At 65.2% G+C, this 56,658-nt stretch carries 53 protein-coding genes and 2 tRNA genes (2 of these 55 only partly in view); 27 read left to right on the top strand and 28 right to left on the bottom strand.

Annotated features, from left to right (window positions below):
- The 8 genes from infB to AX767_RS19485 form a co-directional block, all read right to left on the bottom strand.
- A protein-coding gene (gene infB, locus AX767_RS19520; RefSeq protein WP_068632837.1) for a translation initiation factor IF-2 crosses the window boundary here: on the bottom strand, positions 1–857 show its beginning. The gene continues 2,068 nt to the left of window position 1, outside the view; 857 of the gene's 2,925 nt are visible here — the first part of the coding sequence; the start codon lies at positions 855–857; its stop codon lies off the left edge, out of view.
- Positions 858–881: 24 nt separating this feature from the next.
- On the bottom strand, positions 882–2,366 hold the full coding sequence (gene nusA, locus AX767_RS19515) for a transcription termination factor NusA (protein WP_068632836.1): 1,485 nt from the start codon (positions 2,364–2,366) through the stop codon (positions 882–884).
- 17 nt (positions 2,367–2,383) lie between these two features.
- A complete protein-coding gene (gene rimP, locus AX767_RS19510; protein WP_068632835.1) occupies positions 2,384–2,992 on the bottom strand; it encodes a ribosome maturation factor RimP in 609 nt (202 codons plus the stop codon).
- A 133-nt stretch (positions 2,993–3,125) separates the two neighbouring features.
- Positions 3,126–4,325 carry a YbfB/YjiJ family MFS transporter gene (locus AX767_RS19505; RefSeq protein ID WP_068632834.1) on the bottom strand — a complete coding sequence of 400 codons (1,200 nt, stop codon included), beginning with the start codon at positions 4,323–4,325 and terminating at the stop codon, positions 3,126–3,128.
- A gap of 20 nt (positions 4,326–4,345) precedes the next feature.
- Positions 4,346–5,956, bottom strand: coding sequence for an ABC transporter ATP-binding protein (locus AX767_RS19500; RefSeq protein ID WP_068632833.1), 1,611 nt, complete (start codon positions 5,954–5,956; stop codon positions 4,346–4,348).
- A gap of 2 nt (positions 5,957–5,958) precedes the next feature.
- Positions 5,959–7,002 (bottom strand): ABC transporter permease, encoded by a 1,044-nt coding sequence (locus tag AX767_RS19495; protein ID WP_068632832.1) that lies wholly within the window; start codon positions 7,000–7,002, stop codon positions 5,959–5,961.
- Entirely contained in the window at positions 6,995–8,029 is a 1,035-nt protein-coding gene (locus tag AX767_RS19490; RefSeq protein ID WP_068632831.1) for a microcin C ABC transporter permease YejB, read from the bottom strand. Before AX767_RS19490 ends, AX767_RS19495 begins: the two co-directional genes overlap by 8 nt.
- A 3-nt stretch (positions 8,030–8,032) precedes the next feature.
- Positions 8,033–9,829, bottom strand: a complete 1,797-nt coding sequence (locus tag AX767_RS19485) for an extracellular solute-binding protein (protein ID WP_068632830.1) — start codon at positions 9,827–9,829, stop codon at positions 8,033–8,035.
- Between the two features lie 37 nt (positions 9,830–9,866).
- Between AX767_RS19485 and fabI the strand changes: the two genes are divergently transcribed.
- The gene (fabI, locus tag AX767_RS19480) at positions 9,867–10,658 is read left to right on the top strand and encodes an enoyl-ACP reductase FabI (RefSeq protein WP_068632829.1); all 792 of its coding nucleotides are present in this window, start codon (positions 9,867–9,869) and stop codon (positions 10,656–10,658) included.
- 19 nt (positions 10,659–10,677) lie between these two features.
- The gene (locus AX767_RS19475; protein WP_068633916.1) at positions 10,678–11,529 is read left to right on the top strand and encodes a DNA ligase; all 852 of its coding nucleotides are present in this window, start codon (positions 10,678–10,680) and stop codon (positions 11,527–11,529) included.
- Between the two features lie 22 nt (positions 11,530–11,551).
- On the opposite strand, the gene AX767_RS19470 is transcribed toward AX767_RS19475, so the two are convergent.
- Together AX767_RS19470 and AX767_RS19465 are read right to left on the bottom strand one after the other, a co-directional pair.
- On the bottom strand, positions 11,552–12,112 hold the full coding sequence (locus AX767_RS19470; protein WP_068632828.1) for a fasciclin domain-containing protein: 561 nt from the start codon (positions 12,110–12,112) through the stop codon (positions 11,552–11,554).
- 83 nt (positions 12,113–12,195) lie between these two features.
- Positions 12,196–14,487 carry an arginine/lysine/ornithine decarboxylase gene (locus AX767_RS19465; protein ID WP_068632827.1) on the bottom strand — a complete coding sequence of 764 codons (2,292 nt, stop codon included), beginning with the start codon at positions 14,485–14,487 and terminating at the stop codon, positions 12,196–12,198.
- A gap of 106 nt (positions 14,488–14,593) precedes the next feature.
- On the opposite strand from AX767_RS19465, the gene AX767_RS19460 reads away from it, so the two are divergent.
- From AX767_RS19460 to AX767_RS19450, 3 genes are all read left to right on the top strand, one after another.
- Complete coding sequence (locus tag AX767_RS19460; RefSeq protein ID WP_068632826.1) at positions 14,594–15,019, top strand: NfeD family protein; 426 nt, start codon at positions 14,594–14,596, stop codon at positions 15,017–15,019.
- Positions 15,020–15,045: 26 nt separating this feature from the next.
- Positions 15,046–15,978: an SPFH domain-containing protein gene (locus AX767_RS19455; RefSeq protein WP_068632825.1), complete on the top strand. Its 933-nt coding sequence runs from the start codon at positions 15,046–15,048 to the stop codon at positions 15,976–15,978.
- 13 nt (positions 15,979–15,991) lie between these two features.
- Positions 15,992–16,081 (top strand) — tRNA-Ser (locus AX767_RS19450).
- Between the two features lie 116 nt (positions 16,082–16,197).
- Here the strand turns inward: AX767_RS19450 and AX767_RS19445 are convergent.
- The 4 genes from AX767_RS19445 to AX767_RS19430 form a co-directional block, all read right to left on the bottom strand.
- Positions 16,198–17,403, bottom strand: a complete 1,206-nt coding sequence (locus AX767_RS19445; protein ID WP_068632824.1) for a branched-chain amino acid ABC transporter substrate-binding protein — start codon at positions 17,401–17,403, stop codon at positions 16,198–16,200.
- 128 nt (positions 17,404–17,531) lie between these two features.
- Positions 17,532–17,942 carry a hypothetical protein gene (locus tag AX767_RS19440; RefSeq protein WP_068632823.1) on the bottom strand — a complete coding sequence of 137 codons (411 nt, stop codon included), beginning with the start codon at positions 17,940–17,942 and terminating at the stop codon, positions 17,532–17,534.
- Positions 17,942–18,379, bottom strand: a complete 438-nt coding sequence (locus AX767_RS19435; protein WP_068632822.1) for a DNA polymerase III subunit chi — start codon at positions 18,377–18,379, stop codon at positions 17,942–17,944. The genes AX767_RS19440 and AX767_RS19435 overlap by 1 nt, the downstream gene beginning before the upstream one ends.
- A complete protein-coding gene (locus AX767_RS19430) occupies positions 18,376–19,866 on the bottom strand; it encodes a leucyl aminopeptidase (RefSeq protein WP_068632821.1) in 1,491 nt (496 codons plus the stop codon). Before AX767_RS19430 ends, AX767_RS19435 begins: the two co-directional genes overlap by 4 nt.
- 21 nt (positions 19,867–19,887) lie before the next feature.
- On the opposite strand from AX767_RS19430, the gene lptF reads away from it, so the two are divergent.
- The 6 genes from lptF to AX767_RS21110 all read left to right on the top strand — a co-directional run bounded on the left by lptF (position 19,888) and on the right by AX767_RS21110 (position 24,909).
- The gene (lptF, locus tag AX767_RS19425) at positions 19,888–21,006 is read left to right on the top strand and encodes an LPS export ABC transporter permease LptF (RefSeq protein WP_068632820.1); all 1,119 of its coding nucleotides are present in this window, start codon (positions 19,888–19,890) and stop codon (positions 21,004–21,006) included.
- Entirely contained in the window at positions 21,003–22,112 is a 1,110-nt protein-coding gene (gene lptG, locus AX767_RS19420; protein WP_068632819.1) for an LPS export ABC transporter permease LptG, read from the top strand. Before lptF ends, lptG begins: the two co-directional genes overlap by 4 nt.
- A 9-nt stretch (positions 22,113–22,121) precedes the next feature.
- On the top strand, positions 22,122–22,487 hold the full coding sequence (locus AX767_RS19415) for a sirohydrochlorin chelatase (RefSeq protein WP_068632818.1): 366 nt from the start codon (positions 22,122–22,124) through the stop codon (positions 22,485–22,487).
- Positions 22,488–22,540: 53 nt separating this feature from the next.
- Positions 22,541–23,482: a CysB family HTH-type transcriptional regulator gene (locus tag AX767_RS19410; RefSeq protein WP_068632817.1), complete on the top strand. Its 942-nt coding sequence runs from the start codon at positions 22,541–22,543 to the stop codon at positions 23,480–23,482.
- Positions 23,479–24,648 carry a pyridoxal phosphate-dependent aminotransferase gene (locus AX767_RS19405; protein WP_068632816.1) on the top strand — a complete coding sequence of 390 codons (1,170 nt, stop codon included), beginning with the start codon at positions 23,479–23,481 and terminating at the stop codon, positions 24,646–24,648. The genes AX767_RS19410 and AX767_RS19405 overlap by 4 nt, the downstream gene beginning before the upstream one ends.
- A gap of 108 nt (positions 24,649–24,756) precedes the next feature.
- A complete protein-coding gene (locus AX767_RS21110) occupies positions 24,757–24,909 on the top strand; it encodes a DUF3309 family protein (RefSeq protein WP_082755086.1) in 153 nt (50 codons plus the stop codon).
- Between the two features lie 55 nt (positions 24,910–24,964).
- On the opposite strand, the gene hrpA is transcribed toward AX767_RS21110, so the two are convergent.
- Positions 24,965–28,909: an ATP-dependent RNA helicase HrpA gene (hrpA, locus tag AX767_RS19400; protein WP_068632815.1), complete on the bottom strand. Its 3,945-nt coding sequence runs from the start codon at positions 28,907–28,909 to the stop codon at positions 24,965–24,967.
- 87 nt (positions 28,910–28,996) lie between these two features.
- Between hrpA and argA the strand changes: the two genes are divergently transcribed.
- The 11 genes from argA to AX767_RS19345 all read left to right on the top strand — a co-directional run bounded on the left by argA (position 28,997) and on the right by AX767_RS19345 (position 40,782).
- Complete coding sequence (argA, locus tag AX767_RS19395; protein WP_068632814.1) at positions 28,997–30,343, top strand: amino-acid N-acetyltransferase; 1,347 nt, start codon at positions 28,997–28,999, stop codon at positions 30,341–30,343.
- A gap of 28 nt (positions 30,344–30,371) precedes the next feature.
- The gene (gene dapC, locus AX767_RS19390) at positions 30,372–31,583 is read left to right on the top strand and encodes a succinyldiaminopimelate transaminase (protein WP_068632813.1); all 1,212 of its coding nucleotides are present in this window, start codon (positions 30,372–30,374) and stop codon (positions 31,581–31,583) included.
- The gene (gene dapD, locus AX767_RS19385; protein WP_068632812.1) at positions 31,580–32,404 is read left to right on the top strand and encodes a 2,3,4,5-tetrahydropyridine-2,6-dicarboxylate N-succinyltransferase; all 825 of its coding nucleotides are present in this window, start codon (positions 31,580–31,582) and stop codon (positions 32,402–32,404) included. The genes dapC and dapD overlap by 4 nt, the downstream gene beginning before the upstream one ends.
- A gap of 55 nt (positions 32,405–32,459) precedes the next feature.
- Positions 32,460–33,611 carry a PilT/PilU family type 4a pilus ATPase gene (locus tag AX767_RS19380; protein ID WP_068632811.1) on the top strand — a complete coding sequence of 384 codons (1,152 nt, stop codon included), beginning with the start codon at positions 32,460–32,462 and terminating at the stop codon, positions 33,609–33,611.
- 15 nt (positions 33,612–33,626) lie between these two features.
- Positions 33,627–34,808 (top strand): succinyl-diaminopimelate desuccinylase, encoded by a 1,182-nt coding sequence (gene dapE / locus AX767_RS19375; protein ID WP_068632810.1) that lies wholly within the window; start codon positions 33,627–33,629, stop codon positions 34,806–34,808.
- On the top strand, positions 34,805–35,683 hold the full coding sequence (prmB, locus tag AX767_RS19370) for a 50S ribosomal protein L3 N(5)-glutamine methyltransferase (protein WP_068632809.1): 879 nt from the start codon (positions 34,805–34,807) through the stop codon (positions 35,681–35,683). Before dapE ends, prmB begins: the two co-directional genes overlap by 4 nt.
- Positions 35,680–37,653 (top strand): ABC-F family ATP-binding cassette domain-containing protein, encoded by a 1,974-nt coding sequence (locus AX767_RS19365; protein ID WP_068632808.1) that lies wholly within the window; start codon positions 35,680–35,682, stop codon positions 37,651–37,653. The genes prmB and AX767_RS19365 overlap by 4 nt, the downstream gene beginning before the upstream one ends.
- Positions 37,654–37,668: 15 nt before the next feature.
- Complete coding sequence (locus AX767_RS19360; RefSeq protein ID WP_237288498.1) at positions 37,669–38,250, top strand: hypothetical protein; 582 nt, start codon at positions 37,669–37,671, stop codon at positions 38,248–38,250.
- Positions 38,251–38,423: 173 nt separating this feature from the next.
- On the top strand, positions 38,424–38,648 hold the full coding sequence (locus AX767_RS19355) for a hypothetical protein (RefSeq protein ID WP_068632807.1): 225 nt from the start codon (positions 38,424–38,426) through the stop codon (positions 38,646–38,648).
- 130 nt (positions 38,649–38,778) lie between these two features.
- Positions 38,779–39,489, top strand: a complete 711-nt coding sequence (locus tag AX767_RS19350; RefSeq protein WP_168164843.1) for a GAF domain-containing protein — start codon at positions 38,779–38,781, stop codon at positions 39,487–39,489.
- A gap of 48 nt (positions 39,490–39,537) precedes the next feature.
- Positions 39,538–40,782 carry an EAL and HDOD domain-containing protein gene (locus AX767_RS19345; RefSeq protein WP_082755084.1) on the top strand — a complete coding sequence of 415 codons (1,245 nt, stop codon included), beginning with the start codon at positions 39,538–39,540 and terminating at the stop codon, positions 40,780–40,782.
- 125 nt (positions 40,783–40,907) lie between these two features.
- Here AX767_RS19345 and AX767_RS19340 read toward each other — a convergent pair.
- From AX767_RS19340 to tolB, 5 genes are all read right to left on the bottom strand, one after another.
- Positions 40,908–40,983 (bottom strand) — tRNA-Lys (locus AX767_RS19340).
- 31 nt (positions 40,984–41,014) lie between these two features.
- Positions 41,015–41,833: a tRNA threonylcarbamoyladenosine dehydratase gene (locus AX767_RS19335; protein ID WP_082755083.1), complete on the bottom strand. Its 819-nt coding sequence runs from the start codon at positions 41,831–41,833 to the stop codon at positions 41,015–41,017.
- Positions 41,834–41,844: 11 nt separating this feature from the next.
- On the bottom strand, positions 41,845–42,594 hold the full coding sequence (gene ybgF / locus AX767_RS19330; RefSeq protein WP_068632803.1) for a tol-pal system protein YbgF: 750 nt from the start codon (positions 42,592–42,594) through the stop codon (positions 41,845–41,847).
- Positions 42,595–42,596: 2 nt separating this feature from the next.
- Complete coding sequence (gene pal, locus AX767_RS19325; protein ID WP_068632802.1) at positions 42,597–43,109, bottom strand: peptidoglycan-associated lipoprotein Pal; 513 nt, start codon at positions 43,107–43,109, stop codon at positions 42,597–42,599.
- 19 nt (positions 43,110–43,128) lie between these two features.
- On the bottom strand, positions 43,129–44,445 hold the full coding sequence (gene tolB, locus AX767_RS19320) for a Tol-Pal system beta propeller repeat protein TolB (RefSeq protein WP_443082756.1): 1,317 nt from the start codon (positions 44,443–44,445) through the stop codon (positions 43,129–43,131).
- A 141-nt stretch (positions 44,446–44,586) separates the two neighbouring features.
- Here tolB and msbA point away from each other — a divergent pair, with 141 nt between their 5' ends.
- Positions 44,587–46,371 (top strand): lipid A export permease/ATP-binding protein MsbA, encoded by a 1,785-nt coding sequence (msbA, locus tag AX767_RS19315; RefSeq protein WP_068632800.1) that lies wholly within the window; start codon positions 44,587–44,589, stop codon positions 46,369–46,371.
- 10 nt (positions 46,372–46,381) lie between these two features.
- Here msbA and rng read toward each other — a convergent pair whose 3' ends face one another.
- Genes rng through AX767_RS19275 form a run of 8 tightly spaced genes read right to left on the bottom strand, consistent with a single transcriptional unit; the run spans position 46,382 to position 53,196 of the window.
- Positions 46,382–47,908 (bottom strand): ribonuclease G, encoded by a 1,527-nt coding sequence (gene rng, locus AX767_RS19310; RefSeq protein ID WP_068632799.1) that lies wholly within the window; start codon positions 47,906–47,908, stop codon positions 46,382–46,384.
- 5 nt (positions 47,909–47,913) lie between these two features.
- Positions 47,914–48,519 carry a Maf family protein gene (locus AX767_RS19305; RefSeq protein WP_068632798.1) on the bottom strand — a complete coding sequence of 202 codons (606 nt, stop codon included), beginning with the start codon at positions 48,517–48,519 and terminating at the stop codon, positions 47,914–47,916.
- A complete protein-coding gene (gene rlmH / locus AX767_RS19300; RefSeq protein ID WP_068632797.1) occupies positions 48,516–48,983 on the bottom strand; it encodes a 23S rRNA (pseudouridine(1915)-N(3))-methyltransferase RlmH in 468 nt (155 codons plus the stop codon). The genes AX767_RS19305 and rlmH overlap by 4 nt, the downstream gene beginning before the upstream one ends.
- Complete coding sequence (gene rsfS / locus AX767_RS19295) at positions 48,980–49,648, bottom strand: ribosome silencing factor (RefSeq protein WP_068632796.1); 669 nt, start codon at positions 49,646–49,648, stop codon at positions 48,980–48,982. The genes rlmH and rsfS overlap by 4 nt, the downstream gene beginning before the upstream one ends.
- Entirely contained in the window at positions 49,648–50,274 is a 627-nt protein-coding gene (gene nadD, locus AX767_RS19290; RefSeq protein WP_068632795.1) for a nicotinate (nicotinamide) nucleotide adenylyltransferase, read from the bottom strand. The genes rsfS and nadD overlap by 1 nt, the downstream gene beginning before the upstream one ends.
- Positions 50,265–51,179, bottom strand: coding sequence for an oxygen-dependent coproporphyrinogen oxidase (gene hemF, locus AX767_RS19285; protein WP_443082755.1), 915 nt, complete (start codon positions 51,177–51,179; stop codon positions 50,265–50,267). Before hemF ends, nadD begins: the two co-directional genes overlap by 10 nt.
- Complete coding sequence (gene purD, locus AX767_RS19280; RefSeq protein ID WP_068632794.1) at positions 51,179–52,474, bottom strand: phosphoribosylamine--glycine ligase; 1,296 nt, start codon at positions 52,472–52,474, stop codon at positions 51,179–51,181. Before purD ends, hemF begins: the two co-directional genes overlap by 1 nt.
- Positions 52,471–53,196, bottom strand: coding sequence for a YebC/PmpR family DNA-binding transcriptional regulator (locus tag AX767_RS19275; RefSeq protein ID WP_068632793.1), 726 nt, complete (start codon positions 53,194–53,196; stop codon positions 52,471–52,473). Before AX767_RS19275 ends, purD begins: the two co-directional genes overlap by 4 nt.
- A gap of 227 nt (positions 53,197–53,423) precedes the next feature.
- Here AX767_RS19275 and AX767_RS19270 point away from each other — a divergent pair, with 227 nt between their 5' ends.
- The 4 genes in view from AX767_RS19270 to AX767_RS19255 are tightly spaced (at most 12 nt apart) and all read left to right on the top strand, a layout consistent with a single transcriptional unit that may run on beyond the window.
- Entirely contained in the window at positions 53,424–54,446 is a 1,023-nt protein-coding gene (locus AX767_RS19270) for a chorismate transformation enzyme, FkbO/Hyg5 family (RefSeq protein WP_237288497.1), read from the top strand.
- A gap of 12 nt (positions 54,447–54,458) precedes the next feature.
- Positions 54,459–55,256: a lysophospholipid acyltransferase family protein gene (locus AX767_RS19265; RefSeq protein WP_068632792.1), complete on the top strand. Its 798-nt coding sequence runs from the start codon at positions 54,459–54,461 to the stop codon at positions 55,254–55,256.
- Entirely contained in the window at positions 55,223–55,999 is a 777-nt protein-coding gene (locus tag AX767_RS19260) for a glycosyltransferase family 2 protein (RefSeq protein ID WP_068632791.1), read from the top strand. The genes AX767_RS19265 and AX767_RS19260 overlap by 34 nt, the downstream gene beginning before the upstream one ends.
- A gap of 7 nt (positions 56,000–56,006) precedes the next feature.
- Positions 56,007–56,658: the 5' portion of a phosphatase PAP2 family protein gene (locus tag AX767_RS19255; RefSeq protein ID WP_068632790.1), read on the top strand. The gene runs 83 nt beyond the window's last position; 652 of the gene's 735 nt are visible here — the first part of the coding sequence; the start codon lies at positions 56,007–56,009; its stop codon lies beyond the right edge, outside the window.

The following is a 56,658-nucleotide window of genomic DNA, read 5'->3' as shown; positions in this document are numbered from 1 at the left end:
TTGTGCGGCACCAGCACGCGGGCCGGTGCGTTCATCATCGCGCGGATGGCTTCGGCCTCGGCCAGTGCCTTGCGGCGGCGTTCGTCCAGGTCTTTGGCGCGTGCGCTTTCTTCGTCGGCGCGGGCCTTGGATTCGGCGGCGGCCTTGGCCTTGGCGTCTTCCTTGGCCTGGGTGGCGGCAGCGGCATCGGCTGCAGCCTTGCTCACGGCGGCATCGGGCTCTGCAGGGGCTGGTGCGTCGAACCCCGGCGCCCTTCTGCCAACCACGGCGGCGGTTGCAGAGGCCCTTTCCTTGGCAGTCTGAGCAGCCTTGGCTTCGCGCTCGGCCACTTCGGCCTGTTCGTCACGGTCCGCTTTCTCGCGTTCGCGGGCTTCGGTTTCTTCGCGCTGACGACGCTTCTCGACCAGCTCTTCTTCCTGGCGACGGATCAGTTCGGCCTGACGGCGCGCCTCTTCCTCGCGTCGGCCGAGTTCGGCTTCGTCGATCTTGGGAGCGGCAGGCTCGACCGCGGCCGCAGCGGGCGCTGCCTCCGGCTCGGGCGTCGTGCCGGGGCCGTCGTCACGCTGGATGAAGGTGCGCTTCTTGCGCACTTCGACCTGGATCGTGCGGGCACGCCCCATCGCGTCGGCCTGCTTGATCTCGCTGGTCGACTTTTTGGTCAGCGTGATTTTCTTGCGCTCGGGCTCGGCGGTGCCGTGGCTGGCCTTCAGGAAACCGAGCAAGCGCTGCTTGTCGGCCTCCGTGAGCGCATCGGTCGGCGCGGCTTTGGCCACGCCAGCGCTCTTGAGCTGGTCAAGCAAGGTTTCGGGAGTCTTCTTGAGCTCGTTCGCGAACTCGGCGACAGTGGTACTGGACATATTGGTTTCGTGCCTTCATGACCGTCACTCTTGGCCAGCGAACCAATGTTCGCGGGCTTTCAAGATGAGGGTTTTGGCGTCATCGGCGCTGTGGCCGGTGATCTCGGTGAGTTCATCGACCGCGAGGTCGGCAAGGTCGTCACGGGTGTGAACACCCGCCTCGGCCAGCTTGGGAATCAGCTCGGGGTCGAGGCCTTCGAGGTCGCGCAGGTTCTGCGAGACGGTCTCGACGCCCTCTTCCTTGGCGATTTCCATGGTGAGCAGCGCGTCCTTGGCTCGCGTGCGCAGCTCGTTGATGGTGTCTTCGTCGAAGCTCTCGATTTCCAGCAGCTCGGAGATGGGCACATAGGCCACTTCTTCGAGGCTATTGAAACCTTCGGAGATCAGGATATCGGCCATCTCCTCGTCGACGTCGAGCTTTTCCATGAACAGCTTGCGGCTGGCGTCGGTTTCGACGGCCTGCTTCTGCGCCGATTCATTGGCGTCCATGATGTTGATCTTCCAGCCGGTCAGGTCGGAGGCGAGCCGCACGTTCTGGCCGCCGCGACCGATCGCGATCGCGAGGTTTTCCTCGTCGACCACCACGTCCATGGCATGCTTTTCTTCATCGACCACGATCGACGACACGTTGGCCGGCGCGAGGGCGCCGATCACGAATTGCGCCGGGTCCTCGGACCACAGCACGATGTCGACGCGCTCGCCGGCGAGCTCGTTGGTCACGGCGTTGACACGGGTGCCGCGCACGCCCACGCAGGTGCCGATCGGATCGACACGCTTGTCGTGCGAGAGCACGGCGATCTTGGCGCGTGAACCCGGGTCACGGGCGCAGCTTTTGATTTCGAGCAGGCCTTGTTCGATTTCGGGCACTTCCTGGCGGAAGAGTTCGATCATGAATTCAGGGGCCGAGCGCGACAGGATGATCGGCGCGCCGCGCAGCGTCAGGTCGACTTCCATGATCATGGCGCGCACGCGGTCGCCGTTGCGAAGGTTTTCCTTGGCGATCATCTCGCTGCGGCGCAGGCGTCCTTCGACGCGGCCGGCTTCCACGATGATGTCACCCTTGTCCAGGCGCTTGACGGTACCGACGAAGATCTTGTCGCCGCGCGACATGAAGTCGTTGAGCAACATCTCGCGCTCAGCGTCGCGGATCTTCTGCAGGATGACCTGCTTGGCGGCCATCGCGCCGATGCGGCCGATCGGCACCGAGTCCACCGTTTCTTCGATGTACTCGTCGACCTCGATGTCGGGCATTTCCTCCTTGGCTTCGAACAGAAGGATTTCCTGGTCGGGCAGCTGCAGGCCAGCTTCATCGGGAACGACGTGCCAGCGGCGGAAGGTTTCGTAGTCGCCGCTGTCGCGGTCCACGGCGACGCGGATGTCCACGTCACCCTGATGGAGCTTCTTGGTGGCTTGCGCCAGTGCGGATTCGACTGCGCCGAAGACCACGTCGCGTTCGACGTTCTTCTCGCGCGAGATCGCATCCACCAACATCAACATTTCGCGATTCATGCCACCTAGCTCCTCAATCAATCAGCCAAACCGGTTTCACCGGCTTTGGCCTTGCGACCCTTGAAATCCACAATCGGCGCGAGCCGCGCGTCACGCAGCTCGTCCAATGCGAAGCCGAGCGCCTGCACCGGGGCGGGCTCTCGCTTCCTGCTCACTTTTTGTCCTGGCTTGGTTTTGGGCTCATCGCTCCAGACGATTTGCCATCCACCCGACTCGGCCCGCTCCAGCGTGCCGCGAAACTTCTTGCGCGTGGCCGACACCAGCGTGCCGGCAGCTGCGCCCATCGGCGCCTTGAGCGTCAGGTCGATCACCTCGCCGACGAAACGCTCGAAATCCTTCTCATGGCGAAGTGGCCGATCGATGCCGGGCGACGACACTTCGAGCCGCTTGTATTCGGCGCCGTCGACTTCCAGCGTGAACTGCAACTGTCGCGTGACCTTTTCGCAATCCTCGACCGTGACTGCCGGCTCGGGTGCGCCAACATCAGATCCGGCGGCCTCTGAACTGGGGGCAGTCCAGGGCAAATCAATCGTGACGCGCAGCAATCCACCGGCCGATCTTTCAATCTCGACCAGGTCGTAGCCGAGACCGGCTACCGTTTGTTCGACTGTCTGCTGCAACGCCACGTGTTTGAAAATGCCTTATCAGAAATGCCAGAAATGCACAGGCCAAAAAAAACGGGCGGTTGGTACCCGCCCGTTTGGTCGTGAGCCTCGGATTATATGCTTTTCCTGTGACAAATAAAGGGTTTCTCCACTGTCAGGCGGCAGCCGGCCGGCGTGATCGGGTCCAGACGACCACGAAGAGCATCGATCCCGCCGCCAGAACAGCCCCGGCGACCAGCAATGGCACCGCGAAAGAACCTGTTCGCTGCGCCAGCGGCGCGGCGAAAAGCGGCCCGAGGATCTGGCCGACCCCGTAGGCGGCGGTGGCATAGCCGATCAGTCCGGCCGCCTGATTTCCGCGCAGGCGGCGGGCTTCGCGCACCGCGAACAACGTGATCGCGGTGAACGGCATGCCCAGCAACAGGCTTCCGATACCGAAGCCGACGATGGTCGGCCACACCACCGACAGGATCACGCCTGCCGCCTGCAGCGCATAGGCCGCGGCCATCAGCAAGCGATTGTCCCAGTGCGTCGGCGCGCGGGCGCCGATCAGCGCGCCGGGAATGATCGCGGCGCCGAACAGCGGCCAAAAGTAGTCGGGCCACAACGATCCGGGCAGCGCGTGGCGAGCGATCACCGGCAGGAATGTGGCGGTGATGATGTAGCCGAAGCCGGCCAAGCTGTAGAGCGCCACCAGCCAGATGGCATCGTGGCGCGCAGAAGCCGATTCGGCCGCTGTCGGTGGCATGGCCGGTGCGGCTGCGCCGGCCAACCCCGGCGCTGCGCCGTCGTCGAATACGTGCCAGATCACTGCGATCAACACCACAGCGACGATCCCGAAGCCGATCCAGCCTGCCTCGGAACCCCATCGGCCAACGGCGCCCCCCAACAGCCCTGTGACTGCGATGCCGATGCCCGGGCCGGTGTAGATCACGCCACCGAGCGCCGGCGCATTGGTCTCGGCCAGCCGCCGCAGGCCCCAGCCCGATGCGAACACGAAAACCCAGGCGCTCATGACGCCCGCCGCGGTGCGCAGCGCGCCCCATGCCGTGAAGCTGTGCAGCAGTCCCATGCCGAGCAGCAGCGCCGCCGTCGCGACCAGCCCACCGCGCACCATGGTCGCATGCTTCGCCTGGATGAACGCGCAGCTGACGGCGCCAACGAAATAACCGAGGTAGTTGAGCGAGGCCAGCAACCCGCCGCCCTGCAGTTCCAGCTTGCCCTCGTGCAACATGATCGGGAGCATCGGCGTGAAAGCGAAACGGCCGAGGCCCATCGCCACCGCGAGCGTCACCATGCAGGCCAGCGCCGCGCGCCAGGCACCGCGCCGGTTGTCTTCCTCCAGAGTCGCCATTTCTTCTTTCGTTGTCGCCGTCAGTCCAGCAGTGCGGCCGCGACCAGCTTCTGCGTGTACGGGTGTTCCGGTGCATCGAGCACCCGCTCGACCGGTCCGCTCTCCAGGATGGCGCCGTCCTTCATCACGATCACCTGATGCGCCATCGCGCGAATCACCTCGACGTCGTGCGTGATGAGCAGGTAACTCAGCCCGCGTTCGCGCTGCAGGCGCTGCAGCAAGCCCAACACCTGTTTCTGGATGGTGACATCGAGCGCGCTGGTCGGCTCGTCGAGCACGAGCAACTGCGGCTCGACGATCAGCGCTCGCGCGATGGCCAAACGCTGGCGTTGCCCGCCCGAAAACTCGTGCGGATAGCGATCGAGCAGCGCCGGAAATTGCGTCTCGGTGAGCCCGACGTCGGCCAGTGCCGCGAGGCTGCGCAGCCGACGCGCTGCGGCATCGAGTTCGGACGCGTGCACGCGCAGCCCCTCGCCCACGATCTGTTCGACCGTGAGGCGCGGGGACAGCGACGAGAACGGATCCTGAAACACCACCTGCATCACGCGCCGCAAGGCCCTGTCGCCCGTGGTGCTGGCCGCCCAGCGCTGGCCCGCCACATCGAGCGTGCCCTCGTGTCGCAGCAGGCCGAGCGCCGCCAGCGCCAGCGTCGATTTTCCCGAACCCGATTCGCCGACCACGCCCAATGTCTCGCCCGGCGCGATGCGGAAATCGGCCCCTTGCACGGCGACGAACGCGCCTTTGGAAAACCAGCCTGCCATGCCAGGTTTCGGCACGGGATAGCTCACGCGCAGACCCGTCGCTTCGAGCACCGGCGCAGCACCTGGCGTCGGCACCGGCGCCACGTCGCGCGTCGGATGGCTATCGATCAACTTGCGCGTGTAGGGATGCTGCGGCGCCCTGAACACGGCTTCGACCCCGCCGTGCTCGACGATGTGGCCGTTCTCCATCACCGCGACGCGGTCGGCGAACCGCCGCACCAGGTTCAGGTCGTGCGTGATGAGCAGCACCGCCATCCCATATTTGCGCTGCAAGTCGGTCAGCAACGCGAGGATTTGCGCACGCACCGTGACGTCGAGTGCCGTGGTCGGCTCGTCGGCCAGCAAAAGGCGCGGCTTGCAGGCGAGCGCCATGGCGATCATGGCGCGCTGGCGTTGTCCGCCGGACAACTGGTGCGGCAGCGCCATCGTGCGCCGCGCGGGCTCCGGAATGCCGGTGTCGGCGAGCAACTGCACCGCCGCGGCTTGCGCATCGCGCGCCGACAGGCCTTCATGCAGTTCAAGCACCTCCGCGATCTGGTCGCCGACGCTGTACAGCGCGTTGAGCGCGGTCATCGGCTCCTGGAAGATCATCGCGATCTCCTTGCCCCGGATGCCGCGCAGCTCCCGCTCAGGAATCGAGAGAAGATCGCGTGAGCCCTGCCCTCCTTCCGGACTGAACAGCCGGGCGACCCCGGAAAGATCGGCGTTCTGAACCAGGCGCAGGAGCGACAGCGCGGTGACCGTCTTGCCCGACCCGGATTCCCCCACCAGCGCGAGCTTCTCGCCCGCGGCGATCTGGAAGTCGATGCCGTGCACCACTGCCTTGCCGCCGAAAGCGACCGAGAGGCCTTTCACATCGAGCAGCGGCATCGTCACTTGTCCATCTTTCGGGGATCGAGGGCATCGCGCAGCGCATCGCCCATGAAGGTCAGCAGCATCAGCGTGACGACCAGCACCGCGAAGGTGGACAGCGAGATCCACCATGCATCGATGTTCGCCTTGCCCTGGCTCAGCAGTTCGCCGAGCGACGGCGTGCCGGGCGGCACCCCGAGGCCCAGAAAATCAAGCGAGGTCAGCGCGAGGATTGCCGCGCTCATGCGGAACGGCAGGAACGTGACGACCGGCGTCATGCTGTTGGGCAGGATGTGGCGCCACATGATCTGCAGGTTACCCACGCCCAGCGCGCGGGCGGCGCGCACGTAGTCCATCTGGCGGTTGCGCAGGAACTCGGCCCGCACGTAGTCCGACAGGCCCATCCAGCCGAACAGGCTCAGCAACACGAGCAGCAAGGCAACGCTCGGCGCGAAGATGGCGCTGAAGATGATGAGCAGGTAGAGCTCCGGCATCGACCCCCAGATTTCGATGAAGCGTTGGAACGCCAGATCGGTCTTGCCGCCAAAAAAGCCCTGCACCGCGCCCGTCGCGACGCCGAGCAACACGCCGATGACGGTCAGCGCCAGTGCGAACAGCACGCTCACGCGAAAGCCGTAGATCAGCTGTGCGAGCAAGTCGCGCCCGCGGTCGTCGGTGCCCAAGAGGTTGTCGCGCGACGGCGCCGAAGGATTCGGAAACTTGGCGAAATAGTTCAGCGTTTTCGGGCCGTAGGGATTCGGCGCGTAGACCGCCCAGTTAGCGCCCGAGGTGATGCGCTCGCGGATGAACGGATCGAGATAGTCGGCCGGCGTTTCGAAGTCGCCGCCGAAGGTCTTTTCGGCGTAGTCGCGCAGCACCGGAAAGTAGGTGTGGCCCTCATACCGCACCACCAGCGGCTTGTCGGTCGAGAGCACCTCGGCGAACAGGCTCAGCACGACAAGCGCGCTGAACACGAGGAGGCTCCAGAAGCCGAGCGGATTGCGCCGGAACCGGCGCCACGCGCGCCGGCCGGGGCTCAGCGAGACGGGCGGAGCGCTAGTCAAACTTCACCCTCGGGTCGACCCACACGTAGCAGAGATCGCTGATCAGCTTGGTCACGAGACCGATCAGCGTGAAGAGATAGAGCGTGCCCAGCACTACTGGGTAGTCGCGCCGGATCACGCTCTCGTAGCTCAGGAGGCCGAGACCATCGAGCGAGAACAACGTTTCGATGAGCAGCGAGCCGGTGAAGAAAGCGCCGATGAACGCCGCCGGAAAGCCCGTGATGATCGGGATGAGCGCGTTGCGGAACACGTGCTTCCACAGCACCTGGCGTTCGGCCAGGCCCTTGGCGCGGGCGGTGAGCACGTACTGCTTTCTGATCTCCTCGAGAAACGAGTTCTTCGTCAGCATGGCCGTGACCGCGAAACTTCCCAGCACCATCGCCGTGATCGGCAGCGCGATGTGCCACAGGTAGTCGACGATGCGGGCGCCCCAGCCCATTGCTTCCCAGTTCGACGAGGTGAGTCCGCGCAGCGGGAACCATTGCAACTGCCCACCGAACACCACCAGCAACGCGACGCCCAGCACGAAGCCGGGGATGGCGTAGCCGACCAGGACGAGCAGCGTGGTCGCGAAGTCGAAGCGCGACCCTGCGCGCACCGCCTTGGCGACGCCCAGCGGCACGGCGATCAGGTAGCTGATGAAGAACGTCCAGAGCCCGAGGCTGATCGACACCGGCATCTTTTCCTTGACCAGCTGCCACACGTCCTTGCGCTGGTAGAAGCTCTGCCCGAGATCGAAGCGCGCGAACGCCTTCAGCATCAGCCAGAAGCGTTCGATCGGCGGTTTGTCGAAGCCATAGAGCTGCCGGATTTCCTCGACGCGCTTCGGGTCCAGCCCCTGGCGCCCGCGGTAGCCCGAGCCGCTCGAGGCGGCACGTTCGCCGCCGGAATCGCGTCCCTGCAACTGCGACACCATCTGCTCCACCGGGCCGCCTGGCACGAACTGGATCACGACGAAGGTCAGCAGCAGCACGCCGAAGAGCGTGGGCACCATCAGCAGCAGACGTTTGAGGATGTAGCTGACCATGGCTTACTTGTTCGAGGGCGACGCCCACCAGGTCGACATCGCCCAGGTGTCGGGCTGGTAGTACGGCGGGATCACCTTCGGCAGCACGAAGCCGGCCGGCCGGTAGCCGACCAGGAACGTGTCGCTGGTCCACTGCGGAATGGAGTAGTAGCCGTGGGACAGCACGCGGTCGAGCGAGCGCATGGCGGCAGTCAGTTCGAGTCGGGTGGTGGCTTGCACGATCTTTTGCAGCAAGGCGTCGACCGCCGGATCGGAAATGCCCCAGAGATTGGCGGAGCCGTTCGTCACCGCCGCCTTAGAGCCATAGAACTCGTACATCTCGCCGCCCGGCGCGTTGCTGCCGGGGAGCCGCAGCGACGTCATCTCGAACTCGAAGTTGTCCATGCGCTGCTGGTACAGCGAACCGTCGACGGTACGCACGCGCAACTGGATACCGAGCTTCCCGAGCGACGTCTGCAGCGGCGTGATGACGCGGATCAACGAGGGCTGGTTGTTGAGCATCTCGATCTCGAAGGGCTCGTTCTTCGCATTGCGAAGCGCGCCGTCCCGGTAAGTCCAGCCAGCTTGGCCGAGCAGTTGCTTCGCCTGGCGCAAATTGTCGCGCAGGCTCGATGGTGGCAGAGTGGTCGACGAAACGACCGCCGGCCCGAAAACCTCCGGCCTCAGCGACTTGCGCAAGGGCGCGAGCAATGCCAGTTCCTCCGGCGTCGGCGTGCCGGATGCGTGAAAGTCGCTGTTCGGGAAGTAGCCTTCGACGCGCTTGTACAGGCCATAGAACAACTGGCGGTTCAGCCACTCGAAATCCATCGCGAGGCCGATCGCCTGACGCACCCGAATGTCCTGGAATTTGGGATTTCGCAGGTTGAAGACGTAGCCCTGGAAATCGCCCGGATTGTTGTGAATGAACACTTGCTTCTTCACCTGGCCCGAATCGAAGACCTTGCCCTGATACTGCCGCGCCCAGTTGCGCGAAATGAACTCGCGCATCAGGTCGAACTCGCCTGCCTTCAGGCCTTCGAAGCGCGCCGTCTCATCCAGGTAGAGCTTGAAGACGAGCCGGTCGAAGTTGTACTGGCCCTTGCGCACCGGCAGCTGGGCTCCCCAGTAATTCGGGTCGCGCAAATACGTGACGTCTCGCCCGAGTTGCGCGGTTGCCGGCTTGTACGGGCCGGAAGCAATCGGTACCTCGCCCGTGATCTGGTCGAACGGCTTGCCGCCGCCCCATGCGCGGCTGAACACCGCCATGCCGCCGACCACCAGCGGCAACTCGCGGTTCGGGCTGGCGAAATCGAACCGCACGGTACGTTCGGCCACTGCCACCGCGCGCTTCACTTCGGCGTAGATGGTGCGAAATTGCGGCGCGGCCAATTTACCGGTCAGGGTGTCGAACGAATACACCACGTCGGACGCCAGCACCGGTGCGCCGTCGTTGAAGCGCGCGGCCGGGCGCAGGCGGAACGTGGCCGAGAGCATGTCGGGTGCGACCGCAACGTCTTCGGCCAGCAGGCCGTAGGCCGTGGTCGCCTCCTCCGAATTGCCGACAAGGAGACTCTCGAACATGAGAGGCCCGAGTCCCGCCGGCGCCGTGCCCTTCAGCGTGAATGGATTGAATTTGTCGAAGTTGGTGGAGGTGATCGGCGGCACCATGCGCAACTCGCCGCCCTTCGGCGCGTCGGGATTGGCATAGGCGAAATGCGTGAAACCTTCGGGGTACTTGATGTCGCCGAACTGCGCGTAAGCGTGCGCACCCCACGACGGGGCCGCCAAGAAAGTCAACACACAGAGCAGCCAACGTCGCATGCGAGAATTCTGCACAAGATTCATCAGAGGCAAATTTATGGGCTTTCTCACCGGCAAAAAACTGCTGATCACGGGCGTGCTGAGCAACCGTTCGATCGCTTACGGCATCGCCAAGGCCTGTCACCAGCAAGGCGCCGAACTCGCTTTCAGCTATGTCGGCGAGCGCTTCAGGGACCGCACGACCGAGTTTGCCGCCGACTTCGGCTCCAAGCTCATCTTCGATTGCGATGTGGGAGACGACGCGCAAATCGAAAGGCTCTTCACCGATCTGTCGAAGACCTGGCCGACGTTCGACGGCTTCGTGCACAGCATCGGCTTCGCACCGCGCGAGGCCATCTCCGGCGATTTTCTCGACGGCCTGTCGCGTGAAGGTTTCAAGATCGCGCACGACATCAGCGCCTACAGCTTCCCGGCGATGGCGCGGGCCGCCCTGCCCTATCTCAACGACAAGTCGGCCCTGCTCACGCTGACCTACCTCGGCGCGCTGCGCGTGCTGCCCAACTACAACACGATGGGCCTGGCCAAGGCATCGCTCGAAGCGTCGGTGCGCTACATGGCCGCTTCGATGGGGCCGAAGGGAATGCGGGTGAACGGCATCAGCGCGGGCCCGATCAAGACGCTCGCCGCGAGCGGCATCCAGGGCTTCGGCAAGATGCTGTCGGCGGTGGCACAAGCCTCGCCGATCGGGCGCAACGTGACGATCGACGAGGTCGGCAACGTCGCGGCTTTCCTGCTGAGCGACCTCGCCAGCGGTGTGACCGCCGAGATCACGTACGTCGACGGCGGCTTCAGCAACGTGGTGGGCGGCATCGCCGAAAACGCTGCGTGATTTGCGCAACCCTCTCGCCGTGTTGAACCGCAGATCCTGGTTGTTGGCGGCCCTGGCCGCCGCGACGGCGCCCGTCGCATTCGCGCGCGAAACGGCACCTGCGCTGATGCTGGCAGACGTCTACCAGCGCGGCATGTCGCTCGACGACTACTGGGTCAGCGAAAAATACGACGGCGTTCGCGGCTATTGGGACGGCAAGCAACTCTGGACGCGCGGTGGCGAGCGGGTCATCGCGCCGGCCTGGTTCACCGCCGGTTTTCCGGCGACGCCGATGGACGGCGAACTGTGGGCCGGACGTGGCCAGTTCACGCAGGCGATGTCGACGGTGCGCAGCCAGACGCCAGTCGATGCGGCCTGGCGCGAAATCCGCTTCATGGTGTTCGACCTGCCCGCGCAGCCCGGCGATTTCAGCGCCCGACTCAGTGCACTGCGCAAGCTGCTGCCGATCACGAGCGCGCCCTGGCTGCTGCCCGTCGCGCAACAGCGCGCCACGTCGCACGCCGAGCTGCAGGCGCTTCTCGACAAGACGGTCAAGCTCGGCGGGGAAGGCCTGATGCTTCACCGGGGCAACTCCATGTACCGCGGCGAGCGAAGCGCTGCGCTCCTCAAGTTCAAGCCGTACGACGACGCGGAAGCGCGCGTGGTGGCGATGGTGCCCGGCAAGGGCCGTCACGACGGCCGCATGGGCGCGCTGTGGGTGGAATCACCGGAGGGCCGACGCTTCAAGCTCGGCAGCGGCTTCAGCGATGCGGAACGCAACAACCCGCCGGCCATCGGCAGTTGGGTCACCTACCGCTACAACGGCACAAACCCCGGCGGTCTGCCGAGGTTTGCGCGCTTCTTGCGTGTCCGTCCCGACATTCCCTCCTGAGAAGGTTGCGGGGCGTCGGGGCTTACTTGGGCAGCAGCACCTTGTCGACCACGTGGATCACGCCGTTCGACTGGTACACATTGGGGATGGTCACCGTGGCGGTGCCGCCCTTTTCATCGGTCAGGGTGATCTTGCTGCCCTTGGCCTTGGCAACCAGCATGCCGCCGGCCACCGTCTTCAGTTCGGCAGAGCCGTTGCCGGCCTTGATTTCCTTCATGAGTTCAGCCGCGTCGAGCTTTCCCGACACCACGTGATAGGTCAGCACGCCGGTCAGGGCGGCCTTGCTCTCCGGCTTGAGCAGCGTGTCGACGGTGCCGGCGGGCAATGCGGCGAAGGCCTTGTTGGTCGGTGCGAACACGGTGAACGGACCGGGACCCTTGAGCGTGTCGACCAGGCCGGCGGCCTTGACAGCGGCGACCAGCGTCGTGTGGTCCTTGGAGTTGACGGCGTTGTCGATGATGTCCTTGGTCGGCGACATCGGCGCGCCGCCCACCATCACGTCCTTGGCCATCGCGCTGAACGCGCCGGCGGTGAGTGCGACGGCGAGGGTCGCGGCGGCAAGGCGATTGAGTTTGATCTGCATGGAATGCTCCTTCGGTTGGCAGGGAGCCGCCGCGAAAATGCGCGGCGACTGCCATTCAATACGGAGCGATCCAGCAGATGGATTCAGCGACGCACGCAGTCGGCGTAGTAGCGCTTCTTGCCCGTCTCGTCGATCTTCGCCACCAGACCGTGGATGTCGGTCTCGAAGCCCGGGCATTCCTTGTTGAACTCGCGCGCGAACTTCAGGTAGTCAACGATCTTCTTGTTGAAGACCTCGCCCGGAATCAGCAGCGGAATGCCCGGCGGGTACGGCGTGATCAGGCTGGTCGTGATGCGCCCTTCCAGTTCATCGATGTCCACGCGCTCGGTCTTGCGGTGCGCGATGTGCGCGAAGGCATCGCTCGGCTTCATCGCCGGCGTGAGGTCGCTCAGGTACATCTCGGTGGTGAGGCGCGCCACGTCGAAGCGCGCATACAGCTTGTGGATGTGCTGGCACAGGTCGCGCAGGCCGAGCTTCTCGTAGCCGGGATGCACCTGGCAGAACTCCGGCAGGATGCGCCACATCGGCTGGTTACGGGCGTAGTCGTCCTTGAACTGCTGCAGCGCCGTGAGCAGCGTGTTCCAGCGGCCCTTGGTGATGCCGATGGTGAACATGATGAAGAAGCTGTAGAGCCCGGTCTTCTCCACGATCACGCCGTGCTCGGCGAGGAACTTGGTCACCACGCTGGCCGGAATGCCGGTTTCTGCAAAGTTGCCTTCCAGGTCGAGGCCCGGCGTCACGATCGTCGACTTGATCGGGTCCAGCATGTTGAAGCCGTCGGCCAGGTCACCGAAGCCGTGCCAGTTGCGCGGCGACTTCTTCGTCTTGCGCTTGCCCTCCTTCTCGCCCTTCATGATCCAGTCTTCGGCGCGACCGATGCCTTCGTCGACCAGCTTCTCGGGGCCCCAGACCTTGAACCACCACTCGTCCTTGCCGAACTCTTCCTCGACCTTGCGCATGGCGCGGCGGAAGTCGAGCGCTTCGAGGATGGACTCTTCCACCAATGCGGTGCCGCCGGGCGGTTCCATCATGGCGGCAGCCACGTCGCAGCTCGCGATGATCGCGTACTGCGGGCTGGTCGACGAGTGCATCAGGTAGGCCTCGTTGAACAGGTCGCGGTCGAGCGCACGGTTCTGCGAGTCCTGCACCAGCACGTGGCTGGCCTGGCTGATGCCGGCCAGCAGCTTGTGGGTCGATTGCGTGGCGAACACCAACGCCTCCTTCGGTCGCACCCGGCGCTTGCCCATCGCGTGGTAGGCGCCGTAGAACGGGTGGAACGCCGCGTGCGGCAACCAGGCTTCGTCGAAATGCAGCGTGTCGACGTAGCCGTCGAGCATGTTCTTGATGGTCTCGGTGTTGTAGATCACGCCGTCGTAGGTCGACTGGGTGAGCGTCATCACGCGCGGCTTGACGGTGTCGGGGTCGACATGCGCGAGCAACGGGTTGGCCTTGATCTTGGCCTTGATCGCGCTCTGCTCGAACTCGCTCTGCGGGATCGGGCCGATGATGCCGAAATGGTTGCGCGTGGGCTTCATGAAGACGGGAATCGCGCCGGTCATGATGATCGCGTGCAGGATCGATTTGTGGCAGTTGCGGTCGACCACCACCACGTCGTCGGGCGCCACCGTGTGGTGCCACACCATCTTGTTGCTGGTGCTGGTGCCGTTGGTCACGAAGAAGCAGTGGTCGGCGTTGAAGATGCGTGCGGCATTGCGCTCGCTGGCCGCCACCGGACCGGTGTGGTCGAGCAGTTGACCGAGTTCTTCCACCGCATTGCACACGTCGGCGCGCAGCATGTTCTCGCCGAAGAACTGGTGGAACATCTGGCCCACCGGGCTCTTGAGAAAGGCCACGCCACCCGAGTGACCCGGGCAGTGCCACGAGTACGAGCCATCTTCCGCGTAGTCGATCAGCGCCTTGAAGAACGGCGGCTGAACGCCCTCGAGGTAGCTCTTGGCCTCGCGGATGATGTGGCGCGCCACGAACTCCGGCGTGTCCTCGAACATGTGGATGAAGCCATGCAGTTCGCGCAGGATGTCGTTCGGGATGTGGCGCGAGGTGCGCGTCTCGCCGTAGATGTAGATCGGCACCTCGGCGTTCTTGCGGCGCACCTGCTCGATGAAGCTGCGCAGGTTGAGCACGGCCGGATCGAGGTCGGGCCCGGGCGTGAATTCCTCGTCGTCGATCGACAGGATGAAGGCACTGGCCCGGCTTTGCTGCTGCGCGAACTGGCTCAGGTCGCCATAGCTCGTGACGCCGAGCACCTCGAAGCCTTCGCTCTCGATGGCTTGCGCCAATGCGCGAATGCCCAGCCCCGAGGTGTTCTCGGCGCGGAAGTCCTCGTCGATGATGACGATCGGAAAGCGAAATTTCATGTGCGTGGCCCGGACGGGAAAAGAGCCGCGAAGTGTAAGGAATTCAGAAGTCGGTTGCCGGCCCGCATGTCAGAGAATGCAGATCAAACGATAAAGAGGAGCTTTTATGGCCAATTCCACCATCTGGTGGCTGATCGCTGGCGGCGCGATCGTCCTCGAACTGTTGTCAGGCACCGTTTACCTGCTGCTGCTGAGCGCAGGCTTTGCCTCCGCCGCCATCGCTGCGCACCTCGGCGCAGGCTTGACGACGCAACTGGTCGTTGCAGCCTTCGTCGGTGTGAGCGCGGTCATCGTGTGGCACTGGATACGACGCAGCAGGCCGGTCACGCTGGCCAGCGGATCGAATCCCGATGTGAACCTCGACGTCGGCGAGAAGGTGTTCGTCGATGCGTGGAACGTCGATGGCACGGCCACCGTTCGCTATCGCGGCGCGCAATGGACGGTGGTTCCGCGTGCCGGCAGCACCACGAGCACCGGAGAGCACCGCGTCGTCGAAGTCATCGGCAGCCGGCTGGTACTCGACAAGATCTGAAGAACAACCCAAGAAAGAACAGCACCATGGATTTCGCAGTCCCCTTCGTGATTCTCGTCATCGCGATCATCTTCATCAGTCAGTCGGTGAAGTTCGTTCCGCAACAAAACGCCTGGGTGCGCGAGCGTCTGGGCAAGTACCACGGGACGATGACGCCCGGCGCCAACTTCCTGATCCCGTTCATCGACAAGGTGGCCTACAAGCACAGCCTGAAAGAAATCCCGCTCGACGTGCCCAGCCAGATCTGCATCACGCGCGACAACACGCAGCTGCAGGTCGACGGCATCCTGTATTTCCAGGTGACCGACCCGATGCGGGCGAGCTACGGTTCGTCCAACTACATCATGGCAGTGACGCAGCTGGCGCAGACGTCGTTGCGCAGCGTGGTCGGCAAGCTCGAGCTCGACAAGACCTTCGAGGAGCGCGACATCATCAATGCGCAGGTTGTCGCGGCGATCGACGAGGCCGCGCTGAACTGGGGCGTGAAGGTGTTGCGCTACGAAATCAAGGATCTGACGCCACCGAAAGAAATCCTGCTGGCCATGCAGGCGCAGATCACCGCAGAGCGCGGCAAGCGCGCCCTCATTGCGGCGTCCGAAGGTCGACGTCAGGAACAGATCAACATCGCGACCGGCGAGCGTGAGGCATTCATTGCCCGCTCCGAAGGCGAAAAGCAAGCGGCCATCAACAACGCACAAGGCGAAGCCGCGGCCATCACGGCTGTGGCCGATGCCACCGCGTTTGCGATCGAACGCGTCGCCGCAGCGATCCGCCAACCCGGCGGCGAGCAGGCCGTGCAATTGAAGGTGGCGGAGCGCGCCGTCGATGCCTACGGCAAGGTGGCGCAGGATTCGAAGACCACGTTGATCGTGCCCAGCAACATGAGCGAAACCGCTGCGCTCATCGCATCTGCGATGCGCATGGTGCAAGCCGGAAAAAACGGCCCCACAGCGGGTTAGAATCGACGACGCCGGAGCGGTGGATGAGCGGTTTAAGTCGCACGCCTGGAAAGCGTGTGAGGGGTAAAACCCTCCGCGGGTTCGAATCCCGCCTGCTCCGCCAGACAATGTCTGAAGCCCGCGCAACGTGATCGTTGCGCGGGCTTTTTTACGTGCAACGCAAAATTGCGTGCCAAAAAAAAGGAGCCCGAAGGCTCCTTTTTTGCTTGGCGGATTCGCTCAGCGAACCACAGCGATTTGCTCGCGCTTGCCGGCCTTGTACGTGTACAGGGTCAGCGCGCCGTTCTTGATGTCGCCCTTTTCGTCGAAGGCGATCGGGCCGGTCACGCCCTTGTAGTTGGTCTTGCCGATTTCAGGCAGGTACTTGGCAGGGTCGGAGGAACCGGCACGCACCATGGCGTCGGCCAGGATTTCCACGGCGTCGTACACGTACGGTGCGTAGATCTGGACGTCGACGCCGTTCTTGGCCTTGAAGTCGGCCTTGAACTTCTCGAGCGGCGCCTTGAAGTCACCGTCGACGCCGCCGGCTTCGGCGCACACCACCATGTCTTCGCCCACTGCATCACCAGCGAGCTTGGCGAGTTCGCCGGTGCACATGCCGTCGCCACCCATGAACTTCACGGTCATGCCGAGTTGCTTGACTTGCTTGAGCATCGGGCCGGCCACGGCGTCCATGCCGCCGAAGAACAGCACGTCGGGCTTGGCACCCTTGAGCTTGGTCAGGATGGCGTTGAAGTCGGTGGACTTGTCGGTGGTGAATTCGTGGCCGACGATGGTCGCACCAGCCGCCTTGGCGGCCTTCTCGAACTCTTCTGCGACGCCCTGGCCGTAAGCAGTGCGGTCGTCGATCACGGCGATGTTCTTGCCCTTCAGTGTTTCGACGGCGTACTTGCCGAGCGTGCCGCCCAGTTGCGTGTCGTCAGCCACCACGCGGAACGTGGTCTTGAAGCCTTGACGTGTGTACTTGGGGTTGGTGGCCGACGGCGAGATCTGGGGAATGCCCGCGTCGCTGTACAGCTTCGAAGCCGGGATCGTGGTGCCGGAGTTCAGGTGCCCGACCACGCCGTTGACCTTGGCGTCGACCAGCTTCTGTGCAACAGCGGTGCCTTGCTTCGGATCGCCACCGTCGTCTTCGGCCATCAGTTCGAACTTGGCAACCTTGTCGCCGATCTTGAGGTTCCTCGAATTCAGGTCTTCGATGGCCATCTTGGCGCCGAACTCGTTGTCCTTGCCGAGGTGAGCGATCGGGCCGCTGGTCGGGCCAACGTGACCGATCTTGACGACCAGCGCGTCTGCCGGAGGTGCTGCAGCGGGCGCTGCAGCGGTCGCTGCCGGTGCCGCAGCGGGTGCCGCGGCTTCTTCTTTCTTGCCGCAAGCCACGAGCGTGAGCGCAGCCAGTGCGACCGCAGTCCATTTCAATTGCATGGGAAACCTCCAGAACATTGATGAAGAAATGAATACATAAACCGGTCTTTCGATCCGGGCGCGAAGACTGAGCAAGTTTCGCGCCGCAAACCGGTGGCGCCTTGGCACCCCCCGACCCGGCGCGCAGTTTAGCCCAAGGATCCGGGCTCGGACGCTGGCACAGACCCTGTGTTTTCTGAAAGTTCCTGGGCCAACGATTCGATCACCAGGGTGCGCAATACCGACTCGATTTCGCCCCGCAGGCGCGGCAGCATCGCATCGAGCTGCTGCTGAACGGCGGCCGACACCGTATCGCTCAAACGCTCTTCCAATTGGAGGTCGATGCGCTGCAAGACGCGGTGCAGCAGCTGCTCTTCCAGGCGAAACGCATCGTCGTCGGAGAGCTGGCCCGGACGGATCGCCACCATGTCGATGGGGACGGGTTCCGGCGTCGCCGCGAGGTCGTCGGTCGCGGGCTCCTCGACGGGTTCCGGGGGCACTTCGAGCACGGCCGTAAGCGTGGGCACGAAGCGCGGCGGAACGCGCAGGTTGCTGGCCATCAGGCACCCGCCTTCGCGAAGTCGTGTGGCGTGATCGCGTAGCCCCGCGTTGCGTAGTGCTTCCAGCGGGCCCGTCCGATCTGCCGGTCTTCGGGGTCGCCGCTCACGATGTCGATCAAACGGTCGAAGCGCTCGAAGCCGGCGGGCAGCGCGGCACCGACATTCACCAGCACCTGCCGGTGCGGCGCGGGTCCGCTGTCGACATCCAGCAGCAGCACCGGTGTTCGCGCGATCACATGCCCCTCGGCGTCACTCCGGCAGTGCGCAATGAAATCGACTGGCGACAACGCCCAGAGCGCCGCGTCGACGGCATCGAGCGTTTCGGGCTCGCCAATGACGACCAGCCTCGCATCGTGCAAGCGAAGCGCCTTGCGCAGCAGCCGGCACGCATGCAGCACCTTGTCGGGCGCGTTGAAGTGAAAGTCGATGCCCGTCACGCAGCGGCTGGGGCCTTGCGACCCTTTTTGGGCAATGCGGGCTGGACGGCGCCGGCGCGCGAGACGAGGTACGCCACCAGCAAGCCGACCGGACGGCCCGTCGACCCTTTGGCTGCGCCGCTCTTCCATGCTGTGCCCGCGATGTCCAGATGCGCCCACGGGAATGCCCCGGTGAAGCGCTGCAGGAATTTGGCCGCCGTGATCGCACCGCCAGCGCGGCCGCCGATGTTGGCCACATCGGCAAAGTTGCTCTTGAGACCTTCGGCATACTCGTCGTCCAGCGGCAGGCGCCAGCAGCGGTCCAGCGATTGCTCGCCTGCTGCTTCGAGCGCCTTGGCCAGCGCGTCGTCTGCGCTGAACAGGCCAGTGCGCACACCGCCCAACGCGACGACGCATGCGCCAGTCAGCGTGGCGATGTCGATCACCGCGGCCGGCTTGAAACGTTCAGCATAGGTCAGCGCATCGCACAAGATGAGTCGGCCTTCGGCATCGGTGTTGAGCACCTCAATGGTCTGGCCGCTCATGCTGGTCACGACGTCGCCGGGCTTCAAAGCCTTGCCGTCGTTCATGTTTTCGCACGAAGGAATCAGGCCGATCACGTTGATGGCGGGTTTCAATTCGCCCAAGGCACGAAACACGCCGAGCACGCTCGCCGCGCCGCACATGTCGAACTTCATTTCGTCCATTTCGGCAGCGGGTTTCATCGACACCCCCCCCGTGTCGAAAGTGATGCCCTTGCCCACCAGCACCACAGGGGCCTGGTCCTTGGTGGCGCCGCGGTAGCTCAACACAATGAAGCGAAGCGGTTCGGAAGAGCCTTGCGCGACCGATGCGAAAGAGCCCATCCCGAGCTTGGCCACCTCTTTCGGGCCCAGCACCTCGCATTTGATGTGCGCCTGCGAGGTGAGGGTTTCGGCCGCGTCTGCCAGCAGCGTCGGCGTGCAGTGGTTGGCGGGGCGATTGCCCCACTCCTTGGCGAACTCGATGCCTGCCGCGGTGGCCTTGGCTTCGGCGAAAGCCGAGCTGACGGCGTTGCCGTCGGCCACACCGAGGGTGACCTGCCGCAGCGTTCGCGGCTCCGACTTCGACTTCGTGGTGACGTAGACGTAGCTCGCATCCGCGACGGCCAGGACCGCGCTATGCACCGCCGCACCGTCGGCCGGACCCGCGAAGACCAGCGTCAGGCGCTTCGTTCCAAGGCCCTTGAGCGTGCGTACCGCGGCCAGCACCGCACTGCGCACGGAACCCGGCACGCCGTCGCCGATCGACGCCAGCACCACGCGGGGCGCCGCGACGCCTTCAGGCCGATAGAGCGACAGCAGTTTGCCAGGCTTGTCGGGCAGGTCGCCCGCCGCGCGCGCAGCGCTCGCCAGGGCCGACAACGCATCGCCGACCGCCAGCGCACCGGAGGGCACGAGGACGATGAGCGCGTCGGATTTTTCGGTGGCAGCCTGACTGCCAGTGAGGGTCTTGAGTTGGAAGTCCATAATCCTTTTTTTCCCGCAACGATGTTATTCCATTCCTCTCTCCGCAAAGAGTTGTCGCGCAGCTTCGGCGCGACCCTCGTCGTGCTGGTCACCATCGTGATGACCATGATGTTGATCCGCACCCTCGGCCTTGCGGCCAAGGGCAGCGTCAACCCCTCCGAAGTGTTCCTGGTGATGACTTATACGGTGCTTGGCTATCTGCCGACCATCCTGAGTCTGAGCCTGTTCATCGCCATCGTCGGTACGCTGTCGCGCATGTACCGTGACAGCGAAATGGTGATTTGGTTCTCCAGCGGCCGCGGATTGGCCGACTTCGTGGAGCCGCTGTTTCGCTTCGCATGGCCCGTGCTCGCGCTCATCACGGTGCTCGCCATGGTCGGCTGGCCCTGGGCCAACTCGCAGACTCACGGCATGCGCGACCAATACGAACGGCGCAGCGACATCGAGCGCGTGGCCCCCGGCGAGTTCGTCGAATCGGCGGGCCGCATGCGGGTGTTCTTCGTCGACAAGGACACGCCCGATGGCAACACGGCGTCGAACGTCTTCATCTCGTCGATCGAGCGGAACCGGCAGATCGTCACGTCAGCGCGCGGCGGCCACATGGAATTCATCGACAACGCGCGCTTCCTGATGCTCGACAACGGCCAGCGCCTCGAACGGCCGCTCGACCGGTCTAGCCTGAAGATCAGCGAGTTCAAGACCTACGGCGCGCGCACCGGCAGCAATGCCTCCGGCCTCGGCGACGAAACGCCCGCGCGCGAGTTGTCCACCTTGCGGCTCCTGGCTGCACCCACCGGCGTCAATCTGGCCGAACTCGCCTGGCGACTCGGCATGCTCCTGGCCGGGGCCAATTTCGTGCTGCTGGCGCTGACGCTGTCGAGTGTCAATCCGCGGGTCGGCCGCAGCGGCAACCTGCTCTTCGCACTGTTCGCATTCGTCGTTTATTACAACCTGCTGAACCTGGGGCAAGGATGGGTGGCCTCCGGCCGATTCAGCTTTGGCGGATGGCTGCTGGTGCTGCATGGGGGCGTGCTGTTTATCGGGGTCCTGTGGCTCACGCTGCGACACCACAACTGGGGAATCCGCAGACGGCCATCGCGCCAGATCAGCGGTGGCCTGCACGCGGGAACGGTGCGATGAAGACGATTCGCCGCCTCATCTACATCGAGGTGCTGAAGTCCGTGGCCTTCGTCACGCTCGGCTTCCTGAGCCTGTTTTTCTTCTTCGACTTCGTCGATGAATTGCAGGCGGTCGGCAAGCCGACCGACCTCGGCTACGGGCTGCCGCAAGCCTTGCTGTTCGTCGTCATGCTGGTGCCCGGCCACCTCTACGAGCTGCTTCCGATTTCGGTCCTGATCGGCACCATCTTTGTGATGGCACGACTCGCGCAGAGCTCCGAATACACGATCCTGCGAACCAGCGGCCTCGGCCCATGGCGCGCATTGCGCACCCTGCTGGTGCTGGGCATCGGCTTCGTGCTGCTCACCTTCGCGATCGGCGACTACATCGCGCCGGTGTCGAGCAGCACTGCCCAACTCATGAAGGCGAAGTACCGTGGTTACCTCACTTCGGCAGGCACCACCGGGGCCTGGCTGAAGGAAAAGCGCGACAACAAGTCGTATGCGGTGAACGTGGTTTCGATCGGGCGCGACGGCGCCATGAGCCTGATGAACATCTTCGAGTTCGATGCGAATGGCTTTGTCTCCCGCCAGATCTCAGCCAATTCGGCGCGCATTGAAGGCGATGTGTGGGTGCTCAACACGGTCGACGAGCAGACCTACGAGACGAACAAGAGCGCGGAGACCGGACGTGTCGTCATCCGGAAACTGCCGGAGCTTCGCTGGCCGACCACACTCACGAGTGAAATGGTGTCGGTGGCGCTGCTCAAACCCGATCGAATGGGCACGATTGACCTGTTCGACTACATCCGCCATCTCGATGCCAACGGCCAGACCGCGCAGCGCTACGAGATCGAGTTCTGGCGCAAGGTGTTCTATCCGCTCTCCTGCCTGGTGATGGTGGTACTCGCCCTGCCCTTCGCCTACCTGCATTTCCGGCAGGCCGGCATCACGACCTACGTGTTCGGCGGGGTGCTGATCGGCATCAGTTTCTTCATGCTCAACAACGTGTTCGGCTACCTCGGCAACCTGAGCAACTGGTCGCCGTGGATCACGGCGGCTGCGCCGGGGCTGATTTATTCCGTCATGTCCCTTGCCGCGTTCTCGTGGCTGGTCCTGCGAAGGTAGCGACGATTCATGCACAACACCGGCATCGTGCTCTTTGCACACGGTTCCCGAGACCCCCGCTGGCGCGAGCCGGTGGAAGCGGTGGCGCGCCAGGTGGCGGCCCTGGCGCCGACGGCCCGGGTGGTCTGCGCTTACCTCGAATTCATCGAGCCCGACCTGCCGACCGCGGCGAGTGCGCTGATCGCGAGCGGCGCAAACGCCATCAAGGTCGTCCCGCTTTTTCTCGGCATGGGCAAGCATGTGCGTGAAGACTTGCCGGCGCTGCTCGACGCGCTGCGCATCGCGCACCCGACGGTCGATTTCACGCTGGCGCGCGCAGTCGGCGAAGACCCCGACGTGATCGACCTGCTGGCCAAAACTGCCCTCAAAGCCTGAATTTCGATAGACGCCGAAGGCATAATGAATTCCGTAATAAGACGGAAATCGATATGAATCTGCACCAGTTCAAATTCGTTCAGGAGGCCGTGCGGCGCAATCTGAACCTGACAGAAGCGGCAAAAGCACTTCACACCTCTCAGCCTGGCGTGTCGAAGGCGATCATCGAACTCGAGGAAGAACTCGGCGTCGAGATCTTCGCGCGGCACGGAAAACGCCTGAAACGCGTGACCGAACCCGGCCTGCATGTGCTGGCGAGCATCGAACTCATCATGCGCGAGGTGGGCAATCTCAAACGCATCGGCGAACAGTTCAGCGCGCAGGACAGCGGCACGCTGTCGATCGCCACCACGCACACGCAGGCGCGCTATGTCTTGCCGGTGCCGGTCGCACGTCTGCGCGAGGCCTACCCGAAGGTCAACGTCAGCCTGCATCAAGGCTCGCCGGACCAGGTGGCGCGCATGGTGATCGACGAGATCGCCGAGGTCGGCATTGCCACCGAATCGCTCGCCGACTACGCCGAGTTGGTGACGCTGCCCTGCTACGAGTGGCAGCATGTACTGGTGTTGCCGAAGGACCATCCGCTCGCGAACAAGGAGCGCGTGTCGCTCGAAGACCTGGCGCACGAGCCGATCATCACGTACCACCCGTCGTTCACCGGACGCACGCGCATCGACCATGCGTTCGCGCAGAAAAAGCTCACTCCGCGCATCGCGCTCGAGGCGATCGATTCCGACGTGATCAAGACCTACGTGCGCCTCGGCCTCGGGGTCGGCATCGTGGCCGAAATGGCAGTGCGCGACGACACCAACGCCGACCTCGTCGTCAAGCCGATGGGTCACATCTTCGGCACCAACATCGCCCGCGTCGCCTTCAAGAAGAGCGCCTACCTGCGCAACTTCGTCTTCAAATTCGCCGAGTTGCTGAGCGACCGGCTGGACCGCAATCTCATCGCCAAGGCCCTCAGCGGCCACCAGCAAGACTACGAACTATGAGCACTGTTCTTTCCCCGCGCACGCCTGTCGTCGCGACCAAACTGCCAGCCGTCGGCACCACCATCTTCACCGTGATGTCGGCGCTCGCCGCCGAAAAAGGCGCGGTCAATCTCGGGCAGGGCTTTCCGGATTTCCACTGCGATCCCAAGCTGCTCGAAGACGTCACTGCGGCCATGGCTGCCGGCCACAACCAGTACCCGCCGATGCCCGGCATCCTGCCGCTGCGCGAAGCCATCGCCGCGAAGATCGGCGCGCTCTACGGCCACTGCTACAGCGCCGCGACCGAAATCACCGTCACCGCCGGCGCGACGCAGGCGATCATCACCGCCATCCTCGCCGTGGTGCGGCCGGGCGACGAAGTGATCGTGCTGGAGCCCTGCTACGACAGCTACGTGCCCAACATCGAGCTGGCGGGTGGCACCGTGGTGCGCGTCCCGCTGACGCCCGGCACGTTCCGTCCCGACTTTGCCAAGATCGCCGCCGCGATAACCTCGAAGACGCGCGCGATCATCGTCAACACGCCGCACAACCCGAGCGCGACCGTGTGGTCCGAAGCCGAAATGCGCCAGCTCGACGACCTGCTCGCGCCCACCGAGGTGCTGTTGATCAGCGACGAGGTCTACGAGCACATGGTCTACGACGGCGCAGTGCACCAGAGCGCCGCGCGCTTCCCGGGCCTGGCGGCGCGCGCCTTCATCGTGAGCAGCTTCGGCAAGACCTATCACGTCACGGGCTGGAAGGTGGGCTACGTGGCCGCGCCCGAGCCGTTGATGACCGAGTTCCGCAAGGTGCATCAGTTCAACGTGTTCACGGTGAACACGCCGATGCAGCACGCGCTCGCGGCTTTCATGGCCGATCCGGCGCCCTACCTGGAACTGCCGGCGTTCTATCAACGCAAGCGCGATCGGTTCGCAGCTGGCCTCGCGAAGACGCGCTTCAAGCTGCTGTCGAGCGGTGGCACCTACTTCCAGTGCGTCGACATCAGCGAAGTGAGCGACCTCGGCGAGGCGGATTTCTGCCAGTGGCTCACAAGCGAAATCGGCGTGGCGGCGATTCCGTTGTCGGCGTTCTACGGCGACGAATTCGACCAGCGCGTGGTGCGCTTCTGCTTCGCCAAGAAGGACGAGACGCTGCAAAGCGCCCTCGACCGGCTCGCCAAACTCTGACACGTGACGTAGGCGTCCCCTGACCGGCGGAAGGGCCGCTGTCCCTAGGCCGCAGGGCTCGGCCGACCGACGATAGAGCCTCTTTCAAAAACGCCTCAGGAGAAGCCCATGTCCCTCATCGTCCTCGTCATCGTCGTCCTGCTTCTTATCGGCGTGTTGCCGACGTGGGGCCACAGTCGCAACTGGGGCTATGGCCCAAGCGGTGGTCTTGGCCTGGTGCTTGTGGTCATCGTCGTGTTGCTGCTCCTCGGACGCATCTGACGCCGTTACGCCTTGAGCCGAAAAAGCCCGCTGCTGCGGGCTTTTTGCCGTCTTGTCAGGCGTCGAGCTGTGTCCACGCCTTGTCGAGGCGCTTCACGCTCACCGGTTGCGGGGTGCGCAGTTCCTGCGCGAAGAAACTCACCCGCAACTCCTCGAGCAGCCAGCGGAATTCCAGCATGCGCTCGTCGGTCGCGCCCTTGCGATCGGCCAGCAGACGCCAGTAGCGCTGCTCCTGCGGCCGCAGTTCGGCCAGCTTGGCCGCATCGCGCGCCGGATCGGCGCGCAACTTGTCGAGCCGTGCCGTGATGGCCTTCAGATAGCGCGCGAAATGCTGCAACTGCGGCCACGGCGTGTCGGCCAGAAAGCGCTTGCCCACCAGCCGCTGCAACTGCTGGGCCGCGTCGGCCACCGCCTCGGGCTGGATCTTCGTGTCCTTGATCTTGCGTGCCGCCGTTGCATAGTCCAGCAGGACCACGCCGGCCAGGCGCGCCACTTCGTTGGCGATGAGGGTCAGGCGCCCGCGGCCTTCTTCCACGCGCTTCTTGAACGCGAATGGGTCGGTCGGCAGCGGCTCTTGCAGAAAAGCGCGATCGATCGCCACGTCGATGATCTGGCTGCGCAAAGCATCCGAAGTGCCAAGCGGCATGTACGCAACGGCCATCTTCTGCAGATCCGGGATGTTCTTCTCCAGATACTTCAGCGCGTCTTTCAGCTGCAATGCGAACAAGCGCCTCAGGCCCGCTCGGTGCTTTGCCGTCGCGACGGCCGGCTCGTCGAACACCTCGATCGTGACCGCATCGCCGCCATCGATCAGCGCCGGAAAGCCGATGAGCGATTGCGCACCGCGCCGCACTTCCATCAGTTCGGGCAGCTCGCCGAAAGTCCACGCCGTGTAGCGCTGGCCTGCCGGCAACGCGGGCGCCGCACTTTGCTTCGCGACGTGTTTGCCAGCGGCTTGCTGCACACGGCCAGCCGGTGATTCCGGCGCCTGCTGTTCGGGTGCTGCCTTGACGTTGATGCCCGCCAGCGCCTGGAAGGCGCCTCGCGCCTGGGCGCCCAACTCGCCCTTGAGCGCACCGAGATTGCGTCCCATGCCGAGCTGGCGGCCGTGTTCGTCGACCACGCGCAGGTTCATGAACAGGTGGGGCGGCAGCATGTCCAGCTTGAAGTCGGCGCGCACCACGTCGATGCTGGTCAGTTCGCGCACCCGTCGCAGCAGCACGTCGGTCAACGAACCCGCGCCGAACAGTTCGGGCGCAGACAAGGCCTCGGCGAGCTTCGCGGAGGAATCCGGCAGCGGCACCAGCCGCGAGCGCGGTCGCTGCGGCAGGCTCTTGAGCAGCGCCTGGATCTTGTCCTTGAGCATGCCGGTGACCAGCCACTCGCAGCGCTCTTCGCTGACTTGGTTCAGCACGAACAGCGGCACGCTGACGGTGAGCCCGTCTTTCGCGTCGCCGGGCTCGTGCAGATAAGTCGCCGCGCAGTCGACCCCGCCGAGGCGCACCGTCGGCGGGAACGACTGCGTCGTGATGCCCGCGGCCTGGTGCCGCATCAGCTCATCACGCGTGAGGAACAGGAGGCGCGGCTGCTCGCGCGATGCCGGCTTGTACCAATTCTCGAAAGTGATGCCGCTCGCCACGTCGGCCGGCAGCTGCGCGTCGTAGAACGCGAAGATCAGTTCATCGTCGACCAGCACGTCCTGCCGGCGCGCCTTGTGCTCCAGGCCTTCGACTTCTTTCACCAGCTTGCGGTTGGCCTGCAGGAAAGGCAGCCGGGTTTCCCACTGCCCGTCGACCAGCGCCTCGCGAATGAAGATCTCGCGCGCCGCGACCGGGTCGACCTTCGTGAAGTCGACACGCCGGCCGCTGTAGACCACCAAACCGTAGAGTGTCGCGCGCTCCAGCGCCGACACCTGCGCGCCCTTCTTTTCCCAATGCGGATCGAGCAACTGTTTCTTCAGCAAATGCCCGCCGACCTGCTCCAGCCACTGCGGCTCGATGTTGGCGATGCCGCGGCCGAACAGGCGCGTGGTTTCGACCAGCTCCGCCGCCACGATCCAGCGGCCCGCCTTTTTCTTCAGGTGCGCGCCGGGGTGCTTGTAGAACTTGATGCCGCGCGCGCCCAGGTAGGCCTCGTCATCCTCCTGCTTCCAGCCGATGTTGCCGAGCAGGCCGGCCAGCATCGACAGGTGCAAGGGCTCGTAGCCGGCCGGCTCGCTGTTGATGCGCCACTTGTGCTCGGTCACCACCGTCAGCAGCTGCGAATGGATGTCGCGCCACTCGCGCACGCGGCGGATGTTGATGAAGTTCTGGCGCAGCAATTGCTCGTACTGGCGGTTCGTCAGCTTGTGGGTGTTGTCGTGCCCGCCGCGGGCGGCGCCGATCCATTTCCAGAGCCGCAGGTAGCCGCTGAATTCGCTCTTGTCGTCGTCAAACTGCGCGTGCGCCTGGTCGGCCTGCTGTTGCGCGTCCATCGGGCGGTCGCGCACGTCCTGCACGCTCAGGGCTGAGGCGATGACCAGCACTTCTTCGAGCGCGCCGCGCGAGCGCGCCTCCAGGATCATCCGGCCGACGCGCGGGTCGAGCGGCAACCGCGCCAGCTCGCCGCCCATCGGCGTGAGCTCGTTGGCGTCGTCGACCGCGCCGAGCTCGTTGAGCAACTGGTAGCCGTCGGCAATAGCGCGCGGCGTCGGCGCTTCCAGGAACGGAAAGCGCGCGACGTCGCCCAGCCGCAGCGACTTCATGCGCAGGATCACGCCGGCCAGCGACGAACGCAGGATTTCCGGATCGGTGAAGCGCGGGCGGCCCTCGAAGTCCTTCTCGTCGTAGAGCCGGATGCAGATGCCGTCGGCCACGCGACCGCAACGCCCCGCGCGTTGGTTGGCCGCCGCCTGGCTGATCGGCTCGACCAGCAATTGCTCCACCTTGCTGCGGAACGAATAGCGCTTGACGCGCGCCGTGCCCGCGTCGATCACGTAACGCGTTCCGGGCACCGTGAGCGAGGTCTCGGCCACGTTGGTGGCGAGCACGATGCGGCGGCCGGTGTGGCCATCGAAGATGCGGTCCTGCTCGGCCGGCGAGAGCCGCGCGAACAGCGGCAAGACTTCGGCACTGCGCATCAACGGCTGGTGCGTCAGGTGGCGCCGCAAATGATCGGCCGCCTCCCGGATCTCGCGCTCGCCGGGCAGGAACACCAGGATGTCGCCGGCGTTGTGCGGATCGCGCCAAAGCTCGTCGACGCCATCAGCGATCGCCGAATTCAGGTCGTACTCGCGCGACTCTTCGAAGGGCCGGTAGCGCTGCTCGACCGGAAAGGTGCGGCCCGACACATAGATGATCGGCGCCGGACGCAGCTCGCCCCCACGCTCCCCCACTTCGTGTGGGTCGCTGCCCCCCGAGGGGGCCGCGCCCGCCTTGGGGCGGCCCGGCGCCGGGCGTCTCGACGCGAAGTGCGTGGCGAAGCGGTCGGCATCGATCGTGGCCGAGGTCACGATCACCTTCAGGTCGGGCCGGCGCGGCAGGATTTCGCGCAGGTAACCGAGCAGGAAGTCGATGTTAAGGCTGCGCTCGTGCGCCTCGTCGATGATGATCGTGTCGTAGGCCTTGAGCAGCGGGTCGGTCTGCGTCTCGGCCAGCAGGATGCCGTCGGTCATCAGCTTGACGGAAGCGTCGCGGGAGAGGCGGTCCTGGAAGCGCACCTTGAAGCCGACCACCTCGCCCAACGGCGTCTTCAGCTCTTCGGCGATGCGTTTGGCGACCGAGCTGGCCGCGATGCGCCGCGGCTGCGTGTGGCCGATGAGCTTGCCCTGGCCGGGCGGTGCGTTCAGTTTGCCGCGACCGAGCATCAGCGCGATCTTGGGCAACTGGGTGGTCTTGCCCGAGCCGGTTTCGCCGCAGACGATCACGACCTGGTTCGTGCGGATGGCTTCGGCGATTTCGTCGCGCCGGGCAGACACCGGCAACGACTCGGGGAACTCGATTCGGAAAGGGGTCGACGACAAGGCAGGCAGTTCGGGGAAAATCGCCGATTATCTTGTGCCCGGCCAAATCCCGTCGCTCGCCCCGCTCCCGCCCCACCTGCCCCTTCCATGTCCACTGTCTTCAATTTCACCTTCGTTCCCTGGTTCCGCTCGGTGGCGCCCTACATCCACACGCACCGGGGCAAGACCTTCGTGGTCGCGCTGGCGGGCGAAGCGATCGCGGCCGGCAAGCTGCAGAACATCGCGCAAGATCTGGCGCTGATCCAGTCGATGGGCGTCAAAGTCGTGCTGGTGCACGGTTTTCGGCCGCAGGTGAACGAACAACTGCGGGCCAAGGGCCACGAGGCGAAGTACTCGCACGGCATGCGCATCACCGACGAGGTGGCGCTCGATTCGGCGCAGGAAGCCGCCGGCCAGCTGCGCTACGAAATCGAGGCCGCGTTCAGCCAAGGCCTGCCGAACACGCCGATGGCGGGCTCCACGGTGCGCGTGATCTCGGGCAACTTCATCACCGCGCGACCGGTGGGCGTGGTCGATGGCGTGGATTTCAAGCATTCGGGCCTGGTGCGCAAGGTCGATGCGGTCGGCATCCGCCGCACGCTGGATTTCGGCGCGATGGTGCTGATGTCGCCCTTCGGCTTTTCGCCGACCGGCGAGGCCTTCAACCTGACGATGGAAGAAGTCGCAACCAGCGTGGCGATTTCGATCCAGGCCGACAAACTCATCTTCCTGACCGAGATTCCCGGCATCCGCATGGACAGCGAGCTGCCCGAGAGCGAAGACAACCCGATCGACACCGAACTGCCGCTCGCTGCCGCCGAAAAGCTGCTCGCCTCGCTGCCGCCGGCGCAGCGCCCAACCGACACCGCGTTCTATCTGCAGCACTGCGTGAAGGCCTGCAAGGCCGGCGTGGAACGCAACCACATTCTGCCCTTCGCGCTCGACGGCGCGCTGCTGCTCGAGGTGTATGTGCACGACGGCGTCGGCACCATGGTGATCGACGAAAAGCTCGAATCGCTGCGCGAAGCCACGGTGGACGACATCGGCGGCATCCTGCAGCTGATCGAGCCGTTCGAGCGCGACGGCACGCTGGTCAAGCGCGACCGCACCGAGATCGAGCGCGACGCCGATCACTACACCGTGATCGAGCACGACGGTGTGATCTTCGGCTGCGCGGCGCTGTATCCGTACCCCGAGGAGCGCACGGCCGAGATGGCGGCGCTCACCGTGTCGCCGCAATCGCAGTCGGTGGGCGATGGCGAACGCATCTTGAAGCGCATCGAGCACCGCGCCAAGGCGCAGGGCCTGGACAGCATCTTCGTTCTCACGACGCGCACCATGCACTGGTTCCTGAAGCGCGGTTTCCAGCAGGTGAATCCCGACTGGTTGCCCGACGCGCGCAAGCGCAAATACAACTGGGATCGCAAGAGCCTGGTCCTCGTCAAGAAGCTCTGACCCGACGGGCGCCTCGATAATTCACCGCATGAATCCCCTGCTCTCCCGGCTCCAGCCGTATCCGTTCGAGCGCCTGAAACAGCTCTTTGCAGGCGTGACGCCCGACGCGGCGTACAAGCCGATCAGCCTCGGCATCGGTGAGCCCAAGCACCCGACACCGCAGTTCATCAAGGACGCGCTGACCGAAAGCCTCGGCGCCCTGGCCGCGTACCCGGCGACGGCAGGCGCGCCGGAATTGCGCGCCGCGTTCACCGGCTGGCTCGACCGCCGCTATGGCCTGAAGCTCGACCCCGCCACGCAGGTGCTGCCGGTGAGCGGCACCCGCGAGGCGCTGTTCGCGTTGACGCAGACGGTGGTGGATTCGAGCGTTTCGCCCCAACCCGTCGTGGTCTCGCCCAATCCGTTCTATCAAATCTACGAAGGCGCGGCCCTGCTGGCCGGCGCCGACGTGCACTACGTGCCGAGCGTTGCCGGGCGCAATTTCGCGGTCGATTGGGACGGCGTGGCGGCGGAAGTCTGGGCGCGGACGCAGCTGGTCTTCGTGTGCTCGCCCGGCAACCCGACCGGCGCGGTGATGCCGCTCGACGAATGGCGCAAGCTCTTCGCCTTGTCAGACCGCTATGGCTTCGTGATCGCGTCCGACGAGTGCTACAGCGAAATCTATTTCCGCGACGAGCCGCCGCTCGGTGGCCTGGAAGCGTCCGACAAGCTGGGTCGCGAGGGCTACAGGAACCTGATCGCACTGACCTCGCTGTCCAAGCGCAGCAACGTGCCGGGCCTGCGCAGCGGCTTCGTGGCGGGCGACGCCGCCATCATCAAGAACTTCCTGCTGTACCGCACCTACCACGGCTCGGCGATGAGCGGAACCGTCGCCTCGGCCAGCATCGCGGCCTGGAACGACGAAGCGCATGTGGTGGAGAACCGCGCGCTGTACAGGGCCAAGTTCGCCACCGTCACCCCGATGCTCGAAGCGGTGCTCGACGTTCGCCTGCCCGACGCCAGCTTCTATCTCTGGGCCGGCGTGCCGGACGCGTGGGGTGGCGACGACGAAGCTTTCACCCGCGCGCTCTACGCTCAATACAATGTGACGGTCCTGCCCGGCAGCTATCTGGCACGCGATTCGCGTGGCGCCAACCCGGGACGTGGACGCATCCGCATGGCCCTGGTGGCCAGCACCGCCGAGTGCGTCGAAGCCGCCGGGCGCATCGTTCAGTTCATCCGTAAAGACATTTCCTCATGACGCAACAACTTCAGCAGACCATCGACGCCGCGTGGGAAGACCGCGCCAACCTGTCCCCCGCCCAGGCCTCCGCCGAGGTGCGCGAAGCCGTCGAACATGTCATCTCCGAACTCAACAACGGCAAGCTGCGCGTGGCCACGCGCGAATCCGTCGGCCAGTGGACGGTGCACCAGTGGATCAAGAAAGCCGTGCTGCTGTCGTTCCGCCTGAAGGACAACGAACAGATCCAGGCCGGTTCGCTCGGCTTCTACGACAAGGTGCAGACCAAGTTCTCGCACCTGTCGGCCGCCGAACTCAAGGAAGCCGGCGTGCGCATCGTGCCGCCGGCCGTGGCCCGCCGCGGCAGCTACATCGCCAAGGGCGCGATCCTGATGCCCAGCTACGTGAACATCGGCGCCTATGTCGGTGAAGGCACGATGGTCGACACCTGGGCCACCGTGGGTTCCTGCGCGCAGATCGGTGCCAATTGCCACCTGTCGGGTGGCGTCGGCATCGGCGGCGTGCTCGAGCCGCTGCAGGCCGGCCCCACCATCATCGAGGACAACTGCTTCATCGGCGCGCGCTCCGAGGTGGTCGAAGGCGTCGTGATCGAAGAAAACTCGGTGCTGTCGATGGGCGTTTTCATCGGCCAGAGCACGCCGATCTACGACCGCGCCACCGACTCGGTGAGCTACGGCCGCGTGCCGGCCGGCTCGGTGGTCGTGGCCGGCAACCTGCCCAAGCCGGGCGGCAAGTACAGCACCTACGCCGCCATCATCATGAAGAAGGTGGACGCCAAGACGCGTTCGACCACGTCGCTCAACGATCTGCTGCGCGACTGATCGCGGCAGTCGACGGCGGCAGACGGCTTTCACCACAACAACCTAGGAGATCCCGATGGTCGGAACGATGGAGCGAATTCTTCGCCTGATGGCCGAACGCAAAGCGTCCGACATCTACCTCTCGGCGCATTCGCCCGCGCTGATCCGGATCAACGGGAATTGCCTGCCGATCAACGCGCAGATTTTGCCGGCTGAAGCGCCGCTCAACCTGCTGGCGGAGGTGGTGCACGAAAGCCGCATCGCAGAACTGGAGCGCATGGGCGAGCTGAACATGGCGATTGCGCTGGAAGGCGCCGGCAACTACCGCATCAGCGCCATGCGCCAGCGCGGCACGTACGCGGTGGTGATCCGGCACATCGCGTCGGTCATCCCGAGCTTTGGCGACCTGAACCTGCCCGACATCCTGAAGACGCTCATCATGGAAAAGCGCGGGCTGATCCTGATGGTGGGCGCCACGGGCGCGGGCAAGACCACGACGCTCGCCTCGATGCTCGACTACCGCAACGAGAACGCGTCGGGCCACATCCTGACGGTCGAAGAGCCGATCGAGTTCACCTATACGAACAAGAAATCGATGGTGAACCAGCGCGACGTCGGCAGCGACACGCAATCGCTTCAGGTCGCCCTGAAGAACGCGCTGCGCCAGGCGCCCGATGTGATCCAGATCGGCGAGATTCGTGACCGCGAAACCATGACGGCCGCCATCGCCTACGCGCAGTCGGGCCACCTCTGCGTGGCCACGCTGCACGCCAACAACAGCTATCGCGCGCTCAACCGCATCCTGAGCTTCTACCCGGTCGAAGTGCGCGGCACGCTGCTGGGCGACCTCGGCAGCGCACTCCGCGCCATCGTGGCACAACGCCTGTTGCGCACGCCGAGCGGCAGCCGGGTGCCCGCGCTCGAAGTGATGCTGAACACCGCGCTGGTCGCTGAACTCATCGAAAAAGGCGACTTCACGGCCGTCAAGGAAGCCATGGAGCAATCGATGGCGCAGGGATCGCAAACCTTCGAGGAAGACATCGCACGGCTGATCAACGACGAGCGGGTCACGCGGGCCGAAGGCCTGTCGCAAGCCGATTCGCCGACCAACCTGATGTGGCGCCTGCAAAACCGCACCGCGCCGCCCGCCCCGGCCGACGAACGCGCGCTGCTCGACCAGGTGGACGAACCCACCTTCACCGACATCACGCTCGACGTGAAGTTCTGACCCTCCCATTTTTCGATGTCCCGAACGCTCCAGCTCGCCGAACACCTCATTTCGCGCCCCTCTGTCACGCCCGATGACGCGGGCTGCCAGACCATCCTGGGCGCACGGCTGACAGCGCTCGGCTTCACGCTGGAAACCCTTGAAAGCGGGCCCGCTGATCTCAGGGTCACCAATCTGTGGGCTAAGCGATTGGCGGCCCCCGCAGGTGCCAGCCAGAAAACGCGCAAGACCCTCGCTTTCGCAGGGCACACCGATGTCGTGCCGACCGGCCCGGTCGAGCAGTGGACCAGCCACCCCTTCACCCCCACGCACCGCGACGGCAAGCTGTACGGACGCGGCGCGTGCGACATGAAGACTTCGATCGCCGCCTTCGTGGTCGCGATCGAAGAGTTCCTCGAAACAACGCCCGACCCGAAGCTCAACCTCGCGCTGCTGCTCACCAGCGACGAGGAAGGTCCGGCCGTCGACGGCACCGTGATCGTTTGCGACACCCTGTCGGCGCGCAATGAAACCGTCGACTACTGCATCGTCGGCGAGCCGACCGCCGTCGAGCGCTGCGGCGACATGATCAAGAACGGCCGGCGCGGCACGATGAGCGGCAAGCTCACCGTCAAGGGCGTGCAGGGCCACATCGCCTACCCGCACCTGGCGAAGAACCCGGTGCATGCCTTCGCGCCCGCGCTGGCCGAGCTCGTGGCCATCAACGCGGCGGGTGGCTGGGACGCTGGCAATGCCTATTTTCAGCCGACAAGCTGGCAGATCAGCAACATCCATGCGGGTACAGGCGCCAGCAACGTGATCCCAGGCAGCGCGGTGGTCGATTTCAACTTCCGCTTCTCGACCGAGTCGACGCCCGAGGCGCTGCAGCGCCGCGTCGTGGCGGTGCTCGATGCGCACGGCGTCGACCATGACCTCCGATGGACGGTGGGCGGCCTGCCCTTCCTGACCACGCCGGGCGAGCTGGTCGAAGCCGTGCAGGCGGCCATCACCGACGAGACCGGCTTCACGACCGAGCTGTCGACCAGCGGCGGCACCAGCGACGCGCGGTTCATCGCCAGGATCTGCAAGCAGGTGATCGAGCTCGGCCCCGTCAACGCCAGCATCCACAAGATCGACGAGCACATCGACGTGGCCTCGATCGAGACGCTGAAGAACATCTATCGGCGCACGCTTGAGCGGCTGAACGGGCTGCAATGAGCACCGTCATCGAACTGATCGAGGCCGGCGCACAGCAACTGGTCGACGCGGGCGTGGCGTTCGGGCACGGCACCGACAACGCCTTCGACGAAGCGGCCTGGCTCGTGCTGTGGCGCCTGGGCTTTGAGATCGACGACATCGACGCCGCCGCGGACCAACCCGTCGCGCCCCCGGACGCCGCCAAGGTTGCCGCGCTCCTGGCCGAGCGCATCGAGACGCGCAAGCCCGCCGCCTACCTCACCAAAGAAGCCTGGCTGCAAGGCGTTTCGTTTTTCGTGGACGAGCGCGCCATCGTGCCGCGCAGTTTCATCGCCGAATTGCTCGTCGAGGGCAGCATCGACTACTGGCTCGGCGCGCACACCCGGCGCGTCCTCGACCTGTGCACCGGCAATGGCAGCCTGGCGGTGATCGCCGCCCTGACCTACCCCGACATCGCCATCGATGCGGCCGACCTCTCGATCGACGCGTTGCAGGTAGCGGCCATCAACGTCACCCGGCATGATCTCGACGCGCGCGTCACGCTGATCCAATCCGACGGCCTCACCCGCGTGCGCGGCCCGTACGACCTCATCCTTTGCAACCCGCCCTACGTCAACGCCGCCAGCATGGCCGCCCTGCCCGCCGAGTACCTTGCCGAGCCGGCGCTGGCGCTGGCCGGCGGCGCCGACGGCATGGATTTCATCCGCACTCTTTTCACCGACGCGCCTGCCCACATGAGTGAACGCAGCGTGCTGGTACTGGAAATCGGCAACGAACGCCCCCATTTCGAAGCTGCGTTCCCGCAGCTCGAAGCGGTGTGGCTCGACACCAGCGCCGGCGAAGACCAGGTGCTGCTGGTCACGCGCGAGGCGCTGGCCCCAACTTTTTCCTCATGATCACTCTCAAGAACGTCATCCTGCGTCGCAGCGCCAAGAAGCTGCTCGACGGCGCCACCGTCACCCTCAACCCCGGCGAAAAGGTCGGGCTCGTGGGCCGCAACGGTGCGGGCAAGTCGACGCTGTTCGCACTCTTCAACGGCTCGATCCACGAAGACGGCGGCGATTTCTATGTGCCGAAGCAGTGGCGCATGGCGCAGGTCGCGCAGGACATGCCGGAAACCGAGGAAGCGGCCACCGATTTCGTGGTGGGTGGCGACACCCGCTTGGTCGAATTGCGCGCCACGCTCGCGGCCATCGAGGCCGCCTACGAAGCCAACCCCGAAGATGCCGACGTCGGCATGGAACTCGCGCATGCTTACACCGACCTGGCCGACGCCGGCGAGCACGACGCGGTGCCGCGCGCTCAGGCGCTGATCCTCGGCCTCGGCTTCAAGTCGCACGAGCTCGATGAACCGGTCAACAGCTTCTCCGGCGGCTGGCGCATGCGCCTGCAACTCGCGCGTGCCCTGATGTGCCCGAGCGACTTGCTGCTGCTCGACGAACCCACCAATCACCTGGACCTGGACGCGCTCGTCTGGCTTGAAGCCTGGCTGCAGAAGTACGCCGGCACGATGATCGTGATCAGCCACGATCGCGAGTTCCTGGATGCAGTGACCGACGTGACGCTGCACATCGCCAACGCCCAGCTCACCCGCTACGGCGGCAACTACAGCACGTTCGAACTGCTGCGCGCCGAACAGATGGCGCTGCAACAGACGGCCTTCTCCAAGCAGCAGGACAAGATCGCGCACCTGCAGAAGTTCATCGACCGCTTCAAGGCGAAGGCCAGCAAGGCCAAGCAGGCGCAGAGCCGCGTGAAGGCGCTGGAGCGCATGGAGAAGGTCGCGCCGCTGCTGGCCGAGGCCGACTTCACTTTCGAGTTCAAGGAGCCGGGCAACATCCCGAATCCGATGCTGTCGATCAGCGGTGCGAGCTTCGGCTACCAGCCCGAGGGTGAGCCCGCGAAGACCATCCTGACCGGCGTGAGCCGCTCGGTGCAGGGCGGCCAACGCATCGGCATCCTGGGCGCCAACGGCCAAGGCAAGTCGACGTTGGTGAAGACCATCGCGCGCGAAATGGGCGCGCTCGCTGGCGAAGTCACCGAGGGCAAGGGTCTCAACATCGGCTACTTCGCGCAGCAGGAACTCGATGTGCTGCGCCCGCAGGACAACCCGCTGGAGCACATGGTGCGCCTTGCGCGCGACGCCACCGCCGCCGGCAATGCGCCGAAAGAAGGTACGGGCGAGCAAGCACTGCGCGGCTTCCTGGGCAGCTTCAATTTCAGCGGCGACATGGTCCGGCAGGCGGTTGGCACGATGAGCGGCGGCGAAAAGGCGCGACTGGTGCTGGCCATGATGGTCTGGCAGCGCCCCAACCTGCTGCTGCTGGACGAGCCCACCAATCACCTGGACCTCGCCACCCGCGAGGCGCTGGCCGTGGCGCTCAACGAGTTCGAAGGCACGCTCATGCTGGTGAGCCACGACCGTGCGCTGCTGCGTTCGGTGTGCGACGAATTCTGGATGGTGGGACGCGGCGCCGTCACCGACTTCGACGGCGACCTGGACGACTACCAGCGCTATCTGCTGGACGAAGCCAAACGCCAGCGCGAAGAAGCCAAGGTCGCGACGCGGCAGGCTTCGGCTTCGACTTCGACTGCAGTCAAGCCGATTGTGTCGACCGGTGGCGACGCCTCTGCCGGCAAGAAGCCCGACCTCAAGCCGCTGCAGCGCGAGATCGCGAAGATCGACGAGCGCCTGGTCGCCGTTGGCACTGAAAAAGCGGTACTCGAGGCGCGCCTGGCGCACAGTCTGCCGCCCCTGGACCTCGCCGAAGCGGGCAAGCGCCTGAAGGCGATCAACGAAGAAATCGGTACGCTCGAAGAACGGTGGATGGCCGTGTCGGGCGAACTCGAGGCGCTGGTCGCCTGATCAGGAGAAGTCCCCATGCCGTCTTCCATCGAGCTGGCCGGAGGCGATCCACGGCTGCTGGTCGCCATCCAGCGCAGCCGCAAACTGCTGGGGCGCAAGGCGCTGCTGTCAGCCGCGGCCAGTGCGGTGCCGTTGCCGGGCGTGGACTGGGCAGCCGATGCGGCCTTGCTCTCGAAGCTCATCCCCGAAATCAGTGCGGAGTTCGGGTTGTCGGTCAAGCAGGTCGAACACCTGGCCCCCCACAAGCGCGAGCGCATCCAGAAGGCCGCCACGGCCGTCGGTGCGCTGCTGGTGGGCCGGCTGGTGACCCGCGATCTTTTGCTGCGCCTGGCCAAGCACGCCGGCATGCGGCTGACCGCGAAGCAGGCGACCAAGTACGTGCCACTCGCGGGGCAGATCGTCTCGGCAGCGCTCGGCTACGCAGCGCTGCGAGCCCTGGGCGAGCAGCACATCAAGGACTGCGTGAAGGTGGCCCGGGCAGTGAACCATCAGCTGCCCCCGCCTGCCCATGCGCTGCCGGCCGTCGAAGCCACCCGCGCGGACGCCCCGAGGCTGACCTCCGTGCGACGCATGCTGGGCCGCTTCCGGATTGGTTGACCGCTTCCTCCCTCGCATCGACCGACCGAGGGCGTGCGATGCACTATTGCCGGACCGGCTGGCCGCACCACACACTGCGTCTAAACTGCATCCACTCGCAGAATGGCGATGCGCGATAAACAAATCAGGGAGCCGGGACGCCTTCAGGGGCGGAGTCCAACGGGAGGAACGAAATGAACGAGGCAGACATGAACGCGTCCATCGAACGATTGATGGCGCGCGTCGACTATTACCTGCACTGCGAACTGGACGAGGGTTACGACCACGAGCAGCCAGAAACGGCGCGCAGCATGCTCGAAGGCGCGTTGAAGTCGGAGCTGCTGCGTGCCAGCGCGATCGGTCTTCTTTCCACCATCGCGTCTTCTGCCCACACCCTGCCCGGCGCCGACGCGGCCTGAAACCTTGCCAGAAAACGAAAGGCTCCTGCGGGAGCCTTTTTTTGCGGCCTGATTTAAAGTGCGCATCTGTCCGGGACGAATGGATCGCGACCAGAACCCCCAGCGTGAAAATCTCGAAATGAAGAACACCATGCAGATCGTTTTTTTTCTCGATGCCGCCCAGCGCTGGCGCTGGCAAATGAATGGCAGCGACGGGCACCCCATGATGGAAGGCTGCGAGTCGTACGCGACGTACTCGCTCGCGGTGCGTCACGCCGACGAGGTGTGTCGATGGATTCCTCATGCCCCGGTCGAGTTCGAAGTGGCGGCGCAGCCGCATACCCTGGGTTCGACCACCCGCATCAACACGACCTTTGCCGAGTTCCGCCAAGTGCTCGACGATCGCGGCCTCGAAGCCGCACTGGAAGTCTTGAATCGTCAGATCCCGCATCGCTACAGCGCGGTCTACGCATTGCCCGACGCCGAGCGCCTGGTGAACATCGCGGTGGTCGACAAGCGCGGTGAGCCCTATCCCGCAAGCCTCCAGTCGGTGCCGTATAACCAGAGCTTTTGCCAGTTCGCCATCCGCGACGGGCAATTCAGAACGGCCAACTCCGCACTGGACGCCCGGCTCGACGGCAACGCTTACCAGGGCGTGCTGAACTCGTACCACGCCGTCCCGCTCGTGTCGCCCGAAGGCGTGGTCCTCGGCACGCTTTCCCATTTCGACACGGACGCCATCGCGCTGGACGACGACGACTTCGAGTTGCTTCGCATGGTGGCGCAGGCGGTGGTTCACTGTCTGCCCAAACCGGCGTTCGACGGACAGCCGCTCTCAAGTTCGGTCCCAGTGCGCCGATAACCTCAGGAAGCGCCACCGGACGCATTTCCGGTTTCTCTCGGGGTCGCCATGTCCACACGCATCCAGGAATCCCCGCTACTCGCTACCGACGTCGTGCGAGGCAGGCCACCGATGGGCGCTCGTCGTGTGGTGGTCGACCACCATCGCGCCGTCGCCGGCTACCAGCTCGCACCGTCCCTGCGCGGACCGAAGCCGACCGATGCCGATGGCGTGGCCGACGAAGATCCGACCGAAGACGAATCCCGCCTGCTCAAGCCAACCTTCGTGCGCTGCACCTGTCAGGAACTGGCCGAAGGCGAACTCGACTGGCTGGACCCGGACACCGTGGTGCTGCAGATCCAGGAGAGCGCCGCGCCCGGCAAGCCAGCCGTCCCGCTCGACCATGCCGTGCTGCAGGCCGCGCGCGACCGGGGCTTCCAGCTGGCCTTCGACTCCCGCCTGCTCGGCAAGGCGTACGCCGCCTTCGTGCCGCTGGCCTCCTTCGTGATTCTGGAGATGGGCGTACTCGAACTCAATCGTGCCACCGCGGTCGCCCACGCCGTGCTGTCGGGTACCCGGGCCACCCTGTTCGCCACGCAGGTGCGCACCGCCGCCGAGTTCGAGTGCCTGGCCGAGGCTGGCGTCACCCTTTATGAAGGGCTGTGGTTCACCCAGCCCCCGGCCACGCCGGACCGCTCGATCCGGCTGGGCCATGCGTCGCTGATCAGCCTCATGAACATGGTCATGCGCGAAGCCGACATCCATGAGATCGAGGACCTGCTCAAGCGCGAACCCACGGTGGCGTTCAAGCTGCTGCGCTACATCAACTCGGCCGGCTTCGGCAGGAAAACGGAGATCGGGTCGTTCCGGCACGCGGTGCTGACAGTCGGCATGAAGCGGCTGTTCCGCTGGACCGCGGTGCTGGTGGCCAGCACCGCTGCCGGCAGTGTGGCACCGGCAGCCGGCACCTTGGCGATCGTGCGCGGGCGGGTGATGGAGTTGCTGGCGCTGGGGACGCTGTCGCCGGCCGAAGCCGACCTGGCCTTCGTGACGGGAATGTTCTCGATGCTGGACTTGCTGCTGGGCATGCCGCTGGCCGACGCGCTCGCGCTGGTGAACTTGCCGGCTTCGGTGTCGGACGCCGTGTTGCGCAACGACGGCCCGTTCGCACGTTACCTGGGCATCGCCAGAGGCTGCGAGAGTGCGGACGAGGCGACGCTCGAAATCCTGTCGGCACGCTACGGCATCCCGGTCGCGCGGATGACCGCGGCGCACCTGGAGGCGTTGGCCTGGGCCGAGCAGTTCGGGCGTTGAGTACGCACCGGAGAAGACTGGATTTCGTGGGTGCAGCGGCTATGGTGCTGTGCCGTAACCCCGTTCGACTTCGGATCAAAAAAAATCCCCATGTGATCGATCACACGGGGATTTTCAAAGGACTTTGGTGGGACGTGCGGGGGTCGAACCCACGACAAACGGATTAAAAGTCCGCTGCTCTACCAACTGAGCTAACGTCCCGTCTTTGCGGGAAGCAATATCCAGCAAAGCCTCAAATTATAGCGTCCTGACGGGATGCAATTTCATTCAGCACCCAACCCGCTGCGCATTGCCCGAAAGTTGCCGTTACCGCGACCACCGAGCCGTAGCCATGGCAATTCAAGGTCCCGTCCGCATCCTCGATAGCGCAGGACGAATCGGGCGCGGCAACGCTCTCGCGACTGAACACGCAGGCCACACTCATCCTCTTGCCATCGCGCGGGGCTCCGTGCTCTTTTCGCAGCCGGTGACGCACTTGCGCGAGCAACGGGTCATGGGTGACTTTCGAAAGGTCTTCGATGTCGACCCGATGCGCGAGCCGCTTGCCGCCCGCCGCGCCTGCGACGATGAAAGCCGTCTTGCTTCGGCGCGCCCACGCAGCCATCGAAACTTTCGCGCGGACTTGATCGCACGCATCGATCACTGCAGTAATCGGGCCTTGGCGCTCCTCGACCATGCCGACTGTCGCCATCCAGGTATCGGGCTCGACGAATTCATCGACCGAGAGCACCTTGCATTCCGGATTGATGAGCGCGATGCGTTCCCGCATCGCCTCGACCTTTGCCTGGCCGACAGTCGATTCGAGCGCCTGGATCTGCCGGTTGATGTTCGACTCGGCAATGTGATCCAGGTCGATAAGCGTGAGGGCGCCGACACCGCTGCGCGCAAGTGCTTCCGCAGCCCAGGAACCCACGCCGCCGATGCCCACGACGACCACGTGAGCGGCCCGGATCTGCGAGGCTCCCGCAACGCCGTAGAGGCGTTCCAGCCCGCTGAATCGCCGCGCCAGGCCGGCATCTGCAACCGACGAATCGAATGGCGCGGCGTTCAAGATCGCGTGGATTACTTCAGCCGGGCCAACCGCTCACGACCGGCCTGTGCGGCCTCCGACTGCGGGTAGGCCTTGGTCAAGTCCTCCAGGGTCCGGCGAGCGGCCTTGGTGTCCTTGAGCTCGATCTGGCAATTGGCGATCGACAGCACCGCTTCCGGCGCCTTGGCGTGGTCGGGTGCCAACGACAACATCGAGCGGAAATTCGCGATGGCTTCGTTGTAGTTGCGAGTCGCATATTGCGCATTGCCCAGCCAGAACAGCGCCGACGGGTTGTACCCGCTCTGCGGATGCGCCTTCACGAACGACGCGAACGCCGTCTGGGCCTGCGCAAACTGACCCGACCGAAACACGCCGAGCGCTGCGTCGAACTCGGCCTTTTCACGCGGATCCGCAGTGAACTCGCGTCCGTCAACCGCGACGGTCGATGGTTCGCTCTTCTTCATCCGCTCGTCGACGTCTTTTTGAACCTGCTGCAACTCGGACACGGAACGGGTCAGCAACTCGTTTTGCCCCGTCATGCGGGCCATGTCGCTCCGCAGCGTTTCGATCTGACTCTGAAGATCGAGGAGGCTGCGCCGCAATTGGCCGTTCTCGTCGGCGATGCGCTGGTTCGTCCCTTCACGCATCGCTTCGACACGCTGCCGCAGATCGAGGATCGCCTTGCGCGCTTCGTCGTCTTCGAACAGGGCCGCTTGCGCGCCGAAGGATGCGCAAGCCAACGCGGCCGCCAGCGCCGCGTGCCGAATGGCGAATCGACCCATGATCAACGGTAGGTGATCTCGGCGCGGCGGTTTTGCGCCCACACCGACTCGCCGCTGCCGGACACGGCCGGCTTTTCCTTGCCGAAGCTCACGGCTTCGATCTGGGCATCGTTGACACCCAGCAGCGCCAGCGCGCGGCGGACCGCTTCCGAGCGCTTCTGGCCGAGCGCCAGGTTGTATTCGCGACCACCGCGATCGTCGGTGTGACCTTCGATCGACACGCGACGGTTCGGGCTGGCCTTCAGGAAACGGGCATGGCCGTCGATCAACGACTGGAAGTCAGGCTTGACCGTGTAGCTGTCGTAGTCGAAATACACGATGCGTGAGACACCGACCGGGCCCGCTGCATTCATCGCATTCGGGTCGATGGTGACGGGTGCCACACCGCTGGCAGCGCCTTGAGAACCGGCACCGCCGGTGCGGTCGGTGACCGGTGCGTCGTTGAGCTTCGTGCCCGACGAGCAACCGGCAATCAGGGCCACGATGGCCAGCGAATAAATCGTGCGTTTCAACATATCAGACTCCTCAAGTTAATCATTGCTTTTGAAACGGACCCCAGTCCGGTTCCCGAATGTCTCCCGCCTGCCCAGCCAGTCGCGCTTTTATCTTTCCGTCGAGCGTCGTGGTCATCAGTGCTTCGCGGCCTTGCAGCTGCGTTGCGTAGACGAGCAGCTTGCTGTTCGGGGCAAAACTGGGACTTTCGTCGGCTGTGGTATCCGTGATGGCGTTGACATTCCCCGTCGCCAACTCCATCACATGGAGTTTGAACGCACCGCCCACACGGGAGATGTAGGCCAACCACCGGCCATCGGCGCTGATCGACGGCGAAATGTTGTAGGTGCCGCTGAACGTCACACGCGTCGGGTTGCCGCCGCTGGCGCCCATCTTGTAGATCTGCGGCGCACCGCCACGGTCGCTCACGAAGAAGATCGTGCTGCCATCGGCCGAATAAACGGGCTCGGTGTCGATGCTGCTGCTCTGTGTCAGGCGGCGCGGTTCGCCGCCGCTGGCAGCGATCGTGTAGAGCTGCGATCCGCCGTCGCGGGTCAGTGTGACGGCCAGCGAATTGCCGTCCGGTGCCCACGCGGGTGCGCTGTTCGAACCTTTGAAGTTCGCGAGCAGCCGGCGCTGGCCGCTGGCCACGTTGTGCACGTAGACGACCGGCTTGCGCGACTCGAACGACACATAGGCGAGTTGCTGGCCGTTCGAAGACCAGCAAGGCGAAATGATGGGTTCCGGACTGGCCAGCGCCGATTGCGCGTTCTCGCCATCGGCATCGGCAACCCACAGGCTGTAGCGGCTGCCACCCTTGGTGACGTAGGCGATGCGCGTCGAGAAAATGCCTTTTTCACCGGTGAGTTTTTCGTAGACGTAGTCGGCAATGCGGTGCGACGCGAGGCGCAGATCGCCCTGCGGCACCGTGTAGCTCTGGCCACCGAGGTCTTGCCCCTTGACCACGTCCCACAAGCGGAAACGCACGTCGTAGCGGCCGTCGGCCAGTCGCGTGACGCTGCCGACCACCAGGGAGTCGGCGGTGCGCTGACGCCACAGGGTGAGGTCGGGACGGGAAGCTTCATCGAGCGCCTGGCCGGAGGCATCCACGCCGCGGAACTGGCCGCTGCGTTCGAGGTCGGCCTGGACGATGGCCGAGATCTTTTGCGGCGACGCATCCTGGCCCTTGAAGGGCACCAGCGCAATTGGCAATTGGGTCAGGCCCACGCCCGACACCTCGACGCGGAACTGGGCCAGCGCGGGAACGACGGGGGATGCAGCGAGGGCCGCAATCAATGCGCGGCGGGCGAGGAACGATGAAGAAGAAGTCGGGAAAAGGTCAGTCAACGGCTTGTTCATGCAGTTCGGAGAGGTTTCCGGGGCAAAAGTTTCCCCGATCGAAGCGAGGCCACATGGTACACAACGCCTCGGGCACCACGTCACAAAAGGTGAACAGCCTGGATCGGACGAGTTTGTAGCCGCCCGTAGAATCCGCCGCCTATGCAGCCTTCCCCTGTCGACGCCCCCGTGCGCAGCCCCTTGATGCACCGGTTGTCCCGGCTCATGACATGGTTCGGCGGATCGCGGCGCTGGTGGGCCATCGGTCTCCTCACGGCGGTGGTCGCGGCGCTCACCGAGCCGCTGATGCCAGCGCTCCTCAAGCCTTTGCTCGACCGCGGTTTCTCTCGCGGACAGCTGGCGCTCTGGACCGTGCCCGCCGCCGTCGTCATGCTGTTCGCGGTGCGCGGCCTGGCCCAATTTGTTTCCCAGTACGCGCTGGCACGCATCGCCAACGAGGGCATGCAGCGCTTGCGCAGCGTGCTCTTCGAGCGGCTGTTGGCGGCCGAGCTGGCCCTGTTCTCGCGGCAGTCGGCGAGCGCCCTCTCCAACACCGTGGTCTACGAAGTGCAGACCGGTTCGATGTTGTTGGTGCAGGCCCTGCTGGGCCTGTCGCGCGACGGCTTCACGCTGATCGCCCTCCTCGCCTATCTCGTCTACCTGAACTGGAAGCTCACGCTGATCGTCGGCGCGCTGGTGCCGGGCGTCGCGTGGATCATGAAGGTGCTCTCCAAGCGCCTCTATCACCTCACGCGCCTCGGTCAGAAGGCGACCGACGACCTTGCCTATGTGGTCGAAGAGAACGTGCTGGCACATCGCGTGGTGCGGCTGCATGGTGCAGAAGCCGGCCAGGCCGAACGCTTCGAGCGCCTCAGCCAGAGCCTGAACCGGCTCGCCGTGAAATCGACCATCGCCTCGGCCGCCATGACGCCGCTCACCCAGTTGCTGGCTTCGGTCGCGCTCTCGATCGTCGTGATGATCGCGCTGTGGCAAAGCGGCGAGCAGGGTCTCACCGTGGGCGGTTTCGTGGCCTACATCACCGCGATGCTGATGCTCATCGCACCCATTCGTCGCCTGGCCGACATGGCGAACCCGATCACGCGCGGGCTGGCGGCACTGGAGCGCGGCCTCGCACTGGTCGACGATGTCGCTTCGGAGTCGGAAGGCAAGCACGTGGCGGCGCGCTCGGAAGGCCGCATTGCGCTGCAACAGGTGCGCGTCACCTACCGCGGCGAAGACGAAGCCGCCGCCATCGACGGCGTGACACTGGCCATCGAACCCGGCGAGATCGTGGCCTTCGTCGGCCCTTCGGGCTCGGGCAAGACCACGCTGGTCAACCTGTTGCCACGCTTTGTCTTGCAGAGCGCCGGCACGGTGCTGCTCGACGGTCACGATACCCGGGAATGGCAGCTCAAGAGCCTGCGCGCCCAGTTCGCGATGGTCAGCCAGGACGTCGTGATGCTCAACGACACGCTGGCCGCCAACATCGCCCTCGGCTCGCAAGTCGATCGCGAGCGGGTGCTGCAATGCGTGGCCGCCGCCAACCTGGAGGCGCACGTCGACAGCTTGCCCCAAGGCATCGACACGGTGCTCGGCCACAACGCCACGCAGCTGTCAGGCGGCCAGCGACAACGCCTGGCGATTGCGCGCGCCCTCTACAAGGACGCACCGATCTTGCTGCTGGACGAAGCGACCTCAGCGCTCGACACCGAATCCGAGCGCCTGGTGCAAGACGCGCTGCAACGCCTCATGCAGGGCCGCACGACGCTGATCGTCGCGCACCGCCTCTCGACCATCCAGCACGCCGATCGCATCGTGGTGATGGAGCATGGCCGTGTCGCCGAGCAAGGCAGCCATGCTCAGCTGATGGCACTCGACGGGCTCTATGCGCGCCTGCAGACCAACGCCATGCGCACGGCGCCAGTAGGCGGAACACCGACGCTCTGAGCGCAGCGCGTCAGAGCAGCACGATGTCGTACTGGCCCTGCCCGATGGCGGGCTCCGACTGCAGCGAGATCGGTTTGCCGATGAAGTCGCTCAGCCCTGCCAGATGCTGGCTTTCTTCGTCGAGGAACAGCTCGATCACCTGGGGCGACGAGACGATGCGGAACTCGCGCGGCGTGAACTGCCGTGCCTCGCGCAGGATTTCGCGCATCACGTCGTAGGCGACGCTGCGCGCCGTCTTGACGATGCCCTGGCCGCTGCAGGCCAGACACGGTTCGCACAGCATGTGGGCCAACGATTCGCGCGTGCGCTTGCGCGTCATTTCGACCAGGCCCAACTGGGAAAAGCCACCGGCCGTGGTCTTGACCCGATCGCGCGCCAGCTGTTTACGGAACTCGCCCAGCACCTGCTCGCGGTGGTCGTCGCGCACCATGTCGATGAAGTCGACGATCACGATGCCGCCCAGGTTGCGCAGCCGCAATTGGCGCGCGATGGCCTGGGCTGCTTCGAGGTTGGTCTTGAAAATCGTGTCGTCGAAATTGCGCGCGCCGACGAAGCCGCCGGTGTTCACGTCGACAGTGGTAAGCGCCTCGGTCTGGTCGACCACGAGGTAGCCGCCCGACTTGAGCTCGACGCGGCGGCCCAGCGCCTTGGCAATCTCTTCGTCGACCGAGTACAGGTCGAAAATCGGCCGCTCGCCCTTGTAGTGCTGCAGCTTGCCAGCCGCCTGCGGCATGAACTCGAGCCCGAACTTGAGCAGCACGTCGAACTGTTCGCGCGAGTCGATGCGAATGGTCTGCGTGTCTTCGACGGTCATGTCGCGCAGCACGCGCTGCAGCAGGCTCAGGTCCTGGTGCAGCAGCGATATCGCCGGCAGCTTCGACGACGAATCGCGAATGCGCGACCAGGTCTTGCGCAGGTAGGCGATGTCTTCCGCGAGTTCGGCGTCGCTCGAATCCTCGCCGTTGGTGCGGAGGATGAAGCCGCCGGTGTTCGCCGGCACCGCGCCGCCGCTGTCCGCGGCGGCAGCGGCTTCGATCAGGGCCTGCATGCGCGCGCGCAATGCATCGCGCTGCGCCGGCGGAATCTTTTGCGACACCCCGATGTGGTTGTCTTGCGGCAAGAAAACCAGCAGGCGCCCGGCGATGCTGATCTGTGTGGACAGCCGCGCGCCCTTGGTGCCGATCGGGTCCTTGATCACCTGCACCAGCAGTGACTGGCCTTCGAACACCTGCTTTTCGATGGGCACGATCGCGCCCTGATGGCGATGGTCGCGCTCGGGCGCCTGCGTGCTCGCACGCGAGCCCGGCGTGAAAGGCGCCACGATGTCGGCGACATGCAGGAACGCGGTGCGCTCCAGGCCGATGTCGATGAACGCGGACTGCATGCCGGGGAGCACACGAGACACTTTGCCGAGGTAGACATTGCCGACCAGACCTCGTTCCAGCGTCCGTTCGACGTGCAGTTCCTGGACCGCGCCATGCTCCACCAGTGCGACGCGGGTCTCTTGCGGGGACCAGTTGATCAGGATGTCTTGCATGGCGCCTAGGTCTTGAATCCGGCGCGGCGCAACAGCGTTGCGGTCTCGAACATCGGAAGGCCCATGATGCCCGAATAGGAGCCGCTGATGTGCTCGATGAAGGCCGCTGCTGCGCCCTGGATGCCATACGCGCCGGCCTTGCCGAGCGGCTCGCCGTCCGCGACGTAGCGGGCGATTTGCGCCCGGGTGAGCGGTGCAAAGCGCACGCGCGAAACGCCCAAGGCGACATGGCGCCGGCGCCCGTTCTGCACGGCCACTGCCGTCAACACGCGGTGCGTCCTGCCCGCGAGCAGCGCGAGCATGCGTTCGGCGTCACGCGCGTCGTCGGGTTTTCCGAAAATGGTGCGGCCCATGGCGACGGTGGTGTCGGCACACAGGATCGGCGCCGGCGGCAGGCCCAGCCGCCGATGCCGCGCGACCGCGGCGTCGAGCTTGAGTGCCGTGACGCGCTGCACGTACGCCGCCGGCGCCTCGCCCGGCGCGACGATTTCGAGCGCCTCAGCGTCTTCGTCCGGACCTGCGAGCAGCAGTTCATGTCGCACGCCGAGCTGGCCGAGCAACTGCGCGCGCCGCGGGCTCTGCGACGCGAGGTAGATGAAAAAGTGGCTCATTCGCGGTGGTACGGATGGCCGGCGTTCACGGACCACGCGCGGTAGAGCTGCTCGACCAGCAGCACGCGCGCCATGGCGTGCGGCAGGGTCAGGTCGGAAAGCCGGATGCGCTCGTGCGCGGCGGCCTTGAAAGCAGGGTCGAGCCCATCCGGCCCGCCGATGACCAGGGCGACGTCATCGCCCTCGCCTTGCCAGGCCTGCAGGCGTGCTGCCAGCGCCTTGGTGGTGAGTGCGGTGCCCCGCTCGTCGAGCGCCACGATGCGCATGCCCTTGGCGATGGCCGCCTGGATGCGATCGCGCTCGGCGGCGTACAGCGTTTCGAGTGACTTGGAACCCCGCGGCTCGGTCTTGACCGCCCGCAGTTCGAGCTTGAGTTCGGGCGGAAAACGCTTGGCGTAATCGTCCCAGGCGGTCTGCGCCCAGTCGGGCATGCGTTGCCCGACCGCGACCACCAGCAGCTTCATGCTTTCTTCGGGGCGACCTTGCGTGCAGGCTTCTTGGCCGCGGGCCGTGCAGCCGACTTCGCAGCCACCTTCTTCGCGGCCGGCTTGCCCACCACCTTGACCGGCGTGCGCGTGGCGCCCGTCGTCTTGCGCGCGGGCGCTTTGCGGGCCGGCTTGGCCTTGGCATCGCGCGCTTCTTGTTCGGCAGCGCGGATCGCCGTCTTGGCGGCACTCGAACGGCGCAATGTGGTTTCCGTCTTGGCTGCGGGCTTCTTGCCTTCTTCCGCTGGCGCCTTGCTGGCGGTGGCCGGCTTGCTGCCGCCCAACTTGGTCCGCACCGGCTTGTCTCCCCAGATTTCTTCGAGGTGGTAGTACTGGCGAATCGCCGGTTGCATGATGTGCGCCACCGCGGCGCCGCAGTCCACGATGATCCATTCGCCGTTGTCTTCGCCCTCGATGCGCGGCTTGCCGAAGCCCGCTTCGCGCACCGCATCGCGCACGCTGGAGGCCAGCGCCTTGGTCTGCCGATTCGACGTGCCCGACGCCACGATCACGCGCTCGAAGAGCGGCGACAGATGCTCCGTGTCGAAAACCTGAATGTCCTGCGCCTTGACGTCTTCGAGCCCGTCGATGATGGCTCGCTGGAGTTTCTGGATGTCTTTTTTGGCGGCGGCTTCAGTGGTCATCAGGCGGGGCGGTAGAGGAAGTGTTGGTCAATATAGCGTGCAACGGCGGGCGGAACCAGCGCGGAAACGTCCTCACCGCGCGCGACGCGCTGGCGAATGTCGGTGGCACTGGTGTCCATGGCCGGCAGTTCGAGGCCCTCGAACTGCGCGCCGGTCGGGAGGCCGGGCAAGCTTGCTGGATCAAATCGGGCTGTGGCGCCCGTCTGCATTGCGCGATGCGCTACAGAAATGATAGCAATGGAGAGTATAACCTGCCAGCCGTGCCAGCTCGGCAGCGCCGTGGCCTGGTCGGCACCCATGACCAGCACGAGTCGTGCGGTGGGATTTTCGGCCTGCAATTCGCGCAGCGTGTCGAGCGTGTAGGTCGGGCCGTCGCGCAACACTTCGCGCGCATCGACGACCACGCCCGCCAAATCGCCGAAGGCCAGCCGGCTCATCGCGAGTCGGTCGTCTGCGCCGGTCAGCTGCCGCGTCTTGTGCCAGGCCCTGCCCGTCGGGAAAATCCGCAGTTCGCTCAGGTTCAGTTGCGCGAGCGCGGCGGCCGCCAGCGCCACATGGGCGTTGTGCGGCGGATCGAAGGCGCCGCCGAACACGCCGATGCGCGGCGCCGGAGCGCTCACAGCCATTCGCGTCGCACGATGAACTCGCTGTAGAGCGCCGCTTCGGGCGTGCCGGGTTCGGGCGATCGCTGGTACGCCCAGCTCGCCAGCGGCGGCATCGACAGCAGGATGGATTCCGAGCGACCGCCCGACTGCAGACCGAAGTGCGTGCCGCGGTCCCACACCAGATTGAATTCGACGTAGCGGCCGCGCCGATAGAGCTGGAACGCGCGCTCGCGTTCAGCGTAGGGCGTATCGCGGCGGCGTTCGACCAGCGGCAGGTAGGCCGGCAAGAACGCATCGCCGACCGATCGCAGCATGTCGAAGCTGCGGTCGAAATCGAACTCCGAAAAGTCATCGAAGAAGATGCCACCGATGCCACGTTGCTCGTTGCGATGCTTCAAATAGAAATACTCGTCGCACCACTGCTTGAAGCGCGGGTACTTGTCGTCACCGTAGGGCGCCAACGCATCGCGACAGGTGCCGTGGAAGTGCGTCGCGTCTTCTGCGAACCCGTAGTACGGCGTGAGGTCCATGCCGCCGCCGAACCAGCAGACCGGATCGCCGCCCTCGGGCAGCGCAGCGATCATGCGGACGTTCATGTGCACTGTCGGCACGTACGGATTGCGCGGATGAAAGACGAGCGAGACGCCCATCGCCTCGAACGGCGCACCGGCGAGCTCGGGACGGTGCTGGGTCGCCGAGGGCGGCAACTTCGGCCCGCGCACCTGCGAGAAGCCGCACCCTGCACGCTCGAACAGCGCACCGCCTTCGAGGATGCACGTCAGGCCATGACCTTGCAGCCATTCGCCGGGCTCTTTTTGCCAGGCGTCACGCACGGCCACGCCGCCGTCGGCGCTCTCCACGGCCGCCACGATGCGCTGCTGCAGCGCCCGCAGGTAGTCGCCGACGGCTTCGGGATGTGCACGCATCAGTGGCCGGCGTCGCGCCCGGGCAAGGCGCGGAACCCGATGTCCTTGCGGTACTGCGCGCCGTCGAACCGGATGCGCGCCGCGACTTCGTAGGCCCGTTGTTGCGCGAGCTTCACGTTGTCGGCCAGCACCGTCACGCACAACACCCGCCCGCCGCTGGTCTGCAGCGCGCCGGCGTCCAGCGTGGTGCCGGCATGGAAGACGACGGCATCCGGCGCTTCGGCCGGGATACCGTCGACGCGGTCGCCCTTGCGCGGCGCGAGCGGATAGCCGTGCGCCGCCATCACGACGCCGAGCGCGACGCGGCGGTCCCACTCCAGATCGACCGTGTCCAGCGTGCCGTCGGTCGCGTGCCAGAACACTTCGAACAGATCCGACTTGAGTCGCATCATGATCGGCTGCGTTTCCGGGTCGCCCATGCGGCAGTTGAATTCCAGCGTCTTGACCTGGCCCTTGCCGTCGATCATCAGGCCGGCGTACAGGAAGCCGGTGTACGGAATGCCGTCTTTTTCCATGCCGCGGATGGTCGGCAGGATGATTTCTCGCATCGCGCGCGCGTGCACTTCTGCGGTGACCACCGGTGCCGGCGAATAGGCGCCCATGCCACCCGTGTTCGGCCCCTGGTCGCCGTCGAGCAGGCGCTTGTGGTCCTGGCTGGTCGCCAGCGCGGTGACGTTCTTGCCGTCGCACATGACGATGAAGCTGGCTTCCTCGCCCTGCAGGAATTCCTCGATGACGACGCGCGCACCGCCGTCGTTGTGCGAAACCCCGAACTTGTTGTCGAGCAGCATGAAGTCGACCGCTTCATGCGCCTCGGCCACGGTCACCGCAACGACGACGCCCTTGCCGGCCGCCAATCCGTCGGCCTTGACGACGATCGGCGCGCCCTTGGCGTCGATGTAGGCGTGGGCCGCCGCGGCGTCGGTGAAGGCTTCGTAGTCGGCGGTCGGGATCTTGTGGCGCTTCATGAACGCCTTGGAAAACGCCTTGGAGCTTTCCAGCTGCGCCGCCGCCTGGGTCGGGCCGAAGATGCGCATGTTGTGGGCGCGGAATTCGTCCACCACGCCCGCAGCCAACGGCGCCTCGGGGCCGACCACGGTCAGCGCGATCTTTTCCTTGGCGGCCCACTCGCGCAATGCGACCGGGTCGGTGATATCGATGCCATGAAATCGCGAATCGGTCGCCGTGCCGCCGTTGCCCGGCGCCACGTAGATCTTGCTGACGCGCGTGGCTTGCGACAGGCGCCAGGCGAGTGCGTGTTCACGGCCGCCACTGCCGATGACGAGGACCTTCATTCTGACAACGCGGCGTTGTGGAAGACTTCTTGCACATCGTCCAGGTCTTCCAGAACGTCGAGCAGTTTCTGCATCCGGGTGGCTTCGTCGCCGGCCACGTCGACGGTGTTCTCGGCGCGCATGGTGACTTCGGCCACTTCGGCCTTGAAACCCGCAGCCTCGAGTGCGTTCTTGATGGTTTCAAAATCGCCGACCGCGGTCAGCACCTCGATCGCGCCGTCGTCGTCGGTCACGACGTCTTCGGCGCCCGCTTCGAGGGCAACTTCCATTACCTTGTCCTCGTCGGTGCCGGGTGCGAACACGATCTGGCCGCAATGCTTGAACTGAAACGCGACCGAGCCTTCTGTGCCCATGTTGCCGCCGTACTTGCTGAACGCATGCCGCACTTCGGCAACGGTTCGCACGCGGTTGTCGGTCATGGTGTCGACGATGATCGCCGCGCCGCCGATGCCGTAGCCCTCGTAGCGAATTTCCTCGTAGTTCACGCCTTCGAGGTTGCCGGTGGCCTTGTCGATGTTGCGCTTGACGGTGTCGATCGGCAGGTTGACGGCTTTCGCCTTCTCGACCGCCAGCCGCAGCCGAGGGTTGATGCCCAGGTCACCGCCGCCCAAGCGCGCCGCCACCATGATTTCGCGGATCACACGGGTCCACGCCTTGCCGCGCTTGTCGTCCTGCCTGCCCTTACGGTGCTGAATGTTTGCCCATTTGCTGTGTCCGGCCATGGCTCTTTCTCTCGCTCTCGTGTGTTTGCTAAGCAAGCTTCGGGGTTCAAAGCAAGCGTTAGAGTTTACTGTCCGTCGCGCGCAACGCCGGGCGCGCTGCGGCTGGATCGGGAGTGCTTTTGGGGATAATCCAGCGCCATGAGCCATCCCGCCAAAACCTCCGCCGTCGCTTCCCCCACCGCTGAGGCCCGGTGACGGTGCCGGTGTCCGGCAATTCGCGCATTCCAGTGACCGCATCGTGCCTGCGGGTCGAACGGGTGTCGCTGGTCGATGGCGTGCGGTTGGCAGCCCGTGAACCCGCGCCGCTCGCCGCGCTCTGTTACGGCCAGGTGCCTGGAGCGCCGCCCTGGCTCTCGACCGTCGACACCCGCGTGCTGGGGGCCGGCGACCCGGTGGTCGATTTCTGGCACGGCAACACCCACGCTGAGATCACGGTCGGCAGCACCGGCGCCGTGAACTGGCGCAGCGATGGCACCTGGCTGTGGGGTTCCATCGAGCTCGATGAAACGAAGGCCGACGCGCGCGATCTGGGCGAACTGGCAGAGCGCGCGTACCGCGACCTGTTTCGCACGCTCGACGCCGTGCGCATCCCGCATCTGTTGCGCATCTGGAACTACCTCCCGCAGATCAACGCCGACGGCGGTGGGCTCGAGCGTTATCGCCAGTTCAATCAGGGTCGCCAGCAAGCGTTCGTCGACGCCGGTCAAGCGGCTTTCGATGGCGCGCCGGCGGCCTGCGCGCTCGGGGTGCGCGAAGGCGGGTTGTGCATCCGCTTTCTGGCAGGTCGGCAAGCGCCGGTGCCGGTCGAGAACCCGCGGCAGGTGTCGGCCTACCGCTATCCGGACACCTACGGCCCGCGTGCGCCGACGTTTTCGCGCGCTGCGCTGGCGGACGTGGGCGACGAGGTCGCGCTGTTCGTTTCGGGCACCGCCAGCATCGTCGGCCATGAAACGCTGCACGCCGGCGATGTGCACGCGCAAACTCGCGAGACGTTGCGCAACCTCGACGCATTGGTCGCGGCCGCCAACGCGACCGGCGGCACCCGCTTTTCAGTGGACGCGCTGGACTGCGTCGTCTACGTGCGTCACCCACACGATGTCGCGGCCGTGATGTCGGTCATCGATGAAGTGGTCGGCGCGCCATCGCGCTTCGTGCGCCATGCGGTCGTGCTCCAAGCCGACATCTGCCGCAGCGACCTCCTCGTCGAGATCGAAGCCCATGCCTTCGCACCCGGCCGGCTGCATGCGTGAGGCCGTGACGCAATGATCCGTGTCCTGCGATGGCTCGTGACACTCCCGCTGGCGCTGCTGCTCTACGCGTTGCTGCTGTTCCTCGGTCTCATGTCGCTGAGCTGGAACCTGATCGCGATGGTGCTGCACCCGCTCTTGCCCGCGGCCTTTGGTTTGCGACTCGGCCGTGCCGGTATTTCGGCCGGCTACCGTGTGTTCTGGCACCTGGCCTCGGCCTGCCGGATGATGCGCATCGATGCCGACTGCCTCGATACCCTGCGGGACGAACCTGGCCTGATCTTCGTGGCCAACCATCCGACGATGCTGGACGCCTTGCTTTTCGTGGCACACCTGCCGAAAAGCGCCTGCATCATGAAGGCGTCCCTCATGAAGAATATCTTTCTCGGCGGGGGCGCGCGCCTGGCGCGCTACATCCGCAACGACTCCGCGCGCACCATGGTGCGCCTCGCGGTCGAGGACCTGAAACGGGGCGGCCAGCTCGTCATCTTCCCGGAAGGCACGCGCACCGTGGCGCCCCGGCTCAATTCGTTCCGTCCAGGGGTGACCCTCATCGCCAAGCTGGCGCGGGCGCCGATCCAGACCGTCTTCATCGACACCGATTCGCCGTATCTCGGCAAGGGCTGGCCGCTGTGGCGCGTGCCGCCGCTGCCGATCGTTTTCAAGCTCCGACTGGGTGAGCGCTTCGATCCGGTGACCGACAGCGACGCCCTGCTCTCGACGCTCGAAAGCTACTTCCGCCAACACATGGAACCGCGCGCCTCCGACGCGCCCGCCGAATGCCAGACGCCTCGCGCACCCACCTTGTCCTGATCCCAAGCTACAACGCCGGCGAACGCCTCTTTTCGACCGTCAGTGGGGCACGTGCCCAGTGGAATCCGGTGTGGGTCGTGATCGACGGCAGCACCGACGGAACCGGCGAGCGCCTGCAGCGCATGGCCGATGCCGACCCCGGCCTGCATGTCCACGTCCTTCCGCAAAACCAGGGCAAGGGGGCGGCCGTGCTGCACGGACTGCGAGCAGCGCAAGCGGCAGGCTTCACGCATGCGCTCACGATGGATTCGGACGGCCAGCACCCGGCCGACCTGATCCCGGCTTTCATGGCCGCGTCACAGGCGCGTCCGGAGACGATGGTGCTCGGGCGCCCGGTGTTCGACGCCAGCGCGCCGATGCTGCGGGTGCGCGGCCGGCGCGTGTCGAACGGCTGGACGCAACTCGAAACGCTGTTCGCCGGCATCGGTGATTCGCTCTACGGTTTTCGGGTTTATCCGGTGTCTCATCTCATCGCAGTCATGGCGCGCCAGCCCTGGATGCGCCGCTTCGACTTCGACACCGAAGCCGTCGTTCGGCTCGCCTGGCGTGGCGTCAAGCCGGTCAACATCGACGCGCCGGTGAAATACCTGACCGCCGACGAAGGCGGTGTCTCGCACTTTCGGTATGGGCGCGACAACGTGCTCCTGACCTGGATGCACGCACGACTGATGATCGAGTTCGTGCTGCGGCTCCCGCTGCTGGCCTGGCGCCGGCTGCGCGGGCAACCGCCCTTCCAGCGCTGAGACCGGCATGGTGAACACCTTGCAGACGGCGCCGGACTGGCGGACGGACATCGGCCAGCGGATGCGACATCTCTTCCTGCTGAAACTGGTCGGGACCACGGCCTTCATCTGGCTCTTTTTCATCGGCTATTTCTATCTGCTGCGCAACCCAGCAGAGCCGCCGCTGGTCATGCCGCTGACCGCGCTCGATCTCTGGATTCCGTTCCAGCCGCAATTGCTCTATGCCTATCTCTCGCTGTGGTTCTACGTCGGTGTCGCGCCCGGGCTGCAGCGCACCTTCATCGAACTGCTCGTTTACGGTCTGTGGGCCTCTGCCATGTCCGCGGTCGGGCTTGCGGTTTTCTATTTCTGGCCGACGGCCGTCATGCCGTTGACCCTCGACGTGTCGGGCTTTCCGGGCTTCGCGACGCTGCAGGGCGTGGACGCGGCGGGCAATGCCTTCCCTTCCATGCACGTGGCGATTGCGATGTTCACGCTCATCCATCTCGAGTCGCTCTTTCGCGAGACCGGCTCGCCTGCGGCGTTCCGGTGGCTGAACGTCCTCTGGTTCGCTGCGATCGTGTGGTCGACCCTCGCGATCAAGCAGCACGTGGTGCTCGACGTGGTGGCCGGCAGCGTGCTCGGCATCGTATTTGCGTGGGCGTCCTTGCACTGGCGCC

The sequence above is a fragment of the Variovorax sp. PAMC 28711 genome, assembly GCF_001577265.1.
In the GTDB taxonomy this organism is placed as follows: Bacteria; Pseudomonadota; Gammaproteobacteria; order Burkholderiales; family Burkholderiaceae_C; genus Variovorax.
Note: the sequence above shows the minus strand (reverse complement) of the source record. Positions and strands in the feature narration are given on the sequence as shown.

Excerpts from the sequence above, each read along its gene's own strand:
- nusA (WP_068632836.1), bottom strand. The coding sequence starts at position 2,366 with ATGAATCGCGAAATGTTGATGTTGGTGGATGCGATCTCGCGCGAGAAG.
- AX767_RS19505 (WP_068632834.1), bottom strand. The coding sequence starts at position 4,325 with ATGGCGACTCTGGAGGAAGACAACCGGCGCGGTGCCTGGCGCGCGGCG.
- AX767_RS19500 (WP_068632833.1), bottom strand. The coding sequence starts at position 5,956 with ATGCCGCTGCTCGATGTGAAAGGCCTCTCGGTCGCTTTCGGCGGCAAG.
- AX767_RS19490 (WP_068632831.1), bottom strand. The coding sequence starts at position 8,029 with ATGGTCAGCTACATCCTCAAACGTCTGCTGCTGATGGTGCCCACGCTC.
- AX767_RS19485 (WP_068632830.1), bottom strand. The coding sequence starts at position 9,829 with ATGCGACGTTGGCTGCTCTGTGTGTTGACTTTCTTGGCGGCCCCGTCG.
- fabI (WP_068632829.1), top strand. The coding sequence starts at position 9,867 with ATGGGCTTTCTCACCGGCAAAAAACTGCTGATCACGGGCGTGCTGAGC.
- AX767_RS19470 (WP_068632828.1), bottom strand. The coding sequence starts at position 12,112 with ATGCAGATCAAACTCAATCGCCTTGCCGCCGCGACCCTCGCCGTCGCA.
- AX767_RS19465 (WP_068632827.1), bottom strand. The coding sequence starts at position 14,487 with ATGAAATTTCGCTTTCCGATCGTCATCATCGACGAGGACTTCCGCGCC.
- AX767_RS19460 (WP_068632826.1), top strand. The coding sequence starts at position 14,594 with ATGGCCAATTCCACCATCTGGTGGCTGATCGCTGGCGGCGCGATCGTC.
- AX767_RS19455 (WP_068632825.1), top strand. The coding sequence starts at position 15,046 with ATGGATTTCGCAGTCCCCTTCGTGATTCTCGTCATCGCGATCATCTTC.
- AX767_RS19445 (WP_068632824.1), bottom strand. The coding sequence starts at position 17,403 with ATGCAATTGAAATGGACTGCGGTCGCACTGGCTGCGCTCACGCTCGTG.
- AX767_RS19440 (WP_068632823.1), bottom strand. The coding sequence starts at position 17,942 with ATGGCCAGCAACCTGCGCGTTCCGCCGCGCTTCGTGCCCACGCTTACG.
- AX767_RS19430 (WP_068632821.1), bottom strand. The coding sequence starts at position 19,866 with ATGGACTTCCAACTCAAGACCCTCACTGGCAGTCAGGCTGCCACCGAA.
- lptF (WP_068632820.1), top strand. The coding sequence starts at position 19,888 with ATGTTATTCCATTCCTCTCTCCGCAAAGAGTTGTCGCGCAGCTTCGGC.
- lptG (WP_068632819.1), top strand. The coding sequence starts at position 21,003 with ATGAAGACGATTCGCCGCCTCATCTACATCGAGGTGCTGAAGTCCGTG.
- AX767_RS19415 (WP_068632818.1), top strand. The coding sequence starts at position 22,122 with ATGCACAACACCGGCATCGTGCTCTTTGCACACGGTTCCCGAGACCCC.
- AX767_RS19410 (WP_068632817.1), top strand. The coding sequence starts at position 22,541 with ATGAATCTGCACCAGTTCAAATTCGTTCAGGAGGCCGTGCGGCGCAAT.
- AX767_RS19405 (WP_068632816.1), top strand. The coding sequence starts at position 23,479 with ATGAGCACTGTTCTTTCCCCGCGCACGCCTGTCGTCGCGACCAAACTG.
- AX767_RS21110 (WP_082755086.1), top strand. The coding sequence starts at position 24,757 with ATGTCCCTCATCGTCCTCGTCATCGTCGTCCTGCTTCTTATCGGCGTG.
- argA (WP_068632814.1), top strand. The coding sequence starts at position 28,997 with ATGTCCACTGTCTTCAATTTCACCTTCGTTCCCTGGTTCCGCTCGGTG.
- dapC (WP_068632813.1), top strand. The coding sequence starts at position 30,372 with ATGAATCCCCTGCTCTCCCGGCTCCAGCCGTATCCGTTCGAGCGCCTG.
- dapD (WP_068632812.1), top strand. The coding sequence starts at position 31,580 with ATGACGCAACAACTTCAGCAGACCATCGACGCCGCGTGGGAAGACCGC.
- AX767_RS19380 (WP_068632811.1), top strand. The coding sequence starts at position 32,460 with ATGGTCGGAACGATGGAGCGAATTCTTCGCCTGATGGCCGAACGCAAA.
- dapE (WP_068632810.1), top strand. The coding sequence starts at position 33,627 with ATGTCCCGAACGCTCCAGCTCGCCGAACACCTCATTTCGCGCCCCTCT.
- prmB (WP_068632809.1), top strand. The coding sequence starts at position 34,805 with ATGAGCACCGTCATCGAACTGATCGAGGCCGGCGCACAGCAACTGGTC.
- AX767_RS19365 (WP_068632808.1), top strand. The coding sequence starts at position 35,680 with ATGATCACTCTCAAGAACGTCATCCTGCGTCGCAGCGCCAAGAAGCTG.
- AX767_RS19360 (WP_237288498.1), top strand. The coding sequence starts at position 37,669 with ATGCCGTCTTCCATCGAGCTGGCCGGAGGCGATCCACGGCTGCTGGTC.
- AX767_RS19355 (WP_068632807.1), top strand. The coding sequence starts at position 38,424 with ATGAACGAGGCAGACATGAACGCGTCCATCGAACGATTGATGGCGCGC.
- AX767_RS19350 (WP_168164843.1), top strand. The coding sequence starts at position 38,779 with ATGCAGATCGTTTTTTTTCTCGATGCCGCCCAGCGCTGGCGCTGGCAA.
- AX767_RS19345 (WP_082755084.1), top strand. The coding sequence starts at position 39,538 with ATGTCCACACGCATCCAGGAATCCCCGCTACTCGCTACCGACGTCGTG.
- ybgF (WP_068632803.1), bottom strand. The coding sequence starts at position 42,594 with ATGGGTCGATTCGCCATTCGGCACGCGGCGCTGGCGGCCGCGTTGGCT.
- pal (WP_068632802.1), bottom strand. The coding sequence starts at position 43,109 with ATGTTGAAACGCACGATTTATTCGCTGGCCATCGTGGCCCTGATTGCC.
- tolB (WP_443082756.1), bottom strand. The coding sequence starts at position 44,445 with ATGAACAAGCCGTTGACTGACCTTTTCCCGACTTCTTCTTCATCGTTC.
- msbA (WP_068632800.1), top strand. The coding sequence starts at position 44,587 with ATGCAGCCTTCCCCTGTCGACGCCCCCGTGCGCAGCCCCTTGATGCAC.
- rng (WP_068632799.1), bottom strand. The coding sequence starts at position 47,908 with ATGCAAGACATCCTGATCAACTGGTCCCCGCAAGAGACCCGCGTCGCA.
- AX767_RS19305 (WP_068632798.1), bottom strand. The coding sequence starts at position 48,519 with ATGAGCCACTTTTTCATCTACCTCGCGTCGCAGAGCCCGCGGCGCGCG.
- rlmH (WP_068632797.1), bottom strand. The coding sequence starts at position 48,983 with ATGAAGCTGCTGGTGGTCGCGGTCGGGCAACGCATGCCCGACTGGGCG.
- rsfS (WP_068632796.1), bottom strand. The coding sequence starts at position 49,648 with ATGACCACTGAAGCCGCCGCCAAAAAAGACATCCAGAAACTCCAGCGA.
- nadD (WP_068632795.1), bottom strand. The coding sequence starts at position 50,274 with ATGGCTGTGAGCGCTCCGGCGCCGCGCATCGGCGTGTTCGGCGGCGCC.
- hemF (WP_443082755.1), bottom strand. The coding sequence starts at position 51,179 with ATGCGTGCACATCCCGAAGCCGTCGGCGACTACCTGCGGGCGCTGCAG.
- purD (WP_068632794.1), bottom strand. The coding sequence starts at position 52,474 with ATGAAGGTCCTCGTCATCGGCAGTGGCGGCCGTGAACACGCACTCGCC.
- AX767_RS19275 (WP_068632793.1), bottom strand. The coding sequence starts at position 53,196 with ATGGCCGGACACAGCAAATGGGCAAACATTCAGCACCGTAAGGGCAGG.
- AX767_RS19265 (WP_068632792.1), top strand. The coding sequence starts at position 54,459 with ATGATCCGTGTCCTGCGATGGCTCGTGACACTCCCGCTGGCGCTGCTG.
- AX767_RS19260 (WP_068632791.1), top strand. The coding sequence starts at position 55,223 with ATGCCAGACGCCTCGCGCACCCACCTTGTCCTGATCCCAAGCTACAAC.